At 38.9% G+C, this 57,671-nt stretch carries 49 protein-coding genes (1 of these 49 running past the window's edge); 19 read left to right on the top strand and 30 right to left on the bottom strand.

Annotated elements, in window-relative coordinates; translation table 11 throughout:
* The 4 genes from M0R21_06325 to M0R21_06310 all read left to right on the top strand — a co-directional run.
* Positions 1 to 117: the final stretch of a methylmalonyl-CoA mutase family protein gene (locus tag M0R21_06325; GenBank protein ID MCK9617437.1), read on the top strand. 1,779 nt of this gene lie to the left of the window's left edge; 117 of the gene's 1,896 nt are visible here — the last part of the coding sequence; the start codon falls outside the window, past its left edge; the stop codon is at positions 115 to 117.
* Between the two features lie 42 nt (positions 118 to 159).
* Positions 160 to 672, top strand: coding sequence for an ORF6N domain-containing protein (locus M0R21_06320; GenBank protein ID MCK9617436.1), 513 nt, complete (start codon positions 160 to 162; stop codon positions 670 to 672).
* A 43-nt stretch (positions 673 to 715) separates the two neighbouring features.
* Positions 716 to 2,866 carry a methylmalonyl-CoA mutase gene (gene scpA / locus M0R21_06315; protein MCK9617435.1) on the top strand — a complete coding sequence of 717 codons (2,151 nt, stop codon included), beginning with the start codon at positions 716 to 718 and terminating at the stop codon, positions 2,864 to 2,866.
* Between the two features lie 162 nt (positions 2,867 to 3,028).
* Positions 3,029 to 4,801 carry an ATP-binding protein gene (locus M0R21_06310; protein ID MCK9617434.1) on the top strand — a complete coding sequence of 591 codons (1,773 nt, stop codon included), beginning with the start codon at positions 3,029 to 3,031 and terminating at the stop codon, positions 4,799 to 4,801.
* On the opposite strand, the gene rarD is transcribed toward M0R21_06310, so the two are convergent.
* Positions 4,782 to 5,708, bottom strand: a complete 927-nt coding sequence (rarD, locus tag M0R21_06305; GenBank protein ID MCK9617433.1) for an EamA family transporter RarD — start codon at positions 5,706 to 5,708, stop codon at positions 4,782 to 4,784. The genes M0R21_06310 and rarD overlap by 20 nt on opposite strands.
* 365 nt (positions 5,709 to 6,073) lie before the next feature.
* Between rarD and M0R21_06300 the strand changes: the two genes are divergently transcribed.
* Positions 6,074 to 7,870, top strand: a complete 1,797-nt coding sequence (locus tag M0R21_06300) for a long-chain fatty acid--CoA ligase (GenBank protein MCK9617432.1) — start codon at positions 6,074 to 6,076, stop codon at positions 7,868 to 7,870.
* On the opposite strand, the gene M0R21_06295 is transcribed toward M0R21_06300, so the two are convergent.
* From M0R21_06295 to M0R21_06285, 3 genes are all read right to left on the bottom strand, one after another.
* The gene (locus tag M0R21_06295) at positions 7,839 to 8,681 is read right to left on the bottom strand and encodes a lysophospholipid acyltransferase family protein (GenBank protein MCK9617431.1); all 843 of its coding nucleotides are present in this window, start codon (positions 8,679 to 8,681) and stop codon (positions 7,839 to 7,841) included. The two genes, M0R21_06300 and M0R21_06295, sit on opposite strands and share 32 nt — an antisense overlap.
* A gap of 81 nt (positions 8,682 to 8,762) precedes the next feature.
* A complete protein-coding gene (locus M0R21_06290) occupies positions 8,763 to 10,001 on the bottom strand; it encodes a 3-deoxy-D-manno-octulosonic acid transferase (protein MCK9617430.1) in 1,239 nt (412 codons plus the stop codon).
* A 42-nt stretch (positions 10,002 to 10,043) separates the two neighbouring features.
* A complete protein-coding gene (locus M0R21_06285) occupies positions 10,044 to 10,808 on the bottom strand; it encodes a hypothetical protein (protein MCK9617429.1) in 765 nt (254 codons plus the stop codon).
* Positions 10,809 to 10,936: 128 nt separating this feature from the next.
* On the opposite strand from M0R21_06285, the gene M0R21_06280 reads away from it, so the two are divergent.
* From M0R21_06280 to M0R21_06260, 5 genes are read left to right on the top strand one after another with little or no spacing between them, the layout of a single operon-like run.
* Positions 10,937 to 12,070, top strand: coding sequence for a DegT/DnrJ/EryC1/StrS family aminotransferase (locus tag M0R21_06280; GenBank protein MCK9617428.1), 1,134 nt, complete (start codon positions 10,937 to 10,939; stop codon positions 12,068 to 12,070).
* A 3-nt stretch (positions 12,071 to 12,073) separates the two neighbouring features.
* Positions 12,074 to 12,655: an N-acetyltransferase gene (locus tag M0R21_06275; GenBank protein ID MCK9617427.1), complete on the top strand. Its 582-nt coding sequence runs from the start codon at positions 12,074 to 12,076 to the stop codon at positions 12,653 to 12,655.
* 18 nt (positions 12,656 to 12,673) lie between these two features.
* Positions 12,674 to 13,690, top strand: coding sequence for a UDP-glucose 4-epimerase GalE (gene galE / locus M0R21_06270; GenBank protein ID MCK9617426.1), 1,017 nt, complete (start codon positions 12,674 to 12,676; stop codon positions 13,688 to 13,690).
* A 37-nt stretch (positions 13,691 to 13,727) separates the two neighbouring features.
* Entirely contained in the window at positions 13,728 to 14,780 is a 1,053-nt protein-coding gene (rfbB, locus tag M0R21_06265; protein ID MCK9617425.1) for a dTDP-glucose 4,6-dehydratase, read from the top strand.
* Between the two features lie 41 nt (positions 14,781 to 14,821).
* Complete coding sequence (locus M0R21_06260; GenBank protein MCK9617424.1) at positions 14,822 to 15,568, top strand: hypothetical protein; 747 nt, start codon at positions 14,822 to 14,824, stop codon at positions 15,566 to 15,568.
* A 9-nt stretch (positions 15,569 to 15,577) separates the two neighbouring features.
* Here the strand turns inward: M0R21_06260 and M0R21_06255 are convergent, their stop codons facing one another.
* Positions 15,578 to 17,857, bottom strand: a complete 2,280-nt coding sequence (locus tag M0R21_06255) for a glycoside hydrolase family 20 protein (GenBank protein MCK9617423.1) — start codon at positions 17,855 to 17,857, stop codon at positions 15,578 to 15,580.
* 608 nt (positions 17,858 to 18,465) lie between these two features.
* Here M0R21_06255 and M0R21_06250 point away from each other — a divergent pair.
* The gene (locus M0R21_06250) at positions 18,466 to 18,999 is read left to right on the top strand and encodes a gamma carbonic anhydrase family protein (protein ID MCK9617422.1); all 534 of its coding nucleotides are present in this window, start codon (positions 18,466 to 18,468) and stop codon (positions 18,997 to 18,999) included.
* Between the two features lie 27 nt (positions 19,000 to 19,026).
* Here M0R21_06250 and M0R21_06245 read toward each other — a convergent pair whose 3' ends face one another.
* Complete coding sequence (locus M0R21_06245) at positions 19,027 to 20,238, bottom strand: T9SS type A sorting domain-containing protein (protein MCK9617421.1); 1,212 nt, start codon at positions 20,236 to 20,238, stop codon at positions 19,027 to 19,029.
* A gap of 164 nt (positions 20,239 to 20,402) precedes the next feature.
* On the opposite strand from M0R21_06245, the gene M0R21_06240 reads away from it, so the two are divergent.
* The gene (locus tag M0R21_06240) at positions 20,403 to 21,098 is read left to right on the top strand and encodes a YjjG family noncanonical pyrimidine nucleotidase (GenBank protein ID MCK9617420.1); all 696 of its coding nucleotides are present in this window, start codon (positions 20,403 to 20,405) and stop codon (positions 21,096 to 21,098) included.
* 198 nt (positions 21,099 to 21,296) lie between these two features.
* Here the strand turns inward: M0R21_06240 and M0R21_06235 are convergent, their stop codons facing one another.
* From M0R21_06235 to rsfS, 6 genes are all read right to left on the bottom strand, one after another.
* Entirely contained in the window at positions 21,297 to 21,626 is a 330-nt protein-coding gene (locus M0R21_06235) for a hypothetical protein (GenBank protein MCK9617419.1), read from the bottom strand.
* An 86-nt stretch (positions 21,627 to 21,712) separates the two neighbouring features.
* Entirely contained in the window at positions 21,713 to 22,375 is a 663-nt protein-coding gene (locus M0R21_06230) for a phosphatidylserine decarboxylase family protein (GenBank protein MCK9617418.1), read from the bottom strand.
* Between the two features lie 54 nt (positions 22,376 to 22,429).
* Positions 22,430 to 23,251, bottom strand: a complete 822-nt coding sequence (locus tag M0R21_06225; GenBank protein MCK9617417.1) for a phosphatidate cytidylyltransferase — start codon at positions 23,249 to 23,251, stop codon at positions 22,430 to 22,432.
* Between the two features lie 19 nt (positions 23,252 to 23,270).
* Complete coding sequence (locus M0R21_06220) at positions 23,271 to 23,915, bottom strand: LUD domain-containing protein (protein MCK9617416.1); 645 nt, start codon at positions 23,913 to 23,915, stop codon at positions 23,271 to 23,273.
* Positions 23,916 to 23,918: 3 nt separating this feature from the next.
* The gene (ftsH, locus tag M0R21_06215) at positions 23,919 to 25,991 is read right to left on the bottom strand and encodes an ATP-dependent zinc metalloprotease FtsH (protein ID MCK9617415.1); all 2,073 of its coding nucleotides are present in this window, start codon (positions 25,989 to 25,991) and stop codon (positions 23,919 to 23,921) included.
* Positions 25,992 to 26,121: 130 nt separating this feature from the next.
* Entirely contained in the window at positions 26,122 to 26,484 is a 363-nt protein-coding gene (gene rsfS, locus M0R21_06210; protein MCK9617414.1) for a ribosome silencing factor, read from the bottom strand.
* Between the two features lie 189 nt (positions 26,485 to 26,673).
* Between rsfS and M0R21_06205 the strand changes: the two genes are divergently transcribed.
* Positions 26,674 to 27,411, top strand: coding sequence for a biotin--[acetyl-CoA-carboxylase] ligase (locus M0R21_06205; GenBank protein ID MCK9617413.1), 738 nt, complete (start codon positions 26,674 to 26,676; stop codon positions 27,409 to 27,411).
* A gap of 3 nt (positions 27,412 to 27,414) precedes the next feature.
* Here the strand turns inward: M0R21_06205 and M0R21_06200 are convergent, their stop codons facing one another.
* Positions 27,415 to 27,822: an SRPBCC family protein gene (locus M0R21_06200; GenBank protein ID MCK9617412.1), complete on the bottom strand. Its 408-nt coding sequence runs from the start codon at positions 27,820 to 27,822 to the stop codon at positions 27,415 to 27,417.
* 39 nt (positions 27,823 to 27,861) lie between these two features.
* Complete coding sequence (pyrE, locus tag M0R21_06195; protein MCK9617411.1) at positions 27,862 to 28,503, bottom strand: orotate phosphoribosyltransferase; 642 nt, start codon at positions 28,501 to 28,503, stop codon at positions 27,862 to 27,864.
* A 7-nt stretch (positions 28,504 to 28,510) separates the two neighbouring features.
* On the opposite strand from pyrE, the gene M0R21_06190 reads away from it, so the two are divergent.
* A complete protein-coding gene (locus M0R21_06190) occupies positions 28,511 to 29,134 on the top strand; it encodes an NUDIX hydrolase (protein MCK9617410.1) in 624 nt (207 codons plus the stop codon).
* A gap of 367 nt (positions 29,135 to 29,501) precedes the next feature.
* Here the strand turns inward: M0R21_06190 and M0R21_06185 are convergent, their stop codons facing one another.
* Entirely contained in the window at positions 29,502 to 32,138 is a 2,637-nt protein-coding gene (locus M0R21_06185; GenBank protein ID MCK9617409.1) for a valine--tRNA ligase, read from the bottom strand.
* 322 nt (positions 32,139 to 32,460) lie between these two features.
* Here M0R21_06185 and M0R21_06180 point away from each other — a divergent pair, with 322 nt between their 5' ends.
* From M0R21_06180 to M0R21_06170, 3 genes are all read left to right on the top strand, one after another.
* The gene (locus M0R21_06180; protein MCK9617408.1) at positions 32,461 to 35,214 is read left to right on the top strand and encodes a TonB-dependent receptor; all 2,754 of its coding nucleotides are present in this window, start codon (positions 32,461 to 32,463) and stop codon (positions 35,212 to 35,214) included.
* A gap of 138 nt (positions 35,215 to 35,352) precedes the next feature.
* Positions 35,353 to 36,576 (top strand): ectonucleotide pyrophosphatase/phosphodiesterase, encoded by a 1,224-nt coding sequence (locus tag M0R21_06175; GenBank protein MCK9617407.1) that lies wholly within the window; start codon positions 35,353 to 35,355, stop codon positions 36,574 to 36,576.
* 164 nt (positions 36,577 to 36,740) lie between these two features.
* A complete protein-coding gene (locus tag M0R21_06170) occupies positions 36,741 to 39,581 on the top strand; it encodes a hypothetical protein (GenBank protein MCK9617406.1) in 2,841 nt (946 codons plus the stop codon).
* A 52-nt stretch (positions 39,582 to 39,633) separates the two neighbouring features.
* On the opposite strand, the gene M0R21_06165 is transcribed toward M0R21_06170, so the two are convergent.
* The 15 genes from M0R21_06165 to M0R21_06095 all read right to left on the bottom strand — a co-directional run bounded on the left by M0R21_06165 (position 39,634) and on the right by M0R21_06095 (position 54,099).
* Positions 39,634 to 40,434, bottom strand: coding sequence for a glycoside hydrolase family 25 protein (locus M0R21_06165; GenBank protein ID MCK9617405.1), 801 nt, complete (start codon positions 40,432 to 40,434; stop codon positions 39,634 to 39,636).
* Positions 40,435 to 40,437: 3 nt separating this feature from the next.
* Positions 40,438 to 42,309, bottom strand: a complete 1,872-nt coding sequence (locus M0R21_06160) for a glycoside hydrolase family 13 protein (GenBank protein MCK9617404.1) — start codon at positions 42,307 to 42,309, stop codon at positions 40,438 to 40,440.
* Positions 42,310 to 42,730: 421 nt separating this feature from the next.
* Positions 42,731 to 44,095 carry a DNA repair protein RadA gene (gene radA / locus M0R21_06155; protein MCK9617403.1) on the bottom strand — a complete coding sequence of 455 codons (1,365 nt, stop codon included), beginning with the start codon at positions 44,093 to 44,095 and terminating at the stop codon, positions 42,731 to 42,733.
* 11 nt (positions 44,096 to 44,106) lie between these two features.
* Entirely contained in the window at positions 44,107 to 44,604 is a 498-nt protein-coding gene (gene rfaE2 / locus M0R21_06150; protein ID MCK9617402.1) for a D-glycero-beta-D-manno-heptose 1-phosphate adenylyltransferase, read from the bottom strand.
* Positions 44,591 to 45,610, bottom strand: a complete 1,020-nt coding sequence (locus tag M0R21_06145; protein MCK9617401.1) for a flippase-like domain-containing protein — start codon at positions 45,608 to 45,610, stop codon at positions 44,591 to 44,593. Before M0R21_06145 ends, rfaE2 begins: the two co-directional genes overlap by 14 nt.
* A gap of 4 nt (positions 45,611 to 45,614) precedes the next feature.
* Positions 45,615 to 45,959, bottom strand: a complete 345-nt coding sequence (locus tag M0R21_06140; protein MCK9617400.1) for an aspartate 1-decarboxylase — start codon at positions 45,957 to 45,959, stop codon at positions 45,615 to 45,617.
* Positions 45,950 to 46,825 carry a pantoate--beta-alanine ligase gene (panC, locus tag M0R21_06135; GenBank protein ID MCK9617399.1) on the bottom strand — a complete coding sequence of 292 codons (876 nt, stop codon included), beginning with the start codon at positions 46,823 to 46,825 and terminating at the stop codon, positions 45,950 to 45,952. The genes M0R21_06140 and panC overlap by 10 nt, the downstream gene beginning before the upstream one ends.
* A 69-nt stretch (positions 46,826 to 46,894) precedes the next feature.
* Positions 46,895 to 47,404 (bottom strand): thioredoxin family protein, encoded by a 510-nt coding sequence (locus M0R21_06130; protein ID MCK9617398.1) that lies wholly within the window; start codon positions 47,402 to 47,404, stop codon positions 46,895 to 46,897.
* Positions 47,405 to 47,501: 97 nt separating this feature from the next.
* Complete coding sequence (locus M0R21_06125; protein ID MCK9617397.1) at positions 47,502 to 48,722, bottom strand: ammonium transporter; 1,221 nt, start codon at positions 48,720 to 48,722, stop codon at positions 47,502 to 47,504.
* 37 nt (positions 48,723 to 48,759) lie between these two features.
* Positions 48,760 to 49,518, bottom strand: a complete 759-nt coding sequence (locus tag M0R21_06120) for a hypothetical protein (protein ID MCK9617396.1) — start codon at positions 49,516 to 49,518, stop codon at positions 48,760 to 48,762.
* Between the two features lie 158 nt (positions 49,519 to 49,676).
* Positions 49,677 to 50,336, bottom strand: a complete 660-nt coding sequence (locus M0R21_06115; protein ID MCK9617395.1) for a response regulator transcription factor — start codon at positions 50,334 to 50,336, stop codon at positions 49,677 to 49,679.
* A gap of 1 nt (position 50,337) precedes the next feature.
* Positions 50,338 to 52,155: a HAMP domain-containing protein gene (locus M0R21_06110; GenBank protein MCK9617394.1), complete on the bottom strand. Its 1,818-nt coding sequence runs from the start codon at positions 52,153 to 52,155 to the stop codon at positions 50,338 to 50,340.
* 41 nt (positions 52,156 to 52,196) lie between these two features.
* Positions 52,197 to 52,838, bottom strand: coding sequence for a deoxynucleoside kinase (locus M0R21_06105; GenBank protein ID MCK9617393.1), 642 nt, complete (start codon positions 52,836 to 52,838; stop codon positions 52,197 to 52,199).
* A gap of 3 nt (positions 52,839 to 52,841) precedes the next feature.
* The gene (gene folK / locus M0R21_06100) at positions 52,842 to 53,327 is read right to left on the bottom strand and encodes a 2-amino-4-hydroxy-6-hydroxymethyldihydropteridine diphosphokinase (protein ID MCK9617392.1); all 486 of its coding nucleotides are present in this window, start codon (positions 53,325 to 53,327) and stop codon (positions 52,842 to 52,844) included.
* Positions 53,320 to 54,099 (bottom strand): glucosaminidase domain-containing protein, encoded by a 780-nt coding sequence (locus M0R21_06095; GenBank protein MCK9617391.1) that lies wholly within the window; start codon positions 54,097 to 54,099, stop codon positions 53,320 to 53,322. Before M0R21_06095 ends, folK begins: the two co-directional genes overlap by 8 nt.
* A 148-nt stretch (positions 54,100 to 54,247) precedes the next feature.
* Here M0R21_06095 and sppA point away from each other — a divergent pair, with 148 nt between their 5' ends.
* Positions 54,248 to 56,008 carry a signal peptide peptidase SppA gene (sppA, locus tag M0R21_06090; protein MCK9617390.1) on the top strand — a complete coding sequence of 587 codons (1,761 nt, stop codon included), beginning with the start codon at positions 54,248 to 54,250 and terminating at the stop codon, positions 56,006 to 56,008.
* Between the two features lie 257 nt (positions 56,009 to 56,265).
* Complete coding sequence (locus M0R21_06085) at positions 56,266 to 57,411, top strand: geranylgeranyl reductase family protein (GenBank protein MCK9617389.1); 1,146 nt, start codon at positions 56,266 to 56,268, stop codon at positions 57,409 to 57,411.
* Positions 57,412 to 57,671 lie beyond the last annotated feature (260 nt).

Here is a 57,671-nt window from a genome sequence, read left to right as displayed (position 1 = left end):
CCAAAAGAAATAATTGATTTGCTAAAGGCTGCCGGAGTAGATGATTTTATTCATATTAAAACCAATACACTTAATTTTTTACAAAAAATTCAAAGGTATTTGGGAGTTATTGAATAAAAAATCTTGATGTCGCAGTTTGCGATATCAAAAAATTAATTCATGATGGAAAATCTGCCAGTCATATATGAAGAAAACATTGCTAACTGTATCTGCTTTATCAGAGGAGCGAAAGTAATGCTTGACTCTGATTTGGCAATGCTTTATGGAGTTTCTACCAAAAAAATTAATCAGGCTGTGAAACGAAATATTGACAGATTCCCATCAGAATTTATGTTTCAATTGACAGATAATGAGAAAAAAGAGGTGGTAACAGTTTGTGACCACCTCCAAAAAATAAAGTATTCACCTTATTTACCATTCGCTTTTACCGAACATGGTGTTATTATGGTAGCCAGTATATTGAACAACTCGCAGGCAGTTGCTGTAAGCATCCAGGTAGTTAGAACTTTTGTAAAACTGCGTTCCGTCCTTTTATCCCATAAAGAATTGGCAAAGAAAATAGAAGAGATGGAAGAAAAATACGATGAACAATTTCGTATTGTTTTCGCTGCAATTAAAGCATTGATGAAAGAAGAAGAAAAACCACGTAATCCTATCGGATATAAAATTTAAAAATAATATTTAACAAGAAACTTGAAACCATATACTTATAAAAATGCGTCCAAATTTTAAAGACATAGATTATAAAAGCAAGGAGCAAACCGGTTCGTTTGAAGAATGGGAAAAGCAAACCGGAATTGAGAAAAACTGGCTTACTCCGGAACAGATTCCCGTAAAACCGGTTTACGGAGCATCCGATCTTAAAGGCATGGAACATCTGAACTATGCCGCTGGTATTCCGCCTTTTCTGCGTGGACCGTACAGCACCATGTATGTAATGCGTCCCTGGACCATCCGTCAGTATGCCGGATTCAGCACCGCGGAAGAATCCAATGCTTTTTACCGCCGCAACCTTGCCGCCGGGCAGAAAGGACTTTCGGTAGCCTTCGACCTTGCTACGCACCGCGGTTACGACAGCGACCACGAAAGAGTGGTTGGTGATGTGGGAAAAGCCGGTGTAGCAATTGATTCCATTCTCGATATGAAAATTTTGTTCGACCAGATACCTTTGGAAAAAATGTCGGTTTCCATGACCATGAACGGTGCCGTTTTGCCCGTTCTCGCTTTTTATGTCGTGGCTGCCGAAGAGCAAGGTGTTTCGATGGATAAGCTCAGCGGAACTATTCAAAACGACATTCTGAAAGAATTTATGGTTCGAAACACTTACATTTATCCGCCTATTCCTTCTATGAAAATCATTGCCGATATTTTTGAGTTTACTTCTCAAAACATGAAGAAGTTCAACTCTATTAGTATCAGTGGATATCACATGCAGGAAGCCGGAGCTACCGCCGATATAGAACTGGCATACACCCTTGCAGACGGATTGGAATACCTTCGCACGGGTACTGCCACCGGATTGAATATTGATGATTTTGCTCCCCGCCTTTCGTTTTTCTGGGGAATTGGAATGAACCACTTTATGGAAATTGCCAAACTTCGCGCTGCTCGTATGCTCTGGGCAAAAATTGTAAAACAATTCAATCCCATGAATCCAAAGTCAATGGCTTTGCGAACCCATTGTCAAACTTCGGGTTGGAGCCTTACCGAACAGGACCCGTTCAACAATGTTACCCGTACCTGTGTGGAAGCTCTGGGTGCTGCACTTGGTCATACCCAAAGTCTTCATACCAATGCTTTGGACGAAGCCATCGCCTTGCCTACAGATTTTTCGGCACGTATTGCACGTAACACCCAGATTTATATTCAGGAAGAAACCAATGTTTGCCGTGTGGTTGATCCCTGGGCTGGTTCGTATTACGTAGAAACCCTTACTCAGGAAATAGCCAATAAAGCCTGGGCTTTGATTCAGGAAGTGGAAGAACTGGGTGGAATGGCAAAAGCCATCGAAACCGGTATTCCTAAAATGAGGATAGAAGAAGCTGCTGCCCGCAAACAGGCACGTATTGACTCGGGAAAAGATACCATTGTTGGAATTAACAAATACCGCCTCGAAAAAGAAGACCCCATCGAAACCCTTGAAGTAGATAACACTACTGTACGCGAGGCTCAAATAAAACGTCTGCAAAAACTTCGTGCCGAACGAAACAATGAAGATGTACAAAAAGCCCTGCAAGCTATCACCCACGCTGCCGAAACCGGCGAAGGCAACTTGCTGGCACTTTCTATCGAAGCCGCACGTAAACGCGCTTCCCTTGGTGAAATTTCTTATGCACTTGAAACTGTTTATGGGAGATATAAAGCTGTGATACGTTCAATTTCCGGAGTATATTCCTCCGAATCCAAAGACAATGAAAGCTTTAAAAAAGCTTGCGAAATGGCCGACAAATTTGCAGAAATTGAAGGTCGTCGTCCACGAATCATGATTGCCAAGATGGGTCAGGATGGCCACGATCGCGGTGCAAAAGTGGTAGCCACCGGTTATGCCGACATAGGTTTTGATGTAGATATGGGACCTCTGTTTCAGACTCCTGCAGAAGCCGCACGCCAGGCAGTGGAAAACGACGTGCATATCCTTGGAGTATCGAGCCTTGCAGCAGGTCATAAAACACTGGTTCCGCAGGTGATAGAAGAACTGAAAAAGAATGGCCGCGAAGACATCATGGTGATAGTAGGAGGCGTTATCCCATCGCAGGATTACGATTTCCTGTACAAAGCCGGTGCTGTAGCCATATTTGGTCCCGGTACAGTAATTTCGGATTGTGCTATTAAGATGCTCGAACTGCTGCTGGAAGCAAGGAAGTAACCGATTGTTAAAAATTTGGTTTCTTGCAAGATAATTTTTATAATCCTGGTTTGTAAAAATTTAAAGAAATATTATCACTATATTTTTTTATTTATAATTATAAAATAGTTGGTAAATTCATATTTTGAATATACGATATAATACAGAAACAATAATATTAAGATGCTCATAGTTAGTTTTTATACTATTTTTCTCGCTATTGCTTTCGGGCTGTCGCTTTTGGTAGCAACGCTTGTTTTTAATAAAAAATACATACCAGGCAGATTACTTTTCTTTTTTTTAATGCTTTTTGTTGCAGAATATGCATTGGCAGCTTCAATAGAATCGGCTGTTTCAACTATCGAAAAAAAGATACTCTGGTCGCAAATAGAATATATAGGCAATATGGGTATAGGAGTATTTTTTATGTATTTTATTTTATATTTTACAGGAGAAAAATCAATTACTAAAAATAAAAAATGGCTATTATTATGGATAATTCCTATACTTATGGTAGTATTTGCTTTTACAAATGATTACCACCATTTGGTATGGAGCAATTTTACATGGAGTTATGCAAAGGAAAATATATTAATATATCATCATGGTCCGTTATTTTGGATAGGAATTCCTTATAGTTTATTGCTTGTTTGTGTTGGAATATTTATTTTATTGCAATCTGTTTACCGGTTTCCGATGCATTATCGCAAGCAGGTTTGGTTTTTATTTATTGCCAGTGTTTTTCCTTTCGTTACCACCATTTTATACATTACAGGTTTAAATCCGGTGGAAGGACTTGATATTTCCCCAATTGGATTCACTTTTACAGGTATTATTTTCTTTTTAGGAATTTCAAAAAAACGACTTTTCGACCTGTCGCCCATTGCAAGGCATGTTTTATTTGAGAAAATGCAGGACAGTCTGATTGTGTTGGATACTTTTCAGCGAATTATTGATTTTAATCCTGCAGCTAAAAAGCAATTAGGAATTGATAATCAGGACTTGGGAAAGTATTACCCTGAAGTGTTTCCGGCACTTTGGACTGAAATAAAAGATAAAGATATAACCACCGAATACAGAATAGAATTATATCTTAAACAATTTAACCAAAACTGGTTCGAAATTACATTTTCTCCCCTGATGGATGAACGCCACAATCTTCATGGTAGTCTTATTGTATTCCACGATGTTACAAAAAGGAAGAATTATGAAAAGCTGTTAAACCAATTGAATTTAAAACTTTCTGAGTCGGAAATAAATTTAAAAAAAATCAATTCACAAAAAGACCAATTTTTTTCCATCATTGCTCATGATTTGAAAAGCCCGTTTACAACCATTATCGGACTGTCGGAAGTACTTACGGAAGGTTTTGACGATTATGATGAAAATGAAAAAATATATTACCTGAACAGCATCAAAGAAGCAGGTAATAATACTTTAAAATTATTGGAAAATCTGTTGCAATGGGCACAAAGCCAAACAGGGTTACTTTCTTTTTTACCCGAAAAAACTGATTTGTACTCCCTTGTTTACGAAATAATTGAAATTTCAAAGCTACAGGCTGTTCAGAAAAATATTATACTAACAACAACTATTTTACCGCAAACTTTTGTTACCGCAGATAAAAATATGCTTCAGACTATTTTGAGAAACTTAGTATCTAATGCTATTAAATTTTCTTACTCGGATGGGAATGTAAAAATACACTACGCGAAAACTCCAACGGAGCATCAGATATCGGTTACCGACCAGGGGACAGGAATAAAACCGGAAGATATTGCTAAATTGTTTATTGTTGGCGAAAAATTTAAAACTTTAGGTACAAAAGACGAAAGAGGAACAGGTTTGGGATTACTCCTCTGTAAGGAATTTGTTGAAAAGCATCATGGGAAAATATGGGTAAACAGCGAAGTGGGTATAGGAAGTACTTTTTTATTTACGATTCCTGTAAATTAGCCTCGATTTTCGTTGTTCTTTTTTTTATTCCTTTTATTAAACTATAGCTGTACAAAGCTAAACCCAGCCAAATCAATATAAAACTTGTAAAATATGCAGGTTTAAAAGGTTCTCTGAAAATAAAAACCCCAATCAATAATTGAATTGTTGGTGATAAGTATTGTATAAATCCAATGGTGGATAAAGGGATGCGGGGTACGGCAAATCCAAAAAAAAACAAGGGAACTGCCGTTACAGGACCAGCTAATATAAGTAGAATATCTGTTTGCCATGAATAGTGAAAAACTACACTTCCTTTCGTTTCCAATAACCATAAAAAACAGATGGCTATAGGTGTAAGCATGAGAGTTTCAATAAATAACCCCGGTAAAGCATCAAAGGCAGTTTTTTTTCTTATTAAACTATAAATGCCGAAAGTCAGGGCAAGGCAAAGCGAAACCCACGGAGGTTTACCATAATCGAAAGTGATGATACCTACTCCGACAAAGGCTAAAACAACCGCAACAGCTTGAATTTTACTTAACCTCTCTTTTAAAAATATCATTCCCAAAAGTATATTTACCATAGGATTGATATAATAACCCAAACTGGCATCCACAATGTGATTATTGTTGACAGCATAAATGTATACAAGCCAGTTTATACCGATAATGAAACCAGTAATAGTTAACAATACAATTGTTTTATAGGAAGTTAGATATTGAAATGTCTTTTTATTTCTGAGAATAACGAGTCCAAGCCCCAAAAATAACATTGACCAGATTATCCTGTGGGCAAGTATTTGCATGGGAGGTACTTGTTGAACTAATTTCCAATACAATGGAAACACACCCCACATCCCATAACACAGTAAAGCTGCTGTAAGCCCCTGCAGGTAATTTTTTCGGTTATTGTTTCCGTAAATCACTTTTTAAATTTGGCTGCGAATTTATTATAAATTCCTGCAAATTTCACTTGAACATCTGTATTTTATTTTTGTATTTGGAATTGTAATGTATTAAAATACACTATTATACATAATAGGCATGATTAAAATTGTAAAAATACATAACTCAATTTAACTAACATTACCGGTTTTGCTTTTTTCACTATACACTTGTAAAACAATTATATTTTGAATACGTATTGGTAATCAATAATATAGATAATGCTTTTTTTTATTACTTTTGCAATGTGCAAACAACAATTTTTGCTACTGCACAGGGGAAAATATTGTAATATTCATCTATAATTTTGGTGCTTATTATTACTATTTGTTAATCGTATTGCATTATGTACCAGGACTATATATCAATAATCAAAGAACAGGCACAACGGTATAAAAACCGGAATGCTCTTTATTTTAAGAACCTTTCCTCAAATACATGGGAAGGAATAAGTTGGACTAAACTTTTGCAGAATATCGAACAAGTTGCGCGGGCTCTTGTTGCCGATAACCTGCCCGAAAACAGTACTATTGGTATTTTTTCACAGAATATGCCGGAATGGACAATGTCCGATTTGGGTATCATGCTTTCACGGTGTATTTCAGTACCCATTTATGCCTCGGAATCTTCAGCTTATGCAAAGTATATCATTGATGAAGCCGAAATAAGCCATGTTTTTGTTGGCGAACAGATTCAATATGATAAAGTGCTATTGCTTATGGGGAAATGTCCTTCGTTGAAAAAAATAATTGTTTACGATCCTGCTGTTGATTTGCATGAAAGAGAAGAATCAGTTTATTTTTCAGATTTTATCAGAAACAAAAAAGATGAAAACATTACTGCCGAATTGAAACGCCGGCAAAAGAATATGCTGCCCGATGATATTGCTACAATTATATATACTTCGGGTACAACAGGAGAACCCAAAGGTGTGATACTCGACCAGCAAAATATCCTGAATACCGTACAAATTCATGATGAACGGTTGAATGTAAGCCATAAAGATGTTTCTATGTGCTTTCTCCCGCTTAGCCATGTATTTGAAAGATTTTGGACATACTTTGTTCTTGCAAAAGGGATGACCAATTATTTTCTGAAAAACCCTAAGGATATAATCCATACTATCCGGGAAGTAAAACCTACCATCATGTGTGCCGTTCCGCGTTTTTTTGAAAAAACCTACGAAGCTGCTATGGCATTGCTCGAAACGAGTAAGCCGATTGAAAAAAAAATCTTCTATTGGGCGCTAAATATTGGATATATCAGGTCGGAACAAAAACGGTTACATCAAAAGCAACCCCTATGGTTTCATCTGAAATATCTTTTTGCCAACTTTATTGTCTTGAAAAAAGGTCGTGATGTTTTTGGAGGCAGAATCCGTTTTATGCCTTGTGCCGGAGCTCCTTTATCCGACCATATTATTAAGTTCTTCCATTCTGCAGGAATATTTATTATGTATGGTTATGGGCTTACAGAAACTTCAGCAACAGTTTGTTGTTATCCGTATCAAGGTTTCGACCGTACTTCTACCGGTAGTCTTATGCCTGGTGTTCAGGTAAAAATTGGAGAAAACGATGAAATTTTGGTAAAGGGAAATGGCGTTACCAGGGGATATTATAAAAAACCAAAGGTTACAACCGAAAGTTTTAGCGACGGCTGGTTCCATACCGGGGATGCAGGAAGGCTTATTGATGGAATACACTTGGTTGTTTTTGATAGAATTAAAGATATTATCAAAACCTCTTCCGGCAAGTATATTGCTCCTCAGAAATTAGAATTACTGGTTAAAAATGATCCGTTTTTTGAACAAATAGCAGTGATTGGTAACGAAAAAAAGTACATTTCTGCTATAATTTTTCCATCATTTTCTTTACTTGAAAAATATGCGGAAGAACAAGGTATTCGTACCAGCTCAAGAAAAGAACTGGTAAACCATCCACTTATCAGGAAACTTTATGAAGAAAAACTTCATCATTTACAATTGGAACTTGCACATTTTGAACGAATTAAAAAATTTGTTCTTTCATCCGACGAATTGAGCGTGGAAACCGGAGAAATGACCCCGACATTGAAAATTAAAAGAAAAGTGTTAGCCGAAAAATATAAAGAAGTTATTGATTCGATGTACAAAGAGGAGAATTAATACGTTTCTTTTTCCAGCGACGATGCGACCATAACCAGTTTTCGGGACTTCTGCGAATTACTGACTCCAGAATCTGCATGTATTTTTCTGTAATCTGACCTTCTTTGTAATCATTCGGGTTATCAATCAGTTTTAGTATTTCAACTTCATAATATCCTCTTTTTACTCTGCGAATATCAAGAAAATACAAAGGTAAATTGTACAAACAGGCGTATTTTTCCGGTCCGTGCAAACAGGCTGTATCCTGATGCAGAAAATTTACCCAGTAGGCTTTCTGCACATTGGAAGGACTTTGGTCGGCAATCATAAGGTAAACGCACAAAGTATTTTTATAATCTTTAAAAGTCCGGGCAGTTGTGTAAATAGAAACCAACTTGGTTTTACATTTTGCCCTGATTCTTTGCATAAAATTATCTATATATCTATTTGACAGAGGCTTGTAAAATGCTATGTTTGTATGAATAGTTTGTAACCCTCCTGCAAAGGCGCCCCATTCCCAATTGGAACAATGACCTGCCAAAGCTATGACGCTTTCTCCTTTGTTGTAATTTGCCAGTAAAATTTCAGGATTGAGGATTTTGTATCGTTTTACAATTGTTCTTTTGCTGATACTGAATCCTTTAATTCTTTCAATATGGATATCACAAAGATTGTGATAAAAACCGCGGGCAATATAGAATATTTCTTTAGTATTTTTTTGAGGAAATGCATTCTCTAAATTTTTTATTACTACCTTTTTCCTGTACCGAAAAACGTAAAAAAGTAAAAGAAAAAGAAGATCAGAAAGGCGGTACAGCAACCAGAAAGGCATGAATGAAAACAAGCCTGTAAAAAAAAGAAAAATTAAATAGAGAATAAACTGCAATTTATTGTATTAGTAGTTATTATAAAGTTATTTTAAATACAATTCTGCCACAGAAAGTACTTTATCCGTAGCCCCCCTGTTATTTTCAACATACTGACGGCATGCATCTGCCGACTTTTGGTAAGCATCGTTGTTAAAAAGCAAGCTTTGGCAAACCATTTGCAATTCTGTTGCGGTTTTAATAGTAAAGGCGCCATTAAGTGCAATTAAATCAATAGCTTCCTGAAATTTATGGTATTGTGTTCCAAAAATAACCGGAATGCCAAAGGTTGCGGCTTCTAAAATATTATGAATTCCCTTTCCAAAGCCACCACCTATGTAAGCCATTGTTGCATATCGGTATAACCCTGATAATATCCCAATACTATCCACAACAAGAATATCTGTAGAATGGATATTTTCCTCGTTGGCTTCTGAAAATTTAAGTGCAGGTTTTGGTAACATTTCCAGTAATGCATTGATATGTTCGGGGTGCACTTCGTGAGGCGCGATGATAAACTTTAATCCTGGAATTTCCTGTTTCACCAGTTCGTTGATAAGTATTTCATCGGCAGGCCAACTGCTGCCTGCCAGAAATACCTGATTTCCGTCGGCAAATTGTTTCACAAGGGGAAAATCTTTTGCTTGTGAGGCAATGGAAAAAACTCTGTCGAAGCGGGTATCACCGCTAATAATAACACTTTCCAGATTGATCCGATGCAATAATTGCATAGAATCAGAATTCTGAACAAAGAAATAACTAAAACTTTGCAATCTCCTGCGAAACCAACCCCCATATATTTGAAAAAAATGCTGGGAAGGTCTGAAAATACCGGAAACAAGAAAAACAGGTATATTGTTGATTTTAAGGTAATTTAGATAATTGAACCAGAATTCGTATTTGATGAAAAAAACCAGTTCGGGGTGTACAAACCGGATAAATCGGCGGGCGTTCCTACGGGTATCCATCGGAAGATAAAAAATATGATCGGCTCCCTTGTAACTTTTCCGTATTTCATACCCCGAAGGTGAAAAAAACGTAACAAGTATCTTAAATTCAGGATGTTTTTCTCTAAATGCCTCCATTACGGGCCGTCCCTGTTCAAATTCGCCAAGAGATGCACAATGGAACCAAATAATTTTTTTATTAGTATCTATATTTTTTTCAAATTGCCTAAAAATTTGTTTTCTGCCTTGTACCCATTTTTTTGCTTTGGCATTAAAAAATGCAGAAATGTGAATAGCAAGTAAATAAGTATAAATGAAAAAATTATAAAGTAATGACATTAAATCTTTTAGAATAAGTTTAACTACAAATATTTACAAACGTTAGTTATAATAATATTTAGCCGGAGCCTGTTGATACAAAGGAATAATCCATCCAATTTTTACTCCTGTCAGAATATCAGTACGTTTTTTGTTGTCATATTCCATGGTTGTGAAGCTGTACCCCCTTACTGATTGCGTATAAGCCAGATTATATTCGATTCCGGCATAAAAGCTCACCAGTTTATTATTTCCAAGATAAACATATCCCAGGAAACCATTCACATAAAAGCCGTCGGTTAGCTGATCGTAGCCTTTCAAATAATCTTTTTTAAGCTGCGGAGTTGCATTATTGCGGTCTTCTATCCGGATTTTATGTTGTATATAACCACCACCCAATGTAATAGTTAGTCCAGAATTAGGATTATGACTAAAAAAAGGAATGATTTTCCCGAATGTTCCACCCACTTGAAATCCACGTTCAAACATTCTTATTTCAGTATAAGTTCCGTTGGCATCAATGATATAACCTTCTTTCGTTGCAATATTTGATAAAATGGAATATTCATTTTTTATTTTTTCTCCAAAAATGAAAGACGCCTCAGCCCCTAAAACCCAGTTTTTCTTAAATTTATATGTAATTCCTCCTCCCACTGACGAATTGTTTCCAAATCTGTCTCCCAAATCGCCTCCGGGAAACTGGTAACTATAATGTGCCTGAATCAAAGTAGCATTAATGGCTGAATCCTTTATACTTACCTGTGTAAAAGCATTGAATGTAAGGCAAATAAAAAAAAATAAAACAAAAAGGAAGTATCTAATTCTCATATTTTTAATAATTAGGGCAAAAGTAGTAAAAACACACATAAAACGCTTTTTACAGCGTTATATTTTTAAAAGGTTCAAAAAGCCTATATTTGCAAAGATTTTATACAATTTATAAATTTTTATTGAAAATGAGGAAAATACAAATGGTTGACCTAAAAGGTCAATATGAAAAGATTAAAGCAGAAGTAGATGGTGCAATTCATGAAGTGATAGATTCTACGGCTTTTATTAATGGTCCGGCAGTAAAAAACTTTCAGACGGATCTGGAAAAATATCTTGGTGTAAAACATGTTATTCCTTGTGCTAATGGAACAGATGCCCTGCAGATTGCTATGATGGCACTAAATTTAAAACCCGGAGACGAAGTGATTACCACTACTTTCACTTTTATTGCTACGGCAGAAGTGATCGCATTGTTAGGTCTGACTCCGGTTTTGGTTGATGTGGATCCCGATACTTTTAATATCAATCCCGAAGCCATAAAAAAAGCAATAACTGCGAAAACCAAAGCCATTGTCCCAGTACATCTTTTTGGACAATGTGCTGATATGGATGCTATTCTTGAGATTGCAAAAAAGTATAAGCTATTTGTAATAGAAGATACTGCCCAAGCAATTGGTGCAGAATACATTTTTAAAGATGGAACCCGTAAAAAGGCAGGAACTATTGGAGAAATGGGATGTACTAGCTTTTTCCCTTCCAAAAACCTTGGCTGCTATGGAGATGGTGGAGCCGTTTTTACCAATGATGATGAATTGGCAAAACAACTTCGCATAGTAGCTAATCATGGTATGGTGGTTAGATATTATCATGATTACATTGGAGTTAATTCAAGATTAGATAGTATTCAGGCTGCCATACTCAAGGTTAAATTACAATATCTGGATAATTATGCGAAAGCAAGAAATGCTGTTGCTGATTTTTACGACAAAGCATTTGCCGGAAATCCCAAATTGATAACCCCCAAACAGGCAAAAAATTCAACCCATGTATTTCACCAATACACATTGGTAACCACCGGATTTGAAAGGAATAAGCTTCAGGAATTCCTTCAGCAGAAAGAAATACCGGCAATGATTTATTATCCTGTACCCCTGCATCTTCAAAAAGCCTATCTGGATCCACGCTACAAAGATGGTGATTTTCCGGTTTCAGAAATGTTGGGCAAGTCGGTAATTTCCTTACCCATGCACACCGAACTGGATGAAGAACAATTAAACCTCATTACTTCTTCGGTACTCGAATTTGTAAATAATCAGTAAGCTATGGATAAAGAGTTTTTTACGCACGAAACAGCTATCGTGGACAAAGATTGTAAGATAGGTAAGGGGACTAAAATTTGGCATTTTTCGCATATTATGAGCAATTGTATCATCGGCGAAAACTGTAACATCGGGCAAAATGTAGTGGTTTCGCCGGGTGTTGTGCTTGGGAAAAATGTGAAAGTACAAAACAATGTATCTATCTATACCGGAGTGATCTGTGAAGACGATGTTTTTTTGGGTCCTTCTATGGTTTTTACCAACGTGATTAATCCGAGAAGCTCAGTAAACCGTAGAGGACAATATTTGCAAACTATTGTTAAACAGGGTGCTTCCATTGGAGCCAATGCTACCATCGTGTGCGGACACAACATTGGAGAGTTTGCCTTTATAGGTGCTGGTGCAGTAGTTACCAAGGAAATACCAGCCTATGCACTGGTGGTTGGAAATCCTGCAAAACAGATCGGGTGGATGAGTGAATACGGTTATCGCCTGAATTTTGATAAAAATGGTATAGCAATGTGTCCCGAAAGCAAAGAAAAATATCAGTTGGAAAACGGGAAAGTCCATAAATTAGTAAACTGAAATTTATTAAATAAAAAAATGAAAATATTAGTAACCGGAGGTACCGGATTTATAGGTTCGCATACCGTGGTAGAACTGCAAAACAAGGGCTACGAGGTTATAATTGTTGACAATCTCAGTAATTCCGAAATAGGAGTACTCGATAATATTGAAGAAATTACCGGCATCCGTCCGGCATTTGAAAAGTTTGACTTGGCAGATAGCGGACTAACACGCGACTTCTTTGCAAAAAATAAAGATATTGCTGCCATCATTCATTTTGCTGCTTTTAAGGCTGTTGGCGAATCGGTAGCTGAACCCTTAAAATATTACCGGAACAACCTGTTCTCACTGATAAATATTCTTGATGGGATGAAAAAAAATGGAATTAATAATTTTGTTTTTTCTTCATCTTGTACAGTTTATGGGCAGCCGGATGAACTTCCCGTAAAGGAAACTTCTCCAATCAAAGAAGCTTTTTGCCCTTACGGAAACACCAAGCAAATTTCGGAAGCGATAATCCGCGATACAATTGCCGTAACCAACCTTAAAGCAATAGCTCTCCGTTATTTTAACCCTATTGGTGCGCATCCTTCGGCACTCATCGGCGAATTGCCCATCGGTGTGCCCAACAACCTGATGCCTTACATTACCCAGACAGCCATCGGAAAACGGGATTTTTTGCGTGTGTTTGGCAACGATTACAATACTCCCGACGGAACACCCATCCGTGATTACATTCATGTGGTGGACATTGCCAAAGCACATGTGGTTGCAGTGGATAGAATGCTTAACGGTAAAACCAAAAAAGCTCTTGAAATTTTCAATCTCGGAACCGGTAACGGATTTTCTGTACTGGAAGTAATTAATTCGTTTGAAAAGACTTCAGGAAAGAAATTAAATTATAAAATCGTGGAACGCCGCCAGGGAGATGTAGAAAAAGTTTGGGCAGACACCACTTTTGCCAACCAGGAATTGGGCTGGAAAGCAGAGCTTAGCCTCGACGATATGACCTTCTCAGCATGGAAATGGGAACAGGCTCTTTTGAAACGGTAAAAATCAAGTAAATAGTAACATATAAATCTATTAAGTAATGAAAACTCTGCTAATCACCGGAGGTGCCGGGTTCATCGGCTCACACGTAGTCAGGTTATTTGTAAATAAATATCCCGACTATAAAATTATCAACCTGGACAAGCTAACGTATGCAGGTAATCTTGAAAATCTGAAAGATGTGGAAAACAAACCCAATTATGAGTTTGTAAAAGCCGACATCGTGGACGAAAAACACATTTTTGAGCTTTTTGAAAAATATCGGTTCGACGGGGTAATTCATCTTGCTGCTGAATCGCACGTGGATCGTTCCATTTCTAATCCTAATGAATTTATTTTTACAAATATAGTGGGAACCGTCAACCTGCTGAATGCAGCCCGGCATATCTGGAAAGATAATATGGAAGGCAAACGTTTTTACCATATTTCAACCGACGAAGTGTATGGCTCTCTGGGCAAAACAGGATCGTTCAAGGAAACAACTGCTTACGACCCAAGGAGTCCGTATTCTGCATCCAAAGCAAGTTCAGATCATTTGGTTAGAGCCTATCACCACACTTTCGGCTTGCCGATAGTGGTATCCAACTGTTCCAACAACTATGGCCCTTTCCAGTTTCCGGAAAAATTGTTACCACTCTGTATCAATAACATCCGGCATAGCAAACCTTTACCGGTGTATGGAAAGGGAGAAAACGTACGCGACTGGCTATATGTGGAAGACCATGCCAAAGCCATTGACCTGATTTTTCATAGGGGGAAAAATGGTGAAACTTATAATATTGGTGGTAATAACGAATGGAAAAACATTGATTTGGTAAAAAAACTTTGCGAAATCATGGACAAGAAACTATGTCGTCCGGAAGGAACTTCTGCTCAGTTGATCACTTTCGTAAAAGACCGTGCCGGACACGATCTCCGCTATGCCATTGACGCTACTAAATTACACACGGAATTGGGTTGGACTCCAACCATCCGCTTTGCCGAAGGTTTTGAAGAAACGGTGGACTGGTATTTGGCTAACGAAGACTGGATCAACCATCTTACTTCGGGTGATTATCAAAAATATTATGAGCAGCAATATGTTAAAAGATAATTTATTACAGTACAAGTTGAGCGAGGACACACCATAAGATAATGAATTTACTGAACAATCTGTTTAAGGAGAAAAAGTTAACGCAGCCGCTTGACATGGGGTTGCTGGGAGTTGATATGCACTCACACCTCATTCCGGGAATAGACGACGGGGTGAAAACCTTGGAAGAGTCCGTTGACCTGATACGAAGGATGAGCCAACTGGGCTTCCGCAAACTGATTACCACCCCACATATTCAAGGAGAGTTTTTTACTAATACCCCTGAAATTATTCTTAATGGGCTGGAAAAAGTAAAAAAAGGTGTAAAAGACGCTGGAATTCCTATAATTATTGAAGCTGCTGCCGAATATCTTATGGATGATCGTTTTGAGGAAAAATACAAAAATGGCAAGTTGATGACTTTTGGAAATAATTATGTTCTTGTGGAGCTTTCCTATTATAATTCCCATCCCAACCTGAAACAATTTATTTTCGATTTGCAAATTGACGGCTATAAGGTGATTCTTGCTCATATTGAACGGTATTCCTATTGGTTTAACGAGTTGGATAAATTCCAGGAGTTAAAGGAGAGAGGCGTTTTTCTGCAAATAAATACTATTTCGCTGGGGGGATACTACAATGCTACTGTTAAAAAAATTGCAGAAAAACTTGTTGACAAAGGTCTGGTAGATTTCTTAGGCACGGATATGCATAATTTTAATTACATGCATGTTCTGGAAATCGCTCTGAGGGAAAAATATGTGGAAAAGTTGCTGAATTCAGGAAAATTATTGAATTCTACACTTTAGCGAAACGGTTTATTCTACCAAAATTTCGTCCACAAACAACCAAGCGTCGTAACCGGCACCAGGTTTCCCATCCGGAATTTTTCCGTTGTTTTCCACTACAATTTTCAGATATCTTGTTTGTAAACCATCGGTTTCCAAAATCATTTTACGCTGCATTTCCACTATTTCCTTTTCGGAAATTTTTTTTACAGAAGTAAAATTAACACCATCCGGTGAAATAAAAACTTCGATGCTTTTAGGCAGATAGATCCAACTACTTTCTGCATTTAAAACATCCACAATGACTTTGGAAATTTTTGTTGTTTTTTCCAGATCAAGAATTGCTTCGCAGTTTTTTCCATTAAAGCCTAACCATTCGCCACCATACCAGGGAATTCTACCCAAAATTCCATCGGTAAGGGTAGCTGCTCCGCCAACATTATAATTTTCGTGAGGAGGATAGGTTAAGGTTACGTTTTTTCCGGTAGCCGGATTTACATAAAACTGCTGGCTTAAAACCGGGCTGCATAACTTTCCTCCGGAAAAATTACCTGCCTGCAACAAACAAGTTTTGGAAATGGAAATTGGAGAAGAATACAGGATAGTTTTTCCTGTCAGCTCCGAACCATCCGTATTATACCTGATTTCAATTCCCGGCTCCCCTGCCAGAGTAACCGTCAGCGGAGCTTTTCCTTTAGAAACCTGGAACTTTAATGCAAACATCGCTTTTGAATAATTGATATTCAAATGATCATATAATTTCAGATGGGATAAAAGTCTTTTTTTGAACGATTCAAAATCCCTATTTTGAGGGTAAGTCCACAATGCTTCGGAAAGGGCGCACATACGTGGAAAAATCATGTATTCTACTTGTTTGCCATCGGGAATGTATTCTGTCCAAACATTTGCCTGGCCACCGAGTATGTATTTATTTTCTTCCGGATTTAAGCCTGCGGGAATCGGATCAAACTGATAAACTTTTTCCACAGGGATAAATCCGCCTATTGCCAAAGGCTCAAATTTAGGATTACCTTGATAATAATCAAAATAACAATGAGAGCCTGGCGCCATTACCACGTTGTGTTTCAGCTTTGCTGCTGCTAAACCGCCTTCAGTTCCGCGCCACGACATCACCGTTGCATTTGGCGCAAGCCCGCCTTCCAATATCTCGTCCCACCCGATTATGGAGCGGCTTTTGGAATTTACAAACTTTTCTATTCTTGCAATAAAATAACTTTGCAGTTTATTTTCGTCTTTTAACCCTTCGTCTTTTATTCTTTGCTGACATACCGGGCATTTTTTCCACCGTTCCTTAGGACATTCATCGCCGCCAATATGTATGTATTTTCCCGGAAATAAATCCATTACTTCGGAAAGCACATCCTGCAAAAAAGTGAATGTTTCTTCTTTGGTACAAAAAACATCTTCAAAAACGCCCCAGTTTCCAATAACTTCAAAATGCCCACCGCTACAGGAAAGTTCCGGGTAAGCACTCAATGCAGCAAGCGCATGCCCTGGCATTTCTATTTCCGGAACGATGGTAACAAAACGTTTTTGGGCATAGTCAACTACTTCGCGGATTTCTTCCTGTGTATAAAAACCGCCATAACGTGTAGAATCAAATTGTTGGGGCATTGTGCTGTAATGACCATTCAACGTGTAATTTCTCCATGCCCCGGTTTGCGTAAGTTTGGGATACTTTTTTATTTCAATCCGCCAACCCTGGTCATCCGTAAGATGCCAGTGGAAGGTATTCATTTTGTACATGGAAAGGTAGTCAATGTATTTTTTGATAAAACTTAGCGGGAAAAAGTGCCTGCTGACGTCGAGGTGCATTCCACGCCACGAAAATTCAGGATAATCAATGATTTCGCAACAAGGTACGGATAATTTTTTCTGGTTTTGCTGCACCAGTTGAGCTAAAGTTTGCAGCCCGTAGAAAACTCCCTGCGGCGATCCTTCAATGGTTATTTTCTTCTTTTCTACCGTCAGATGGTAACCTTCAGCCCGATAGTTGCTGTCTGGGTTGGTTTTCAATAAAATGGCGGAATGTTGTGATTCTTTATTATTTACATTTCCTTTGATACCATACCCCAAATTTACCTGATCCAGAAATAGTTTTGCCGATTTGGTATTTTGAGGTTGCCCGTTTTCTGTAAATATCTGTAAAGTGGCTTTGATTTTAAAACTTCCATTTTTTTGTATAAAAGTCTTTGGCTGAGGTATCAAAGCCAGGATGTTATTTTTTTGTCCAAAAGACAAAAAAACAGATAGAATCATCACAAATAGTGCACATACAATGTTTTTCATTTGCTAAATTTTCTGAGAAAACTATAATTGAAGACTGCTAATGTAGGATAAATTTTCTCCTTGGCAATGGTTCTTTTTTTTAAAAATTTTTCTCAATAACGTAAGCGCAATTGGACAAATAGAATGCCATATATCAGAAAAAAATTGAACACGGATTTTCACAATTTAAGCGGATAAACGCTAATAATTATAAATAAATTTAAGACTGATTTTATTCATGCAAACATGAATAATAAGAACGGATATATCTGAAAATCATTCTAACTTATCAGAATTAAAATCTGTTACATCAGCAAAAATCCGTATCCTATTCTTAAATTATTCAAATTCAATTATACAATAAATTTTAGTTTTTATTATTTATTACCGTTTTATCAAAAAATGGTCAGATACTAAGCCTGAAGAAGAAGCGAAGGCAAGTATAGTCTGTTCTATTAAAATATTTAGCTTAATTAATTGTTTTTACAGTAAAAACTTGATTAAATCTTAGTTATAAATTTAAAACTTGATACTTTTTTACAGAAATTGAAACTTTGGAAGTTTAATCAAACATTATATAAATATCGGTTGTTATTTTATAAAAGTAATGTTATCAAATAATAGCAAATATGGCATTAATTAAGGCTATAAAAGGGACTTTGCCTGTTTATGGAAACAATTGTTGGTTTGCCGACAATGCGACATTAATAGGTGATATTGTTATGGGTGAAGACTGTAGTGTGTGGTTTAATGCGGTGATAAGAGGCGATGTACATTCGATTCGCATCGGCAATAATGTAAATATTCAGGACGGAGCCATCATCCATTGTACGTACCAGAAAGCATCTGTAACTATTGGAAACAATGTTTCCATTGCACACCGAGCCATCATCCACGGGTGTACTATCCACGACAATGTACTTGTTGGAATGGGCGCAATAATTATGGACCATGCAGTTATACATAGTAATTCGGTAATAGCTGCCGGAGCAGTGGTGCTTGAGAATACTATTGTGGAAAGCGGAAGTGTGTATGCCGGCGTTCCGGCAAAAAAAGTAAAATCAATAAATGACAGTTTCCTCGAAGAACAGGTGCAACGTATTGCCAACAGCTACATGATGTATGCAGGTTGGTATTCTGAGGAAAATCATAAGAATGAATAATATATGTTTATAAATTATTACCAGGTATTATTCTTTTACCAATTTTTTAACCAGTATATTTCTGCCATCGGAAACCTTTAGAAGGTAAATACCCTTTTTAAGGCTGCTTACCGAAAAAATAAGCAGGTTTTCTCCTGGGTTTGCATTGGTTTTTTTTGTAAAAAATTCCTGACCGGTAATGGCAAGAATTTTTATTTCGAGTTGCCGGGTAGAAGGAGTTTGTATTTTAATAGACAATGATTCTTGTACGGGGTTTGAAAAATTAATCCCAAAGGAATTAATTTCTCGTGGATTATCAATACCTGTTCCTGGGGGATTGATTTTAATCTTCATAGTAACTGGGAGATGGTCCGACATGTTGTACAGCGCATCCAGTACATTAGAAGGAACATTGTTATTTACGGGATAATCAATTATAGCATCGTTGAAATGCAGCCCGTCGTTTCCGATGGCTTTGTATGTTTGTGGAAGACATTGCACTTGTTGGATGCCGTTCATTATGCTTTGCGAAACCAGGATAAAATCAAAACGGTCGTCCAGCCCGCCTGATGCAAAACAATCATTGGAATAGGTATGTGTAGATTGTGTGTGGTAAGGAGCATAAAATGAATTTCCATTCCATTCGCCCGCCTTATTAACAGGATCGTAAAAACGTATGTTGGTGTTTGAATGGTTAATAAGATTCTGGTAAGCCTGTTCCGAAACTCCGTACAAATTAAAATCACCCGATACAATTCGATTGGCATGTAAAGAATGGCTTCCAAGGTAATTCATGAGAGCAGTGGTTTCGAATGCTCGTTCCTGCATGTCAGAAGTGCTACTTCCTGCTTTAAGATGGGCGGCAATCACTACAAAAAAAATGGTATCGTGATTAACGGCAAGTTGTGGCGATTTGTAAAAAAGCTTATAAATTAAGATATCGCGGTAGGTTGTAGGTATGGTATATTGGTTTACAATACCTATTTTCAGATTATTGTAGTAAAGCGCACTTACAAGGTCAGAACCGTTTGTATTTACATAATCAGCTTTACTATAAATGGTTGTGCCATTGCAATTCAAAGTATTGTAAAGTAAACGCTGGGCAGTTGTATTGCTCCCTGCCATCTCATTTACGGTAAGAATGTCCGGTCTGATGTATGAAAAAATAGTTTGCAGATAAGTATCTTTATTATTTATGTTGTTGTTCGATGTGGTACAGTAACTTGTATAATTACCATAGTTAAGCAAATTGTACTGCATATACAAAAGGGTATCCTGCGCAACCAATAATAAAGGGCTAAATAATAGGAAAATAAATAATGATTTTTTCAATTTTCAGAAAAATTATAAAAGAAAAGCAAAAGTAGGTAAAAATCAATTATAAACATTTCTTCACTACTTTTGCCACCCATTTTGAACTGAGCATGAAACAGTACAAACATATTTTTTTCGACCTGGATAAAACTATTTGGGATTTTGAAACTAGCAGTGCACAGACATTCCGTGAGATATTTGTTTTTGAACAATTACCCCAACGAGGTATCGCAAGTTTTGAACCTTTTTATGAGGTGTATAAACATTACAACAATTTGTTGTGGGAGCAATATCGTAATGGGCAGATACAGAAGGAAACATTACATGTCCGGCGATTTTTGCTTGCGCTTAATGATTATGGAATCAATGACCTTGCTTTGGCGACAAGACTTGCCGATACCTATTTAGCCCGTTTACCCTTTAAAAATAATGTATTTCCGGGTACACATGAAACATTGGGATATCTTTCTCAAAAATATGTTTTACACATCATAACCAATGGTTTTGAAGAGGTGCAGTACAAAAAGATGGAGACATCGGATCTGAGAAAATATTTTACCTGTATCATTACTTCGGAAGATGCGGGAATAAAAAAACCTGATCCGGGTATTTTTTTCTACGCTTTTCGCCAGACAGGTGCCGTTGCCGAGCAAAGTTTAATGGTGGGCGACGATTTGGATGTAGATGTCCTTGGGGCAAAAAATGCCGGAATTGACCAGGTTTTTTTTAATTATAACCATGTAAATCATTCTAATAATACAACCTACGAAATTTTTACCCTGTCTGACCTGTTAAAGTTTTTATAAGTTTGAAGAAAAATTTTCTGTTGCAAGAACCTTTTCAGACTTCGACAATGCTTGGTGTTTGGCAACGGATTACTGTTAGATTGTCATTTTGAGCATAGTCGGAAAATGAATAAAACACAACTTTTGCAACGGTTTCATTTTATAAAATAAAAAATCCCACTGTAAAGCGGGATTTCTCTTAAGTCTTTATGGAAAGATTTACTTTTTTTCGCCTGTTTTATCTTTTGTAACAGGTTTACTTACGTCGCCTTCCATTGCTTTTGCATGTTCTGGGCAAGCTTTTGAACATTTTTTAGAATCGCATTTTACATTTTTATCATGATTGCAACCTCCGGTTTTAACAGCGCCAGCTTTAGATTTATCACAGCAACCAGCTTTGGCTTTATCGCAGCAACCAGCTTTCTTTTCTGATTTTACTTCTGATTTTACTTCTTTCTGACTTTGTGTTTTAGGAGCATTTTGTGCAGAAATAACTGTGGAAATAGCAAAAACTCCTACGAGAGATAAAACGAAAAATAATTTTTTCATGTTGAATAAAATTAAAGTTTATAATGAGCAAATTTATAATGAATAGCAATACCACAAAGAAAAATATTGTTAATAAGATGTTAATGTTACGAGGAGAACCTTCCGAGAATGGTTTTTGCACCCCAAACTATTTGATTCAGATCAATATCAATCTGAGCAGTAAGGGGAAGAAAAACATCAACCCGTGAACCAAATTTAATAAATCCCAATTCGCCTCCTTGACGTACATTGTCGTTTTCTCTTGCATAACATACAATTCGCCGGGCTACTCCGCCTGCTATTTGCCGTATAAGCACCTGCTGCCCGTCTTTATTTTCCACAACCACTGTTGTCCTTTCGTTTTCAGTGGAAGATTTTGGCCGCCAGGCAAACCAGAATGCTCCGGGGTGGTAGCGCTTAAAAACCACAATTCCCGATAGTGGATAACGATTTACATGTACATTGTTCACCGACATAAAAACCGATATTACTTTGCGTTTTTCATGAAAATATTCCGATTCAAATACTTCTTCTATGGCTACTATTTTGCCATCGGCAGGACTTAAAATATGGTTTTCATTAATTTCAACAGAAACTACAGGGCTGCGGAAAAAACGAACAATGAGTATAAATACAACTAAACTGCCTAAATAAAGCAGATAGTGAATAGGGGTTATTGAAGGGAAAGTGTAATTAACAAGCAATAATAATGAAACGATAATAAGCAGGGCAAACAATATGATGCGATATCCTTCTTTGTGTATTTTCATGAAAATGAATTATAGATAAAAAAGAGACTGCAAATTTGCAAAAAATTTCTGAAATTAACTGAAAATAATATGTATATAAGCAAAAACAAAAGGAACTGAGCCGAAAACGGCATCGAAACGATCGAGAATACCCCCATGCCCCGGGAAAAAAGTACCGGAATCTTTTATGAACAGACTGCGTTTAAACAGCGATTCAGTCAGGTCGCCAAGGTTGGCAGTTACCACTATCACAACAGCCATAACCATCCATTGCCAGCTATTCATATTCGTGAAAAACACTGACAACACGTATGCGCCTGCCAGACAAAAAACTCCCCCGCCTATCGTGCCCTCCCATGTTTTTTGGGGTGATATTCGTTCAAAAAGCCGGGTACGACCCAGTGTCATCCCCGTAACGTATGCCATGGTATCGTTGAGCCATACGAGCAGAAAATAGCCCAATACAATATGATTATTTATGTTTGTGAAGTTGAAACCCGGATAAAACAACGATACCATCAATGCAAAAGGAACGGCTACATAGAGTATTCCCATAAAGCTCAGCGCCAGATTTTGTATCGGATTTTCGTTTTTACGGTACAACTCGGCAAATAAAAGCACAAATAGGGGAGTAGGAGTAAGAAATAGTAGCTTTATGGGTACAATATGCAAAAAACAAAACGAAACCAATAGGAAAATTAAGGCTCCACCGATGCAACCCATCCATCTCAGAGGCTTGTAGTGATGGTTTTCAACCAGCTTATAAAATTCATTGATTCCTAAAATAGTAAATACAAAAAACAACAAAGTAAATGCTAACGTGCTGTATAATGCTGATAGGATAATAAGGGCGACAAATACTATTCCTGTAAGTGTACGGGTAATCAGGTTGCTCATATACCTTGTATGAATTGAATTATTCGTTGTCTTCTACCAGAAAAACATATAAATCCCGGGGTCCGTGAGCGCCCATTACCAATGTTTTTTCGATATCAGCTGTGCGACTGGGCCCGGTAATTACACTGATAAAAGAGGGAAGGTTTCCGTTGTATTTGTTCTTAATGGTGATGAGTGCCTGTTTCAAATCAGGAAGTATTTGTGATGTGTAGGCAATTACAACATGGTTTTCCGGAAAAACATTGAGCCTTCTGCCCGAGGTATGCTTCGATGAAACCATTACACTGCCGTGCCGTGCTATCAGGTATTCGCAACGAGTACATGCAGTTTTCAGATCATGAAAATCTTTATCTTCAAAGGTATAGGGTATTTTGGCAAATGTAAGCAGTTCCTGAAGGGCTTCGTCTAAACAGAAAATAGGCTGCCAGTTCTTTTCTTCACTGAAAAGCCTGAGTTGCATTATCAGATCTGATTCATTTTCGCAGTAAATAAAATTGCCGCCCGCCAGGGTAAGTTCTTCGGCAAAAATTATTTCAGGAGCATCATCCATTGGCTGATAAATTTCCGAATCGAAATCTGTTTTGGGAAAAGGGTTATCGCTCTTATAAATCAGTGCGTTCCTGATTTTTTTCAGTACTTTTTCTTTTGATGTACTTTCTTCCATGTGTCAGTTGTTTGGAGTTTCGGATGGGCTTTCATCTGACGGAGTTATAGTGCTACCGGTAGGAGAATCTGTCTGTGGATTATTGGCAGTAAGCTTGCTTTCAAGTATTTCTGGACTGGGAAGGGTATTGGCTCCATTACCATTTTCGCTTTCAATCAGCAATTTCTCATCTTCCCAAGGGCGTTTCCCAAAAATATTTTCGAGGTCCTCACGGAAAATCACTTCTTTTTTCAGAAGAATTTCAGCCAATTGTTTTAATTTTTCCTGGTGGTCGTTAAGTAGTTTTTTTGCTCTTTGGTATGCAGATTCTACCAGTTTGCTAATTTCTTCATCAATGATTTGAGCAGTTTTTTCACTGAAGGGTTTTGTAAAACCGTACTCAGCTTGTCCTGAGGAATCGTAAAAGCTGATATTGCCTATTCTGGGGTTTAATCCGTAGAAAGCTACCATAGAGTAAGCCTGTTTTGTAACTTTTTCAAGGTCGTTAAGGGCGCCGGTTGAAATTTTTCCGAAGAAAACTTCTTCAGCAGCCCTGCCGCCAAGTGCTGAAGTTACTTCATCGAGCATTTGTTCGTAGGTAGTTATCTGGCGTTCTTCGGGAAGATACCATGCAGCCCCCAGAGCTTTGCCTCTTGGCACAATGGTTACCTTTACAAGAGGGTGGGCATATTCGAGTAGCCAGCTTACTGCAGCATGACCTGACTCGTGGTAAGCAATTACCTTTTTTTCCTGTGCCGAGATAATTTTGTTTTTCTTTTCCAATCCACCAATGATACGGTCAATGGCATCCATAAAATCTTGTTTGTCAATACTGGTTTTGCCATTACGGGCAGCTATGAGTGCCGATTCGTTACAAACGTTGGCTATGTCGGCTCCCGAAAAGCCCGGAGTTTGCTTTGAAAGGAAGTCGGTATTGACGGTTTCGTCCATTTTAAGGTTTTTTGTGTGAACCTTAAAAATTGCTTTTCTTTCCTCGAGGTCGGGAAGTTCTACATGAATCTGGCGGTCGAAGCGACCTGCACGGAGCAATGCTCGGTCTAAGATGTCGGCACGGTTGGTAGCGGCTAAAATGATGACTCCCTGGTTGGTTCCGAAGCCATCCATTTCGGTTAGTAATTGGTTAAGGGTATTTTCTCTTTCATCGTTAGCACCGGTGATGGCATTTTTGCCACGGGCGCGTCCTATGGCATCAATTTCATCAATGAAAATGATACAGGGAGCTTTTTCCTTGGCTTGCTTAAACAGGTCTCTTACTCTTGAAGCACCCACACCTACAAACATTTCCACAAAATCGGAGCCTGAGATGGAGAAGAAGGGGACTTTAGCTTCTCCAGCCACTGCTTTGGCAAGAAGGGTTTTCCCGGTTCCGGGAGGACCTACGAGCAATGCGCCTTTGGGAATTTTACCGCCCAAACTGGTGTATTTTGTCGGATTTTTCAAAAAATCAACAATTTCCATCACTTCCACCTTGGCTTCTTCTAACCCGGCTACATCGGTAAAATTAATTGAAACATTGGTATCTTTATCAAACAATTGTGCTTTTGATTTTCCGATATTGAAAATAGCGCCGCCGCCACCGCCACCGCTGCTGCGGCTCATTATCCGCATTATGATAAACCAGGCTGCTATGAAGAAAGCTATTGGTAAAACCCAACTTAAAATATCTGACCCCCAGTTGTGGCGGTTATCGTTAATTACATATATCTTATCAGTTTCGGGAAGGTCCTTCTGGGCTTCTTTGATGTCGTTTTCAAAACTTTCAACTGACCCTATGGTATAAATATACTGTGGTGTAGCAGTACCAGTACCAAAAGTGTTTGTTTTTCTACTTCTGACATCTTTGTATTTATCTGTCGAAAGTTTGTCCTTTTTAATGTATACTTCAGCAAACTCTTTGTTTACCAGTACAATTTTCTGAACATCTTTTGCTGTTATCATTTCTTTCAGCTTGCCCCAGTCCACTTTTTTGGTTTCGCCATTCCAGCTGTTGAACTGAAAAATAAAAAACAGGGCTAACAGAAGAATCCAGATCCAGTAGAAATTCATTTTCCCTTTAGGCCTAACCCCTTTTGGCATTTGCGGAGGGAAAGAGCGACCGATTTTTTTCTTTTTTTCTTCGGTTTTATTATCGTTTAACTCTTCTTTCATGGATTTTTTTCAAAATTAATTTGCTTGTAGTGTTGTTGTAATTCTGTTTGCATTTGTTTTATTCTGAGGAATATTTTTTCATACCGGCATCTGCCCACAAGTTTTCCAGATCGTAATATGCGCGTGCATCGTCGGTAAAAATATGAATTACAACATCTATGTAATCCATCAAGACCCATTGTGCATTTTCTCTTCCCTCTATGAACCAGGGCTTAACCCCTGCCGTTTCCCTTAACTCTTTTTCCACATTGTTTACAATTGCTTCAATCTGGGGCCGTGAGTTTGCATTGCAGATGATAAAATAATCGCAGATAGCATTTTTTATTCCGGTAAGGTTTAAACTTATAATTCCTTTTCCCTTTTTCTCTTGTATTCCTCGTATGGCAATTTGTACCAGTGCTTCAGTTTCGGTGATGGGCATGCAGTTGTTTTTGTCGCAAAGTTAGTCAATATCCCTTTAATAAACAGATTGAACTATCAATTATTGTACCATCTGTCATATTGGCATAATAAAACCTTGTTTTATTTATGTTTAGATATACCCTGTGTCGAAAAAAATTATTTTATTTGTATTTTCACTTTCGGTTTTCTGTAATTAAATCCTGAACAAATGCAATTTACAATACTGCACCTGCCCGAACTGTCTTCTACTCATGTATATGCCTGTGAACATATTACAAAAGAAAAATTCTCCGAGTTCACGGTAGTCATTACTGACAAACAGATTGCCGGAAGAGGGATGAATACCAACAGTTGGGAAAGCGAACCTTTTATGAATTTAACTTTCAGCGTAGTGCTTAGTCCTGTTTTTTTGCCGGCTGCGGCACAGTTTGTTCTGAATAAAACATTAGCATTAACCGTGCACGATGTAGTGGCTGCTTTGGTAAAAGAAACAGTATGGATAAAATGGCCTAACGACATTTACATTAACCAAAAGAAAGTTGCAGGTATGCTTATTCACAATGCTGTTCAGGGAGAGACGCTTTCTGCCACTGTTGCAAGTATCGGGCTGAATGTTAATCAGGAAGTTTTCAAAAGCAATGCACCTAACCCTGTGTCGTTAAAGCAAATTACAGGTGTTCAGTACGATTTACAACTCTTACTCAATACACTGATGCAACGCCTGATGCAGCGTTACGAACAACTGAAGACCGGGAAGTGGGACAGCCTGGATTCAGATTATTTACGTTGCCTGTTTCGTTTCCGTGAATTGGCACAGTACATTTACAAAAATAAAAGAATCTCTGCCCGTATAACCGGAATTGACGAATTTGGCAGGCTTATGCTTGAAGACACAAAGCAGCAGGCATACCTGTGTGAGATGAAGGAAATACGGTTTTGCCTGTAACCCTTACAAGCGTTCGCAAACAAGTTTTATTTGCTGGTTCAGGATATTAATAAAGTTTGTCAGGGGTTTGCTCAGCATCATATTCATCATGGGGTTAAGCGATGCTTCAAAAGTTAAGCAGGATTGCGTTTGGGAATTATCATTTTCAGTAAGGCTGATGATGAGATCGAACGCAAGTTTGGACTGAATGCCTGAACTAATGACTATTTTGCTGTATGGATGTTTCTCTTTGGTTTGCATTGCAATATCTGCCATTCCCTGGATGGTGAACGAACAACTGTCGGTGGTAGATTTCCAGTTGGTAATCTGGGGTGGCATCAGGTTACTGAAATGGTTAAAGTCAGAAAGGTAATTGAACGTCTTTTCTGCCGGTGCATTTATTAGCTGAATATCGCTTTGCAAAGTGGTCATTGTAGTGAGGGAAAGGTTAATGTATTTGCGTATGGTTGCTTAAACAGCCCACTTTTCAGGATTTTCGCGCCATTTTATCAGCGACTGTAAATCCTCTTCCTTGATATAATCAAGGGCAAGAGCTTTCTTTATCAGATTGTCGTAGTCGGTAAGGGTAAATAGTGGGCAGGCGGCTTTGGCGAAATTTTCTGTAGCGTTACTGAGACCATAAGTAAAAATAGCCACCATTCCTTTCACCGTACACCCGGCTTCGCGCAATGCTTCAACGGCATGAAGGCTGCTTTGCCCGGTAGAAACCAAATCTTCTACCACTACCACCGACTGTCCTTTTTCTGCTATGCCTTCTATCACATTACCCAGCCCGTGTTTTTTTTCTGAAGAACGCACGTAGGCAAAGGGTAATCCCAGTTCTTGCGCTACGAGAACTCCCTGTGCGATGGCTCCGGTGGCTACACCTGCTATCAAATCAATGGTGCCAAATTCTTCCTGTATCAGTTTTACAAACTCCTGACGGAGGTAAGTGCGGATTTTAGGATAAGAGAGCGTTTTGCGGTTGTCGCAGTAAATAGGGGAGATGATACCTGATGCCCAGGTAAAGGGTTTGGCATTATCTAATTTAATTGCTTTAATTTGCAATAAAAATTCAGCAGTCTTTAACGCAGTCTCTTCTTTAATTTTCATGGGGCAAATGTATACAATTTTTAACAACCGGAAAGCTGTTTATTTCTCCGACAACGTCAGCGGATTGGATATTAACGAAAAAACATTTGTTTTTACTCCGGCTTCGCTTGACGAAATCAGGGATACCTATCTCGGATTTGAAAAATCAACGCAGTTCGACAGCCTATATTGTACCGGAAACCGGGGCGCTGAAACCAATTTCGGTGATTTTTGTACCTTGTTTACAATAATAGAAGCTGCCGGTGGATTGGTTAGCAATGCAAAAGGGCAGTTACTATTTATCTTCCGCAGGGGCTGGTGGGATTTGCCAAAGGGAAAACTTGAGCCAGGCGAAACTCCTGAAGAGGCTGCCTTGCGCGAGGTAAAGGAAGAAACAGGGCTAAACCGGCTCAGCCTGCTGTACCCCTTGCCTTCTACCTGGCATATTTATCCGCATCGTGGCAGCCAGGTACTGAAAAAAACATATTGGTTTGCCATGCAACATACAGGTAATGAAAAGCCTGTTCCTCAAACTGAAGAAGACATCCAGGAGGTAAAATGGATTTCGCCTGCCGAATTGCCACAATTACTCCGACTTACTTACCCATCGCTGGTGGAAATGTTGAAAAGCTCGTCTGAAATTCAAATTTAACTCAGGGCGCTGTTTTCAGTAATTCAAAGATACAAATTACTCATGTTTATATTTTTTTAAAAAGGTATTCGTGAGTCGCTTCGCTTGTTGAAAGCAAATCACAAGAGATTCCAGCTTGATGCATTCAGGATAGGAGCTGAATAAGCGCATCAATTTCACGCCGTGTGATGGCAGAACCAACAATTTGGGGTACCCAAAAATTACAAAACTTTATGCGGGTGTCCCAAAAAAATGCGGAAAACAGGGGAGAAACTCAAATTTTTGCGCTCGGCAAACAACAACCAGTAGGCACTGCCTTTATCTCAAAATAAAAACCTCACCATATTTAAGGTGAGGTTTTTAGTATTTATGCTTTTTGCCCGGATTTTTATTTCCTCAGGGCAATCAATTGTTCTTCCAGTATTTTAATACGGGCTTCTGCATCAGCCTGTTTCTTGAGTTCCATCGCAACAACCTTTTCAGGAGCACTATTTACGAACCTTTCGTTACTCAGTTTTTTTAGGACAGAAGCAAGAAACCCACGGGTATATGCCAGTTCTTCTTCCATTTTTAAAATTTCCGAAGTCAGGTCAACTGCAGCAGTAACCGGTACGTAAAATTCGGTACTACGGATTACAAATGACAGGGCTCCTTCTATTTTTTCGGTAGTATAATTAATTTCGCTAAGGTTGGCAAGTTTGGCGATTACCGGATCAAAAAAAGTATCGGGTTGCCCGTTATTTTTACAGATATACAATTGCAGGCTGTCCTTGTTAGGAATATTTTTCTCTTTTCTTAAACTCCGGAGTGCTACAATCACTTCTTCAGCATATTCAAACCGTTTCAGTAAATTGTGGTTCCACTGTTGTGCAACGGGCATTGCAGCTATAGTAATGCAATCATCGTCCGCTCTATCAGCAAGTAAGTGCCAGATTTCCTCGGTGATAAAAGGCATAAACGGATGCAAAATTTTCATCAAACGTTCAAAAAATCTGATTGTAGCCTCATAGGTAAGTTCGTCAATGGGTTGCTGATAGCCGGGTTTTATCATTTCGAGATACCAGGCGCAAAAATCGTCCCAGATGAGTTTATACACCCGCATTAGTGCTTCCGAAAGCCGGTATTTGCTAAAATCATCGTCCAACGCTGCTACAGACTGTTGTAATCTGGCTTCGAACCATTGCACTGGAACACTTGAAGAAAGCGGCTGGGAAAGGTTTTTGTCCACAGTCCAGCCTTTTATGAGGCGAAAAGCGTTCCATACTTTATTGCTGAAATTTCTTCCCTGTTCACACAAATTTTCGTCAAAGGGAAGGTCGTTCCCGGCAGGGGAAGTTAAAAGCATACCTACTCTTACGCCGTCAGCACCATATTTTTTTATAAGCTCAAGCGGGTCGGGTGAATTGCCCAATTGTTTCGACATTTTCCGTCCCAATTTATCACGAACTATTCCGGTCAGGTAAACATTACGGAACGGAATTTCTTTACGGTATTCCCAGCCTGCCATAATCATACGGGCTACCCAAAAAAACAAAATTTCAGGAGCGGTGATAAGGTCGTCGGTAGGGTAATAATATTTAATATCGGAATTGTCAGGATACCGGATTCCATCAAAAACGGAGATGGGCCATAACCAGGAGGAAAACCAAGTGTCAAGTACATCTTCATCCTGCTTTAGGTCGTCTTCTTCCAAATCAGCAATTTGAAATTTTGCCTTTGCAATTTGCAACGCATCTTCTCTCGATTTGGCAGCTACCATTTTTCCATCGGGTAAATAGTATACAGGGATACGTTGTCCCCACCATAACTGACGGCTGATGCACCAATCTTTCACATTTTCCATCCAGTGCCGGTAAGTATTTTTAAATTTTTCGGGGTGAAACTGTATGGTATCGTTCATTACAACGTCGAGGGCTGGTTTTGCCATTTCGCTCATTTTCATGAACCATTGTTGCGAAAGTTTGGGTTCAATCACCGCATCGGTACGTTCAGAGAAGCCTACTTTATTCACATATTCTTCCACTTTCACCAGATGCCCTTTTTGTTGCAGTTCCTCAGTTATTTTTGTGCGGACAGCAAAGCGGTCTTCTCCAATATACAATTGTGCACTTTCATTGAGTGTGCCATTATCATTAAATATATCAATACTTTGTAACTGATACTTTATGCCTATGTTATAGTCGTTGATGTCGTGTGCCGGTGTAATTTTCAAGCAACCGGTACCAAATTCACGATCAACATATTCGTCGGTGATGAGGGGTATGCTACGATTGATAAGAGGAACGAGCACTCTTTTTCCTTTGAGATGCATGAAACGTTCGTCTTCCGGATGAAAACAAACGGCTGTATCGCCTAATATGGTTTCAGGACGGGTGGTGGCAATGGTAACCCATTGGTCAGTTGTACCTTCTATCTGGTAACGGAGATAATACAGTTTCGACTGCACTTCCTTGTAAAGAACTTCTTCGTCCGAAAGAGCGGTAAGTGCCTGCGGGTCCCAGTTTACCATGCGTACACCACGGTAAATGAGCCCTTTATTATACAAATCAATAAAAACATCAATTACCGATTCGTACATGCTTTCATCCATGGTAAACTTAGTGCGTTCCCAGTCGCAGGAAGCACCCAGTTTTTTCAATTGTTCGAGAATGATACCTCCATGTTTTTCTTTCCATTCCCATGCATGGGTAAGAAACTCTTCGCGGGTAAGGCTCGATTTGCTGATTCCTGCTTCTTTCAATTTGGCAACCACCTTAGCCTCAGTAGCAATACTTGCATGGTCGGTACCGGGAAGCCAGCAGGCATTTTTCCCCTGCATTCGTGCACGACGTACGAGAATATCCTGAATTGTATTATTAAGCATGTGCCCCATGTGTAAAACACCTGTAACATTAGGAGGCGGAATTACTATGGTGTAAGCAGGGCGATGGTCGGGAATTGATCTGAAAAACTTTTTTTCCAGCCACAAAGCATACCATTTGTCTTCTGTTTTTGAGGGATTGTACTGGCTCGGGATATTCTTCATTCTATTTTTCTGTTATTTATATAAACGTTTCCTATTTTAGGAAAAGGAAGTGCAAAAATAAAAAAATCCTGGTAACCATTTCCTAATGCAAGTTGAATAGATACTAAATGCAATATACCATTGATATATAATTATTTTATATTTGTAGTTAATAATTATTTTACAATTATTTATTATAGTATTTATCTGTTTTTTGAGTTTACTTTCTAATTTTACTTAAAAATTGTGAATAAAGGGTTAAAACTTTACTTAAAAAAATGAAGAATTGTTTTCTACCTTTAATATATTAGCAATATCAAATTATTAATTAAATCGTCAATTTATGAAAAAGGTTTACAGACTTTTATTGTTGGTTACAGTCATGTGCTTTGCTGTAACAACAACGTTCTCTCAGGGAGTCCTTAAAGGAAGCGTTCTCGACGCAAAGACAAATGAATCGCTTATCGGAGCAACCATCATGGTTATAGGAAGTTCTACGGGTACTTCCTCAGGGCTCGATGGCAGTTTTTCACTAAAAGTGCAAAAAACTGAGGCTGATATCATCGTTTCCTATGTAGGTTACATCTCCAAAACACTTACAGTTAAGATCAAGGGTGAAGTGAATCTTGGCAAAATTGCCCTCGAAACCAATGCTTTGGGACTGGAAGGTGTGCAGGTAATTTCTTCCATAGCCATCGAAAGGCAGACTCCTGTTGCTGTTTCCTCCATCAAAGCAGATGTTATCGAGAAAAAAGTAGGTAACCAGGAATTTCCGGAAATTTTAAGAACAACACCTTCGGTTTATGTTACTCGTTCCGGTGGTGGTTTTGGCGATTCACGTATCAATGTTCGTGGCTTCGACCAACGAAATACTGCTATAATGATTAATGGTATTCCGGTAAACGACATGGAAAATGGTTGGGTTTACTGGTCGAACTGGGCAGGACTAAGCGATGCAACCCGTGATTTACAGGTTCAACGTGGATTGGGAGCTTCAAAACTTGCCATAAGTTCTGTTGGTGGTACCATGAACATCATTACAAAGACTACCGATGCTAAAAAAGGAGGCGTTTTTGCCAGTTCAGTTGGAAACGACGGCTACCTTAAAAATGCTTTAACACTTTCTACAGGTCGCATGAAAGGTGGTTGGGCAATAACCGTTGCCGGTTCACGTACTACAGGCGACGGATATATTGACCAAACCTGGACTGATGCCTGGTCATATTTCGGCTCTATCACTAAGGAATTCAACAAAAAACACATGCTGGTACTTACAGCCGTTGGCGCTCCTCAGCAGCACGGACAACGTAGCACTCAGGAAACGATAAAAAAATACGACAGCTATGGGAAAAAATACAATTCCGACTGGGGCTACCTGAATGGTAACGAATACACCATGCGTAAAAATTTCTACCACAAACCACAGTACGCACTGAACCACTACTGGACAATATCTGATAAGTCGTTTTTGGCAACTTCGGTTTATGCTTCCTTTGGTCGTGGAGGCGGCTCGGGCGATATCGGAAACCTCGCATGGAAAGATGCAAAAGACAAAACCAACAAAGTTTATTTGTCGTCGTTCCGAAACTCAAAAGATCATACACTTTTGATTGATAGCATTTATAAATACAATTCAGGAGGTTCGTTTACCTATCATTTCAAAAATGCTTTAGGAAACGATACGGTGATTACTTTCAGCAATACTGCCGATAGCGATGGCAAGTACAAAGCCGGAATCATCCGTCGCGCTTCCATGAACGAACACAACTGGTACGGATTTCTTTCCACCTTAAAACATACTTTTAACGATAACCTGAAACTTGTAGCCGGAGTTGATCTTCGTTATTATAAAGGGCTGCATTATCAGAAAGTTTATGGCTTACTTGGTGCTGATTATTATCTTGATATTAATACCGATAAAAATCATCCAATCGTTAAAGCAGAAGCCGATGATAAAATTGGTTACGATTACGACAGCCAGGTTTATTGGGAAGGTGCTTTTGCTCAACTTGAGTATTCAAAAAACAACCTTTCGGTTTTTGTAGCAGGAAGTGTAAGCAACACAAGTTTTAAAAGAGTGGATCGTTTCAGCTATTACAGCGATGCCAATATCAAGGCAATAGCCGAGACCATGACTGTTCCAATCACTATTGATAAAATAACTTACAATGATGCAAGTGATTTGCTGGCAAGATATCCCGGACAAGAATCTCCTACCAAAAGCTATGTTGGATATACCGTAAAAGGTGGTATCAATTATAATATTAACGAATACAACAACATATTCTTTAATACCGGTTATTTTACACGTCCCCCTACTCTGGGCAATATTTTTGTTAATTACAAAAATGACCTTGCTTCCGACATTAAAAATGAAAAAGTATTCAGCATGGAACTTGGTTATGGATTGAACTGGAAATTTATTTCTGCCAATGTAAACCTTTATTCTACCCAGTGGATAGATAAAGCTTTCCAGCAAAGTTGGACTTCTCCTTCAGGATTGGTATTAATTGCCAACATAACCGGACAAAATGCTTTACATAATGGTATTGAAATAGATATTAATGCCGAACCCGTAAAAGATTTCAAACTTTCAGCAATGGCTTCAATTGGCGACTGGCAATGGAAAAATGATGTAACTGCACGTATTTTTGATGAAAATCACAATCCCGTTAGTACTGTTAATGTTTACGCCAACGACATCCGCGTAGGCGATGCAGCCCAAACCACATTTGCTTTCGGTGCAGACTACAAATTCCGTTTTGGTTTAGGATTTGATGCTACCTATTCCTATTATACTAATAACTATGCAAAATTTGATCCTTCAGCCCGTCAAAATGAAAACGACAGGGGACAATCAGCCAAGCTTGATCCTTATGGGCTGCTTGATGCAGGTATTTCTTACACTTATCGTATGGAAAAAATAGGATTCACTTTCCGTATCAATGCCAATAATTTGCTCGATGAAGTTTATATTGCCGATGCTACGGATGTACCCGTTTTGGAAGATGGCACTTATTCACACGACATTGACAATGCCAAAGGATGGTATGGTTTCGGAAGAACCTGGAATGCCAGCATAAGAATTGATTTCTAAACTTCATTTTTTTTAATAAAAGTGTTTCATTTTTTTGAAAGCCGTCAGTCATCGCGATTGCGGCTTTCTTTTTTTTGATTAGAGAATATCAATTTATAAATTCATTTACTTACTTTTGTTGGCAAAATAGTTATGAATATGAAACGAAATATAATTTTTTTATTTATTTTTTCCCTGCTGATATCCATCGGCGTTTTTGCACAAAAAAGCAGTAAACCCGACGTTCCATATCTTGTTGTGTTATCGTTGGACGGATTCCGCTGGGATTATCCTTCAAAAACTTCCACGCCCAACCTCGATTATATTGCCCGCCAGGGAGTAAAAGCTTATTCACTTCGCCCTTCATTTCCTTCGGTAACTTTTCCAAACCATTATACAATGGCAACCGGCTTGTATCCCGACCATCACGGCATTGTAAACAATGGTTTTTTTGACCCAAAAACAGGGAAAACATATTCAATGACTGATAATTCAAGAGAAGATACCTATTTTTACGGTGGCGAACCTATTTGGGTAACGGCTGAAAAGCAAGGTATAAAAACAGCCAGCTACTTTTGGGTTGGTTCGGAAGTTGCTATCGAAAATATCCGCCCTTACTATTGGAAACGCTATGAACAGGATTTCCCATTCCGCCAGCGCATTGATACAGTGATTGCCTGGCTTAACCTTCCCGAAGAAAAACGTCCTCACCTGATTATGTGGTATATACACGAACCGGACAAATCAGGACATTATTTCGGTCCCGATAACCGAAAAACTCTTTCGATGGTAAACCAACTCGATAGCCTCGTTGGAATTTTTATTAACCAGGTAAAAAACCTTCCCATTGCCAGCAAGGTGAATATCATCATCACTTCCGACCATGGAATGTGTCCTACTTCAAACGACAGGGTGATAGTTCTTTCCGATTTTGTTAATAAAGATTGGTTCGACCATATTCAAGGCTATAATCCCGTTCTGAATCTCGATGTTAAAGACAGCCTTATTGACTCGGCTTACAACAGGATTAAAAAAATACCACATCTTTCCGTTTGGAAACACGGAAAGTTACCTAAAAAACTGCATTACGGTTCAAATCAGCGTACTCTCGACCTGATAGTTTTAGCCGACAGTAGTTGGAGTGTAAACTGGCAGAATTCCAAAACCTACAGGGGCGGAACCCATGGTTATGATATTAACAACACCGATGTTCATGGAATTTTCTATGCAATGGGTCCTGATTTTAAACAAGGTTTTGTTCAGCCCACTTTCGATAATGTTGATTTGTACTCCATTTTTTCGCGTGTTTTAAGTGTTAAACCTGTAAAAACCGATGGTTCGCTGAAAAAGGTGAAGGGAATGTTCAAAGAAGTAAAACGGTAGAATAGATGGTGAAATTCCGGGAGCCTTAGTCAACATGATGATGCCTTACGGCAAATACAAAGGCTGAACATTCTTTACAAAATAAAATACGGTCAGTAATACCTGCTTCTGAATGTAATTTCTTATTTTTGTAGAAGTATTCACTATCTAAAAACTTTTTCGTTATGGCAAGAAAAATTGGCAAAGTTGTGCTCATCGTTTTCGCAGCATTATTTCTTATCGCATTAATACTTCCTTTCGCATTCAAGGGAAAAATAAAAGAAGCCGTAAAAAAAGAAGCCTCTTCCGCCTTGTATGCTACCGTGGACTTTGGTAAAATAAGCCTTTCCATGCTTCGCAATTTTCCTGATTTAACCCTTGCCGTTCACGATATTTTGATAGTTGGTATCAACCAGTTCGAGGGCGATACCCTTGCAGGCATCTCATCTTTTAAAGTAAGGCTTAATATATGGAGCGTGATAAAAGGGGACAATTATGAAATCAAAAAAATAATTATTGACGATGCACGGCTACAGTTCAAAGTACTTACCGACGGAAAGGCAAACTGGGACATTGTTAAACCTTCTGAACCTTCTGCCGCCGAACCCGTCGCTGAGCCTTCGAAGTTCAAAATCAGCTTGAAAAAATTTGCAATCATCAATTCTTACATCTCTTATGATGACAAAACCACCAACACCAACGTCGAAGCAAAAAACATTGACTTTTCTCTTAGTGGCGACTTCGCGGCTGATTTTACCTCACTGAAAACCCTTACCGAAATCGAATCGCTTTATCTATCGTACGATGGCATTCCTTACCTTAACAAAACCAAAACAGTTCTCGATGCTACTCTTGATGCTGATCTGAAGAACAGCAAATTCACTTTTAAAAAGATGGAGCTTTCGCTCAACGACCTTCTACTCGGTACCTCCGGATGGTTTGCTATGCCCGGAAACGATTTTGATATGGATATTAAATTCTTTGCCGCCAAAAACGATTTCAAAAGCTTCCTTTCGCTTGTTCCTGCCATTTATACCAACGATTTTTCTTCAATCGAAACCAAAGGTAGCCTTGCTTTTGATGGTTTTATCAAGGGAAAATATAACGAGAAAACCATGCCGGCTTTCGGTATCAGGCTCAAGGTGGGCGATGCCATGTTCAAATATCCTTCGCTTCCCGCTGCGGTTACCAACATCAATATTGATGTAAAAGCCGATAATCCTAATGGCAATCCCGATGCCACCACCATTGATATTACACGCTTCCATCTCGAAATGGCTGGCAATCCTGTTGATATGACTATGGCTGTACGCACTCCCGTTAGTGATGCACAATTAAAAGGTAAAATCAAGGGAATATTCGACCTTGCTGCCGTAGGCAAAGTTTACCCCCTCGACAAGGGAACTACTCTTTCGGGAACAGTAAAGGCAGATGTAAAGCTCGATGGTCGCCTCTCTTTTATTGAAAAGGAGAAATATCAGGAATTTAAAGCCGATGGAAACATCACTGCCGCCAATGTGAAATACAAAAGTGCCGACCTGCCAAAAGAAATCAATGTTCCATCGGCAATACTTAACTTCACACCAGCCTATCTCGATCTGGCAGATTTCCGCATGCAAAGCGGCAACAGCGATCTTTCCGCCAAAGGAAAACTTTCCAACTACCTGGCTTATTTTCTGCAAAAAAATGCTGTGTTGGAAGGTTCACTTACTACGACTTCAAAGAACATGAACCTTGCCGATTTTATGACGGCTTCATCCACCACCACCACTGCCGACACATCGCAGATGACAGTTGCCGAAGTTCCCGCAAACATTGATTTTACGATGAATTCAACCTTCGGAAAGCTGGTTTATGATAAATATGAAATGACCAATGTAAGCGGAATCGTAAAAATAAAAGACCGGGAACTTACGCTCGACAATTTAAAGATGAACATGCTCGACGGGCAAATCACCATGAACGGAAATTACAATACTCGCGACGTGAAAAAACCGCAGGCAAACTTCAACTTCGACATGAACCAGGTTGACATCCACAAAACATTCACTACTTTCAATACCGTGCAGAAACTGGCTCCTATTGCCGAAAAAACTTCGGGAAAAATCTCTGCGAAGATGTCAATTGCAACTACTCTCGACGAACACATGAACCCGGTTTACACCAGCATGAACGGTAATGGCGGGCTCCTGACTTCGATATTAAAGATAGAGAATGTAAATACCATGAACAAAATTGCCGATGCTCTTAAAATGGATAAACTACGCAAAATTTCGCTCGAAAAGCTGAATCTTTCGTTTGATATTATTGATGGAAAGATAAATATTAAGCCCTTTGATTTGAAAACAGGTAACATAAAAGCCAATGTTAGTGGATGGACGGCTCTCGACCAAACCATCGGCTACGTCATGAATATGGAAATTCCACGTAAAGAGTTCGGCGGACAGGCAAATGGCGTGTTGAATAGCCTGGTAAAGCAGGCTAATGCCAAAGGAGCCAATTTCAGCGTGGGAGAGATGATACCTGTAGCTGTACTAATTGGCGGTACGCTTACCGATCCTAAGGTTTCCACAGGAATAAAAGGAGCCATGACTTCTGCAATAAGCAATCTTAAGGAACAGGCTAAAGAAGAAATTCAAAAGAAAAAGGAAGAGGTGGTTACAAAGGTAAAAGAAGAAGCCAACAAGCTGATTGACGAAGCCGATGCAAAGGCTGCAAAAATACTTGCCGATGCGCAGAAACAGGCAAACAACGTTGTGAAAGCTGCGGAAAGCGGTGCAGCCAATCTGCGCTCGGAAGCTGCCAAACGTGCTGATCAATTGGTAGCCGAAGGCAAGAAAAACGGACCCATTGCAAAAATTGCTGCCCAGAAAGCTGCTGACAAAGTGAAAAAGGAAGCCGATACCAAAGCCAATAAACTTGTTGACGAAGCCCGCAAACAGTCGCAATCACTGCTCGACAAAGCCCGCCAGGAAGCCGATAAAATTAAACAGGACGCAAGGGCGAAAGCCAATGCATCCCGTTAGTTAGTTTAAAGGAAAAGTATATTTTTGAGACAATGTATCTATATTCTCATTATCAGGGAATGCACATTGCTTTTAATTCGTCGAGGGTACCTTTGAACACGTTAAAATCCACGCTCCCCTGTATTCCGTTTACTTTGCCCACGCTGCTATGTTGCCAGAAATGCCAGCTGTAATCCAAGGTTTTTAAAGTATCCTCGCCCCAGTAACAGGCTATCCAGATGGGATAATTGTCGAATCTGCCTTTAATATAATTCTTGTAATACGAAAGATTTGTATAGATGATGGGTTTAACCTTGTACTTGTTTTCGAGAAGCCGAAGGAAACGTGAAAGTCCGTACTGAATCTGTGATTTTGAACGCTTGTTAGTGGTTTCAAAATCTACAACAGGAGGAAGATCGCCCGTTTCGAGTTCAACCTTACTGAAAAAAATGGCAGCCTGTTCTTCCGGAGTTCGGGCAGGACGATAGAAATGGTAAGCACCACGCAGAAGATTGTTTTCTTTTGCTTTTTCCCAGTTCTGGCAAAACTGGTCGTCTTCGCGGGTGGCACCTTCAGTGGCTTTTATAAACACGAAGCTGATTTTTTTATCACCTGCCTGCATGGTGCTTACGGCTTTCCAGTCAATATCTTTCTGGTGTTTTGAAATATCAATGCCGTGCACTTGGTAGCTTTCGGGCAGGTAAATTCCGAAATCGTTAAGATTGCCTGTGGAATCGTTGCCTATAGTATGGGTATTTTTGTTGGAAGAACAATTGTGGGCTGAAATCCAGACCACTGTCAACATAAGTAGTGTAAATGTAAATGCTGTAAAAAATTTCTTGCCTTTTTTCGTCAGTTTGTATCTCCTCACCATTTCTTACTTTTTCAATTCAAAAATTAACGCTGATTTTGCCGGAATATTTATTGTGCTGATATTTTCGATGTTTTTATTATTAATAATATCCCTTGCCTTAGTAAAATCTTTTATGCCTTCGGCAAAACGGGCTGTTTTAATGTCCTTTGGGCTTTCGTTGTTGTTTAATACTACCATTACCGATTCGTTGTCATTATAGCGAAAATACACATAAATACCATCTTCGGGAAGATAATGGAGTAATTTACCGTTTTGAACCACGGTTTTATTGCTTCTCCATTTAGCGATACGTTGTAGATAATTGAAAGCTTCATTTTGTTCATTTGTTCTTCCCGACGAACTAAAGGCATTCATTTTGTCGTCAGCCCAACCGCCAGGAAAATCTTTACGTATGTCGCCATCGCCTTTGTCTTTTTTACCTGTAATTAATATTTCATCTCCGTAATACATCAGTGGGATACCGCGAATGGTAAACAGAAAAGCCACCATCATTTTGTATTTGCGGATGTCCTCCTTCATGATGGAAAAACCTCTTTCAGTGTCGTGGTTATTGGCAAACACTATAATGTTATCGGTATTGGTATAAAGAAAATCTTCTGAAAGTACATCGTATAACTGTACAAGACCTTTGTCCCAGCTTTCGTTTTCGTTAAAAGCGCTTCCTATGGCATAAAACATCGGGAAGTCGAATACGGAGGGAAGGTGGGAATTGTATCCATCCCTATTGGGAGCATCTTGCTGGTAGTATGCTACCAAAGAAGTTTTTGCCATCCATACTTCACCTACGATATTCAGGTTTGGATATTCGTCCATCACACTTTTTGCCCAGGTAGCCATAAAATATTTGCAGGGGTAAGGGTAAGTATCCACTCTGATGCCATCAAGTCCGGCAGCTTCAACCCACCAGATAGTGTTCTGGATAAGGTAAGTTGCCATTAACGGGTTGTTTTGGTTTAGGTCGGGCATAGTATTATCGAACCAGCCTCTTACCATTTTATCCCTGTCGTTTGCAGAAGCATGATAATCCATAACAGTGCTTGCGTGATAGTTTGTACGGGTGAATTCATTCCATTGGTTTATCCAGTCTTTAGCCGGAAGGTCGTTTATCCACCAATGAAAGCTTCCGCAATGGTTGAAAACCATATCCATTACTACTTTCATTTTCAAGTTGTGGGCGGTATTTACCAGGTGAAAAAAATCTTCATTAGTGCCGAAGCGGGGATCGGTTTTGTAGAAATCGGTTATCGAATAGCCGTGATAAGAATACACTTTCTGGTTGTTTTCGAGGAAAGGAGTCATCCAAACGGTGGTAAATCCGAGGTCGGAAATATAACTGAGTTTGCTTTCGATGCCTTTGAGGTCGCCGCCATGCCTGCCGTCGGGGTTGCTGCGGTTGGCTTTTTCGGTCATGCCGGGCATATTGTCGTTGGAAGTGTCGGCATTGCAGAATCTGTCGGACATTATCAGGTAAAAGGCATCGGAAGTGTTGAATCCAGTACGTTCAGCCGAACCCGCTTTGCGTGCTTTGAGTTCGTAATTATAAATTATGGATGATTTTTTCCCGGTTTTGAATTCGATAGGAAAGGTGCCGGCTTTGGCTAAAGGGGAAATATTGAGGGTAAGGAAAAGGTAATTGGGACTTTCAACGGCTGTAACCTGTTTTAATTCCACTCCGGGGTAGATGAGGCTTACCTTTGCCGAAGAAATATCCTTTGCGTGCACAAGCAATTGCAGGCTGGTGTTTTTCATACCCACCCACCAGTTGGGAGGTTCAATGTGCATAGGATTTTTATTGTCGTTTTGCGCAAAAGCATAAAACAACTGAAAATATAAAACACAGAAAATGAGCAAAATTTTGCCCCTTAGGGTTTTCATGACAGTGTGGTTTTTACGGATGAGTAAAAGGATTGACAAAGATATGTATTTTTTTTAAAATTAAGAGTTCAGACAAGGACTTTGATTGGCTGACAGTTTATGAAACAATGGTGATGCAAATTTACATTGATTATTTGTTGATCCCTTTTCAGCCTTCTCATAAAATAGAGAAAAGCACTGCGAACAATAATATATAACTTACGATGCAATGCGGATAAGTATTAAGAAAAAACAGATGAAATATAAACAAAAGTACTAAAAATTCCATGACACAGCTTGTTTTACACTCCTTACACTCCTGTGCGGCTACTTACCAAAATAAAGATTGCATAATAAAAACTGTAATTCTTTATTATATACAGTCCTATTGCTAAAACCATGGATAGGGCAATCTTTACATTTAACCCGCCGTAGAAAATGTTTAACTGAATAAACGGGCAAATACCTTTTCTATCTTGCTACATGCAATTATTTCGATGCTGAATTTGCTTCTATCTATCCCCTTCTGATTATATTTGGAAATAAAAATTTTGTCGAAACCCAGTTTTGCGGCTTCGGAAATGCGTTGTTCAATACGGTTTACCGAACGTATTTCACCGGAAAGTCCTACTTCGGCAGCAAAACAGGTTTTCTGATCAATAGGAATATCTTCGCTCGACGATAAAACGGCTGCTATCACTGCCAGGTCAATAGCCGGGTCGTCCACACGGATGCCACCGGCAATGTTCAGAAACACATCCTTTGCTCCAAGTCTGAACCCACTTCTTTTTTCCAGAACGGCAAGCAGCATGTTCAATCTCCTGTAGTCAAATCCTGTGCTGGAGCGTTGTGGAGTGCCATAAGCTGCTGAACTTACCAACGCCTGTATTTCGATGAGCATCGGGCGCATTCCTTCAATCGTGGCTGCGATAGTAATGCCGCTCAGGTTTTCGTCGCGTTGCGAGAGAAGGATTTCCGAAGGGTTGGAAACCTGTCGCATACCAGAATTCAGCATTTCGTAAATACCTAATTCGGAGGTGGACCCGAAGCGGTTTTTTACCGAGCGCAGGATGCGGTAACCGTAATTCCGGTCGCCTTCAAACTGAAGTACGGTATCCACCATGTGTTCGAGGATTTTCGGCCCGGCAATAACTCCTTCTTTGGTAATATGTCCGATAAGAAAAACCGGTGTTCCAGTAAGCTTGGCAAAACGTTGAAGTTCTGCAGTGCATTCGCGGATTTGCGAAATGCTTCCTGCAGAAGAATCAATAACTTCTGTTTGCAGCGTTTGAACAGAATCCACTACCACCAGGTCGGGTTGCAGTGTTTCCAGATGCTGAAAAATTTGCTGCATCGAAGTTTCAGTAAGAATATAGCAGGATGCACCATCCATTCCAATCCTTTCGGCACGCATACGAATCTGCTGTTCGCTTTCCTCGCCGGAAATGTAGAGTGTTTTTAACTTTTTAAGTTTCAGGAAAACCTGGAGCATCAGCGTTGACTTGCCTATGCCTGGTTCGCCTCCAATTAATATCACGGAGCCGGGAACAATTCCGCCACCCAGCACACGGTTTAACTCGTCGTCGCCGCTGGCTATTCGCTTGTTTTCATCGTAATTTATCTCAGTGATCAGATGTGGCTTGGCTGCATTCCTTGCCGAAGCTTGCTTATGTGTTCCGCTTTCTTCCCGTTGAACCACTTCTTCTACAAAAGTGTTCCATTCGCCACAGGAAGGGCATCTGCCCAGCCATTTTGATGTTTGAGCACCACAATTCTGACAAAAAAATACAGTTTTTACTTTTGGCATAACGATGCAACTTAGCGCTGCAAGTTACGTATTTTTTCTTCAATGGCAGTAGTAGAATAACCTTCGGTAAGAGAAATGGTAATTATTTCGCCGTTTTTGGCTTTCACTATATCATAACCCACAATTTTTTCCGGAGCATAATCGGCGCCTTTAACTAAAATATCTGGTTGCACTTTTTTTATCAGTTCGTAAGGGGTATCCTGGTCGAAAAGCATCACGGCGGTTACAAAACTCAGTGAAGCCAGAGCCATCGCCCGAGCTTCCTGGTTGTTGATGGGGCGATGTATGCCTTTCAACTTTCTTACAGAATTATCTGTATTTAAACCTACAAACAATATATTGCCAAAATCGGCTGCTTTTGCCAGGTAATCAATATGCCCAAGGTGTATCAAATCGAAACAGCCATTGGTGAAGACAATTTTCTGTTCTTTAAACCGCCAGTAGGCTAATTTTCTGTCGAGACTTTCTGCATCCAGTATTTTCGAGCGAATGATTTCAATTTTTTCCATAGCTATGTTTGTTGTAAATCGGCAAGAGAATGGTGGACAATGGTCCGATAATTAAAATGGTAATAGTTTGCGAAATCCATATCAACCAACCCATTGCATAGCCGGATACTTCCGGAATACCATAAATAAACAATGTTTCGGCAACGATGGCAGGATAAATTCCTATACCCCCCTGTACCAGCATAATACCAATGGTGCCAAAAATCAATACGGAAATACCTGCATCCAAACCCAGTTGTTTCGTGGCAGGCATGGCGAAGAATACAAGAAACGACATCAGCAGGTAGCAAAACCAAATCAGCAAGGAATAAAAGATAAAAAGCCGGGGTTTTTTTATGCCCATCAGGGATTTTATCCCTTCGAGAAACCCTAACAGCATCGTTTTGATTTTAGTATAAAAACGGGAATAGATAATTTTTTTTCTGAACAGGAAAAACAATACCACAAGAAGTATTAAGCCCGAAAAGATAATTATTTTAATAGACCCGGAAAAATCGGCTGCATGGTTAAATTTTACAGAAAAAGGCTGATATACCTTTTGCTCGATATAGGAATATAACCTTGAAGCCTGAAAAATAGTATTTACAAAAAATATCAGGAAAAACACTACCATGTCAACGGCTCTTTCGGTAATCACGGTACCAAAACCTTTGTTGAAGGGTATTTTTTCGTAGCGGGTAAGCACTCCACAGCGGCTTACTTCTCCCAGCCGTGGCAATACCATATTGGCTAAATATCCGATAAATACAGAAAAGAAAACATTGGCTTTCCGGGGTTGATAGCCCAATGGCTCCAACAACATTCTCCAGCGGATTGCCCGTATGTAATGGCTAAAGATACCAATAAAAACTACAATAATAATCCAAAAATAATTTGCATTTTTAAGCGAATAAATTATTTCATGTTTTTCAGTAGAAGTAAGGTTTCTGAGGAATAACCATATAAAAAAAATCCCGATTCCCAGGAAGAATGTAAACCTTAATATCGAAAAAAATTTCTTTTTCAATAATTTATAATTTGTTGTGTGCGTTGGGAAATATTATAGTAGGTTTGAATTGTTTAGCCAGTTCGAAATCCATAGATGCATATGATACAATAATAACCAAATCGCCCGGAGCCGCTTTACGGGCTGCTGCTCCGTTAATGGAAATCACACCGGAACCTCTTTCGTCTTTAATTATATACGTTTCAAAGCGTTCTCCATTGTTAATATTTAATACCTGCACCTTTTCAAACTCAATGAGATTGGCAGCTTCAATCAAATCTTCATCAATGGCGATGCTCCCCACATAATTAATATCAGCCTGGGTTACGGTTGCCCGGTGAATTTTGGATTTTAAAACTTCTATTTGCATGATGCAAAATTATGAATAAAAACAATATTATCAATCAACCTTACATTTCCGAGATAAACAGCAATACATCCGATGATTCCATTATCAGAAGTCCAGTTACTTACTGGCTGGAGGGTATCAATGTCCGAAAGCTCAAAGTATTCAACTTTCATTGGGCTATTTTGTTCAATATTTTCTACAACCCATTTTTTAACAGTGTCTGCCGAATAGTACTCCTGGTTATTTTCATACATTCCTTTAGCTTTAACCAAGGTTTGGTAGATAAGTGGTGCAATGGATTTTTCTCCGGCTGTCAAACGGGCATTTCGAGAACTCATTGCCAACCCGTTGTTTTCCCTTACAATAGGGCAGGGGACGATGGTTACCGGGTAAGAATAAATCTTTGTTAGATATTTTATTATGGTAAGTTGCTGGAAATCTTTTTCGCCAAAGTAAGCTTTGTTGGGAAGAATAATGTCGAATAGTTTTAGAACGATCACACCAACTCCGTTGAAATGTCCCGGGCGAAAAGCACCTTCCATCACTTTTTCTAATCCACCCATTTCATATACTTTAGTAACCGGTTCCGGGTACATTTCTTTTTCATCCGGGGAAAAAATGGCATTGCAGCCTGCTTTTTCCAACAGTTCCTGGTCGGCTTGTGGTGTTCTTGGGTATTTTTTCAGGTCTTCAGGGTTGTTAAACTGAATGGGATTGACGAAAATGCTACAAACCACCACATCGTTTTGTTCTTTTGCCTTTTGTATCAGCGACAGGTGTCCCCGGTGCAAAGCTCCCATAGTTGGAACCAATCCTATGGATTTTTGTCCCCGTTTTTTAAGGGAGATAAAATCATTTATCTCTTTAATAGTTTTAAATATCAGCATTATAAAATGATAAAATTAAAAAAATTGTGTTGATTGAGTTTTCCAAAAAATAGTTTCCAAAAAGTAATATTACTGAACAGAAAGTACCCGTAGCATATCCTTTTCTAAGCTTTCAGATGGCGTTTCTACTATGCGGCACAGTTCTTTTCCATTTCTGAAAAAGATAAAAGTAGGGACTAATTGAATATTCATGTCTTCGAGAGAGACGAAACCGGCTTTTTTATCTCTGTCCACACAAATCAAACTTACTTTTGATTCGTCAAATTGCAAGGCATCCAGGATTTTATAAAATCGCGGAACCTGATCTTTGCTATCGCCACACCAGGTTCCCATCACAATGGTAATGGTAATTTCCGGAAGCAAAGGGGCGATTTCTTCTAATACGGCAGCATCCGGAGTATAGGATGGGTATCCGGCCTGGTAGGCACTATCGAAAGGGCAGATGGAAAAGCCTTGGCGGTTGCAGTAGCCGAGGAGGATTTCAATATTTTTCTTTGAATCCATTACTTTTTGATTCATATTTTGAGAAAAACCACAAAAACTGATTAAAATTAATGTGGTAAATATCAGCTTCTTCATATGATGAAGTTTGAGCTGCAAAAATAAGAAAAAAAGCCTCTGAATAAATCAGAAGCTTTTTTAAAAAATCAAAACAACAACCTAAAATACTATAAAACTATAGAGCACCTTCATCGTATGCGCGTTCCCCGTGCAGTCCTTCATCAAGACCTGATTTTTCCATTTCTTTCGGAACGCGTACCGGAGTAAACATATTTATGACTATTAACATTATATATGTGAAGATAAAAGCATAAGCTGCTGCTACCACTACTGCAATCAATTCTTTAACGAAAAACGAAGATTCTCCAAAGAATAAACCTTCGGTTACTAAAGAAGGGTTGATGGTTCTGGAAGCAAAAACACCTAATAAAATAGTTCCAAGGAAACCACCCACTCCGTGTACCCCCCAAACATCCAACGCATCATCCCATTTTAAGCGGTTTTTCATCTGAACGGCAAGGTAACATACAATTCCTGCGATGGTTCCAATAAGTGCTGCCGCCCATAGTGGTACGTAACCGGCACAGGGAGTGATGGTGGCTAAACCTGCGATGGATCCGGTGAGTAAGCCGACAAATTTTGGCTTGCGTTCGCGTATCCACTCTATCACAACCCATGCTACTGTGGCAAAAGAAGCAGCAACGTCGGTATTTAAAAAGGCGACAGAGGTAATTTTGTCCACGGCCACTTCGCTTCCTGCATTAAAACCATACCAGCCAAACCATAGTAATCCACTACCAATAGCTACCAGCGGAATGCTGTTAGGCGTTGAATTTTTATCCACACGTGCACCAACATAAAAAACAGAGGCCAGAGCAGCAAAACCTGCAGTAGCATGAACTACGATTCCGCCTGCAAAATCAAGAACTCCCCACTGGGCAAGTAATCCACCGCCCCAAACCATGTGTACAAAAGGATAGTAAACCAAAATCTGCCAAACAGTAAGGAACACCATGTATGCCTTAAAATTAACACGATTTGCAAAGGCTCCGGTGATAAGGGCCGGGGTGATGATGGCAAACATCATTTGGTAAGCGATAAACACAATTTCAGGTATTTTTCCATTAGAATACATTGAATCGGTGGAAACACCATTCAGAAATGCCTTATCGAAATTGCCAAAAATACCACCTTCGCCTCCGCTGAAACATAGAGAGTATCCAAAAGCAAACCACAATACCGTTGTCCAGCCTAAGGAAGCAAAACTTTGGATCATGATGCCAAGGATATTTCTTTTGGTAGCAAGTCCACCATAAAAGAATGCTAAGCCGGGGGTCATTAGCATTACAAGGCTGCAAGCTAGCAGCATAAACCCGGTTGAACCAGTGTCTAACATATGTTATATTTTTTTAGTTATAAATAAGTTATGATTTTTAAAAAGAAAAGCCGGCAACAAAATATATGTTACTTACTTGCGGATTGGTAATTACAGAAATTTTTAAGGGCAGTTCGAAGCTGTCGGTAATTTTTATTTTCCGGTAGCCAGTAAGCCCGAGGTTTACTATCCCGGCAGAAGTTCCGTAAAAACCTTTATCCGAGGTGAAACCCATAAATAAATCAACGTTGTTTCCGGCAATGGCAGCGGAATATCCTAATTCAAAATAGGTTGAATAATTATTTATATATTTTGAAGTAGTATCGCTGGTTACTAGGTCAATTTCGTACTTGTCAAATTTTTTATCCGCGCCATATATTAAAGTACTTGCAAGGATGCTTACCGGAAAGTTTTCCGGCCCTTTATACTGAAGTGCAGTTTCATACACATGGCCTGTAGAATTATTATTGTAATTGAAATATTTGTGTTGATGTTCCACGGGAACAATTTCTTCCGGAAAAAAATAATCGGTTGCTATAAGAGAAAATCTTTTTAATGAATATTTTGCGTAAATATCTACTTCGGAATAGGTTCCTTGTGTACTGATGGCTCCCCATGTACCAATTTCAAAGTTTTTATGAATTAATGATAGAGTGGGCTGAATGCTTGGAGAGGCTCCATAATCCAGTCCGCGCCAAACATAACGACTCATTAAATCTACAGCAACATTAACTTTAGAAGGTTTTTCTTGGGCTAATAACCATACGTTGCCGGTTAATATCAGGATGAAGAGTAATGTGAGTTTTTTATAATTCATAAGCAGAAAGAATTTGATTTCTGTCTGCAAATGTTGGAAGTATAAGATTGGTCTGCAATAGATTTAAAACGTATTTTTTCTCAAATAAAACGAAGGCAAACCATAGGTATGCCACTGAAGGATTTCTAAGAAAAAACAATAATGTAAAGTCGGTGTTCTTACAATTCGATAATCTTATTTTTAATAGCAAACTTGATCAAATCAACCGTGGTATTCAGTTTAAGTTTCTGCATGATATGATTTTTATGCGATTCTACGGTACGGATGCTGATGAAAAGTTTATCCGCGATCTGCTGATTGGAATAACCTTCGGCAAAATGTTTCAGGATTTCCAATTCTCTTTTGGATAATACTGCCTGTGTTATTTCTTCTGGTTCGTCACCTGTTTTAACTTTTTTGATATAACTTTTCAGGATAATATTGGAAATGGATTCACTGAAATATTCTTCTCCCCTGTAAACGGCATTAATAGCATCAATTATCTCTTTTTGCGAAGTATTTTTCGGAAGATATCCTTTGGCACCAGTTTTAATTGCATTGAAGATAAAATCTTCATTGGTGTACATGGAAAGAATAAGCACTTTAATTTCGGGATGTTCCAAAACAAGGTTTCGGGTTATTTCTATTCCCGACATACCTGGCAGTGAAATATCAAGTAAAAGTATATCTGGTTTTTTATATTTTAATAATTCTGCCAGTTCCACAGCATCTGAAGCTTCTCCAATTACTTCTAAATCGGGGACACCGGTTAGCAATGCTTTTATTCCATCGCGAACTATTTGATGGTCATCTACCAGGATAATTTTTATTTTTTCCATATTATTCAATAGATTGGTTGATTATTACTGGTACTGTTATTTTTATTGTAGTCCCCCTGCCGGGTGCGGATTCAATTTTTAAATTTCCATTCAATAAGTTTACCCTGTCGCGCATATTATGGATTCCGTTGCCGTATTCTACCGAAGGACTGCCAAAATTAAAACCTTTCCCGTTATCTGCAATAATAAGTTGTATTTCTTCTTTATGGTGGGTGATTGACAAACTTGCACGGGTAGCATCAGCATGTTTTACAATATTGTTGAGTGCTTCCTGAGCTATGCGGTACAGGTAGGTTTTGGGCGTTTTTCCCAGGTTGTCCGAAATTTTATCCGAAGAGAAAGTAACTTCCACTTTGTATCTTTCCGATACTTCATCACAAAGGTTACGCAATGCCGTTACCAGCCCAAATTCGTTTAATACGGGAGGCATCAGGTCGTTGGAGATGTTTCGCACTTCGTTAATGGTGCTGTCGAACATCTCTTTAATTTTATCAATGGTATATATAAATTTTGACCGATCGGTATGAATAAGCGTTTCCAGTTTTAGTTTGGTAGCAATCAACATTTGGCCAAGTCCGTCGTGCAATTCGCGTGAAAGACGTTGCCGTTCTGTTTCCTGTCCGTCAATGGATGACCGGATTCTTTTTTTCCTTTCCTCTTTCAGTTCTTTGTTTTTTGTTTTCAACTGGTTAATCATCAGGTTGAAAGATTCGGTAAGTTCGCCTATTTCATCATGGGTAGTGATTTCTACTTTTTCGCTAAAATCGCCCTTACCTACCTTGTTGGCAGCTTCTTGCAACCGTTTGATGGGTTTTGTAATTTTTTTTGAAAAGAAAAAAACGAATACAAACAGTACCATCGAAACAATGATACTGAGAAAAATTGTTTCGTTGCGTATTTTGTAAATAGGATCAATGGCTTCGTCGTAATCTATCTCGGCAATTAGCACCCATTCCAGCCCCTTAGTATGAATTTTCCCGAACGAGGAAAGAACTTCTTTATTCCGGTAATCTCTGATGACTTTGGTCCCTGTTTCGTTTTTAATTGCTCGATTTACGGCAATAGAATTTACCCGGGTTCGATAAATGGAATTGGGATGAAAGCGGGAATTACTTCGCATAAGCCTGTCGCTACCCACAAGATAGGTTTCCCCGGTATTTCCAAGCCCATTCATCGGATTGTTTTCAACCATTATTGCATTGATAGCCGAAGATGCTATTTCAAGAATCATTATTCCCAAAAACTGATCTTCGTGGCTCAGGATAGGGGTAGCGATACATACTGCTTTATCTTTCATGCTTGCGGGTATGTCTTCTATCACAGTGGAGAGAGAAGATTTTGTCTTCCGGTACAAGGCGTCCAGATATTCGGGTCGTTTTTCATATTTCAACCATTGTCCCGAGTTTGGTGCCCGGGTTGAGGAAATAATCATCGCTTGCCCTGCATTACAGATAAAAAAACGGTTATAATATCCGCAGGAGTTTAAATACCGGATTAAATACCTGTTTTGCCTGAAGGCAGGAAGTGAAGAAGAAATATGTTTTGCTGTAATTGATGCGCTGTATCTGTTGAGTTGGTTCAGTGAATTTATTATATCGGCAGAGTTGGCTATCAGGCGAATATCACGTTTTCTGTCGGAAAAAAAACTTTCTATCTGGTTGTTTTTTAACACCCTCAGGGATGTAAGTTGTTCGTATGTACGTTTCTTGAGTTCGAAACGTGCAGTGTAAAAAGAAATAAAGCCAACCAAGACTATGGCACCAATACCCAGCAGTAAGAAATTAAGTATCAGTTTTTCTGACAATGAAGTCTTTCGCATTCAAAAAGTATTAGCAACAAACTTAATTAAAATCTATCTTTTTACGTTGCATTTTTCAAAATAACTCTGTGTAAACCTTTATCATAAGGTTTGAAAATGGTTTCGGTAATCAGCCGGTAATCATCGGCATTATTCACAAAATCAATATTATTTACATCAATAATCAGTATCCTTTGTTCGGGAATGTATTTAAAATAGTCGAGATAGCCTGCCTGTATTTTTTCAAGATATTCGGGTTGAATATTTTGTTCATACGTCCTGCCTCTTTTGCTAATATTACGTTTAAGTTTTTCAATATCAACATAAAGATACACGTACAGGTCGGGCTTGGGAAGTGCTGAAATGATAATATCAAAAAGACGCCTGTACAGGGTAAACTCATCGCTTTCAAGGGTTTTTTGTGCAAAAATGAGCGACTTGGCAATAAAATAATCGGAAATAGTAAACGGGACAAACAACTCGGATGTCAACTGTTCTTTGAGTTGTTGGTACCTGTCGGCAAGGAAGGAAAGTTCGAGCGGAAAGGCATACTGGCGTGGATTTTCATAAAATTTAGGTAAAAAAGAGTTGTCTTCAAATCGTTCAAGAATGAGTTTTGCCTGAGTGTCGGCGGCAATTTTGGTAGCAAGGCTCGTTTTTCCCGCCCCGATATTTCCTTCTATACAAATATAATTATACAACATATTCTACAGATATTTAACTACTTTAAGCGTATCTTTGCACTCTTTCAGCAGTGTTTCTATTGTTTTTTGTAAAACCGGATGAATAAAACTGCCTGCAATTTCGTTAAGAGGTATAAGTGAAAATTTTCGTAAATGCAGTCTCGGATGGGGGATTACTAAGTCAGGCTCATTGTTTACCAGATGTTCATAAAAAAGAATGTCAATATCAATGGGTCGCGATGCATATGATTTTCCGATTCTTTGCCTTCCCATTTCTTTTTCAATTTGCAAAATAACAGTAAGGATTTCCCGGGGCGAAAGCAGGGTATGCAGGCACATTGCCTGGTTTAAAAAAGCCGTATCAGAAGTAAAACCCCAGGGTTCGGTTTCGTAAATCGAAGATTTGCAGGTAATATGCCCTGCCCTCTTTTCTAAATGCCCGGAAGCTTTCCTTAAAATTTCCTTTCTGTCGCCGGTATTGCCCCCCAGTAATACAAAAACCTCAGCCATGGACATGTATATTACATTTTTTATACAACCTGCCCATCAAACTTGCGATTTTGCTTCCGTAACGCCTGTCTGTTGCCCATTTTCCCGAAAGATGATGGATAGTCGGGGCACAGCCTCTTTTTACTTTCGAAAATCGTTTATCTACAAGAGGCATGTTGAGCAAAGTTTTAGTAGAATATGCTTTAAGATGCTGTATGTGTGCACGAATTCCCAAACGCGCAGAAGGAAATACTTCCCCCCTACATTTTCCGGTAGTGCCTAACCCGCAAAAATTATATTGTTTTCCGCTTACCACTCCTCCAAAACGCAAAAAGCCTGTTTCGAGGCACATCTGACAGAAAGCCATATCATGATTGATTTTTTCATTTTTGCTTTCCTCGATGTACAATTCAGCAATCTCCAGGGATTTATCATAGGCAATCATGGGGTTACAGCCCGTAAGAAAATCAGCTAGTTGCCTGGAAGTAGCTTTTCCGTCCGAAACAATAGGGAAAACGATTCTTCTATTCTTTGCATCCTTCAATACACCGGTAATGGTATTTTTCCCGTAACCTTCTTCGTTACCGGAAGGCATTGCATTAAATAAAAAGGTATTCCACGCCGGAAAGGGCTTGCCACAGGAATAAAAATTAACACACAAACCGGCAGCATCTATGTTGGGAGAAGTGTGTACTGCCCCTGAATATGAATACAACAAGCTTGCACTTCCGTCGTTTAACAGAAGAAAAGTTATAATAAACAGCCATTTACATATTTTGTTGATTTTCAACATGTAGGTTTTCAATTTTCCCTTGTACAAATATCAAATCATTTTTTGAAAAAAAAACATTGTCGTTAAAATATTTTAAAAACGTCCGGCAAGATATTTACTATTTGAAAAAAATGTATTAAAATTGCATAGAATTTTAAAAACCAAAACCATGAGACAATTTTTTAAATTTATGTTTGCTTCCATGCTGGGTACTTTTCTTACCCTGCTGATTGTGTTTTTTATCTCAATAGGCATCATTGCATCCCTCGTTTCGTTTGCCGGTGATAAAGAAACTACCGTAGTTAAAAACACGGTTCTGCGGCTGAAATTTGATATGCCTGTTTCCGACCGCACCCCTGTTGAAACGTTTAACTTCTCTGCATTGCAGAACGCCAATGTTCCCGGATTAAACGACATTCTGAAAAACATCCGAAAGGCAAAGAACGATCCTAATATCAGTGGTATTTTGCTCGATCTTTCCTTTATTCCGGCAGGAATTTCCACCGTAGAGGAAATACGTAACGCATTGGTTGATTTCAAAACTTCTGGCAAATTTCTGTACAGCTACTCCGAAACGTACACGCAAAAAACCTATTATCTGGCAAGTATATCCGACAAAATTTTTATGAATTCTGAAGGCTCGCTTGATTTTAAAGGTGTTTCGGCACAGATTTTTTTCATGAAAGGAACCCTCGAAAAGCTCGATATCGAGATGCAGGTAATCCGGCATGGCAAATTTAAAAGCGCCGTTGAACCTTTCGTTTCCGATAAAATGAGCGAAGCCAACCGCGAACAGACATTAAAGTATGTGAGCGGTATTTGGGATAATATGCTGCTCGGCATTTCGCAAAGCCGTAAAATAAACGTGGAAGAACTCAACCGCATTGCCGACCAATTGCAGATACGGTTGCCCGAAGATGCAGTTAAATGCAAACTCATTGATAAATTAGTATATAAAGATGAGTTGCTCGACGAACTCCGCACAAAACTAGGGTTGCAAAAAGACGAAAAAATCAACTTTATGTCGCTTAACAAATACCAGAACGCTCCTGAAACAGAAAAAAAGAAGACTTCGAAAGACAAGATAGCCATTATATATGCTTCGGGTAGCATCACAGGAGGCGAAGGCGACGACCAAACCATAGGTTCTGAACGTGTATCAAAAGCCATCCGCGAAGCCCGTTTGGATAAAATGGTGAAGGCTATTGTTCTCAGAATTAATTCACCTGGAGGTAGTGCCCTTGCTTCGGAAGTGATTTGGCGCGAGGTGGAACTGGCAAAGAAGGTAAAACCCGTTATTGCCTCCATGGGTGATGTGGCAGCTTCCGGCGGATATTATATTGCCTGTAACGCCAATAAAATTTTTGCTTCCCCCACTACGCTCACGGGTTCTATAGGCGTGTTTGGGATGATTCCCAACCTGCAAAAATTTTTCAATAACAAGTTAGGCATCACTTTCGACGGTGTAAAAACCAATCCCTATGCCGATTTTATTAGCCCTAACCGTGCGCTTACCCCCTACGAACAAGGTGCCATTCAGCAGGAAATTGAACATATTTACGCAACCTTTGTCCGCCATGTTGCCGAAGGCAGGAAACTTACCACCGCCCGCGTTGACAGCATCGGGCAGGGAAGAATATGGTGTGGAACCGATGCCAAAAATATCAACCTTGTAGATGCTATCGGCGGACTCGACGACGCCATTAAAGAAGCGGCTAAAATGGCAAAACTGGGCAACTACCGCCTGCTGAACCTTCCACGGCAAAAAGATGCCCTGACACGCATAGTTGAAGAAATTTCGGGCGGCTACGAAGAATCGAGAATTAAAGCAAACCTTGGCGAATATTACACGTATTACAGCTACCTGAAATCGTTGAAAGAATATTCCGGTGTACAGGCACGACTGCCATACGCAATTAATATCAGGTAATTTAATAATTTGTTGACGTGCTAATGTGTTAATCCCGCGTTTAGGGTGACAAGCTATGTTTATTAATTCAGGTTAAGGTTGAGGCTAAGATTAAGGGAATTGTGGAGATTTGCTTTCAATTTCTAAACCTGTCTGCAGGCAATAGGTTTGCAATTTTGGAAACATAAAAAGTACAATTGTTTTGGTTGAAGAATCTTGAAATTTTCAGGATCGGTTGTAACAAAAATTGCAATTACAAAAAATTTGAAAATTAAATAATGCCTGAAAAATTTGATGTTGTCATTTGTGGAGCCGGTCCTGCCGGAACAACTTGTGCGTTAGCCCTGGAAAATTCCGGTTTACAAATTGCCATCTTAGAGAAGAGTACTTTTCCCCGTGATAAAATCTGTGGCGGAGCTGTGGCGGCTTATATCCCCAAGGTTTTAAATACTATAAATCCAAAGTATAAAAAGGCTTTGGAAGGATTTACCGACAAAGAACCGGTGAATACCATCCGCATAGTAGCGCCAAATGAAAAAGCCATTAATTTCAGCTATCCCGAACAAGGTTTTATCTGTAAACGGATTCACTTTGATAATTTTTTGCTGGGACTGGCAAAAAAGCTTCCCAATGTTACCTTATTTTTAAATACTCCTGTTCATAATATTACTGTGGATGACAAGGGTGTGATGATAGATGCCGGTGAAAATCTGAAAATTGAATCTTCGCTGGTGATTGGTTGCGACGGAGCTTTCAGTACTGTTAGAAAAAAGTTGACAGATACAAAAATGGATTTAAAACACAACATGGTAGCGGCACGTGCATACTTCAAAAATGTAAAAGGTATTCCTGAATCAACTTACGAACTGCATTTTCTCAAAGATGTTTTCCCGGGATACTTCTGGATTTTTCAATTGCCTGGCAATTATGCAAATGTTGGTGTAGGAATGTTATCTCAAACTGTTTCAGAAAAGAAAATAAACTTACTTAAAAAGCTGATTTCGATTATTGAAAATACTCCTTGTCTGAAAAACAGGTTTGAAGATGCCGAAATTGTGGGTAAAGTGGAAGGCTACAGCCTGCCATTGGGCTCACGGGAACTTGCCATCTCGGGTAACAGATTTATGCTTTGCGGCGATGCGGCTTCGTTAATCAATCCGCTGACGGGTGAGGGGATAGGACAAGCAATGGTATCCGGAAGGTATGCCGGCTGGCATGCTAAAAAGTGTTTTGCACAAAATAATTTTACGACTCCATTTATGAAACAATATGATAAAATGATGCAGGATAAATTCAGGTCAAAAAACAGAAAAGCATATTTAGCCCGGAAAATTATTCAGGATCGGAAATGGATTTTTAACCTTGTAGTGAATCTGTGCCTGAACAATAAATTTATTTATAAAAAACTGAAAGGGTTCTTTTAATAACCTGAGTTCGGGTGAAGATTGTAAAACTATCTATGGTATATTTCAGCATTTTACATTTTGCCGTAGGCGATGAATGTTAATAGAATGCTGATTTTTTAAAAATAATTTATTTATGTAAACGATAATTTATTTTTTTTCATAATATTGCATTTCCGGATTATTAACAATTAATAATTCCTTTCGGGCAGTAAAAATGCCGGCGAAAGAATGTTGGCCTGATAATCACTTGAATGCTTTTCGACTTATTAATGCTGTTT

The organism is Lentimicrobiaceae bacterium (assembly GCA_023227965.1).
GTDB lineage: Bacteria > Bacteroidota > Bacteroidia > Bacteroidales > JALOCA01 > JALOCA01.
Note: the sequence above shows the minus strand (reverse complement) of the source record. Positions and strands in the feature narration are given on the sequence as shown.

Coding starts and splice junctions, on each gene's coding strand:
- sppA (MCK9617390.1), top strand. CDS start 54,248: ATGAGACAATTTTTTAAATTTATGTTTGCTTCCATGCTGGGTACTTTT.
- M0R21_06310 (MCK9617434.1), top strand. CDS start 3,029: ATGCTCATAGTTAGTTTTTATACTATTTTTCTCGCTATTGCTTTCGGG.
- M0R21_06250 (MCK9617422.1), top strand. CDS start 18,466: ATGGCATTAATTAAGGCTATAAAAGGGACTTTGCCTGTTTATGGAAAC.
- folK (MCK9617392.1), bottom strand. CDS start 53,327: ATGGCTGAGGTTTTTGTATTACTGGGGGGCAATACCGGCGACAGAAAG.
- M0R21_06225 (MCK9617417.1), bottom strand. CDS start 23,251: ATGAGCAACCTGATTACCCGTACACTTACAGGAATAGTATTTGTCGCC.
- M0R21_06255 (MCK9617423.1), bottom strand. CDS start 17,857: ATGAAAAACATTGTATGTGCACTATTTGTGATGATTCTATCTGTTTTT.
- M0R21_06160 (MCK9617404.1), bottom strand. CDS start 42,309: ATGAAAACCCTAAGGGGCAAAATTTTGCTCATTTTCTGTGTTTTATAT.
- rfaE2 (MCK9617402.1), bottom strand. CDS start 44,604: ATGGAAAAAATTGAAATCATTCGCTCGAAAATACTGGATGCAGAAAGT.
- M0R21_06230 (MCK9617418.1), bottom strand. CDS start 22,375: ATGAAAATACACAAAGAAGGATATCGCATCATATTGTTTGCCCTGCTT.
- M0R21_06140 (MCK9617400.1), bottom strand. CDS start 45,959: ATGCAAATAGAAGTTTTAAAATCCAAAATTCACCGGGCAACCGTAACC.
- M0R21_06260 (MCK9617424.1), top strand. CDS start 14,822: ATGAATTTACTGAACAATCTGTTTAAGGAGAAAAAGTTAACGCAGCCG.
- M0R21_06240 (MCK9617420.1), top strand. CDS start 20,403: ATGAAACAGTACAAACATATTTTTTTCGACCTGGATAAAACTATTTGG.
- M0R21_06295 (MCK9617431.1), bottom strand. CDS start 8,681: ATGCCTTTCTGGTTGCTGTACCGCCTTTCTGATCTTCTTTTTCTTTTA.
- M0R21_06280 (MCK9617428.1), top strand. CDS start 10,937: ATGAGGAAAATACAAATGGTTGACCTAAAAGGTCAATATGAAAAGATT.
- rsfS (MCK9617414.1), bottom strand. CDS start 26,484: ATGCCCATCACCGAAACTGAAGCACTGGTACAAATTGCCATACGAGGA.
- scpA (MCK9617435.1), top strand. CDS start 716: ATGCGTCCAAATTTTAAAGACATAGATTATAAAAGCAAGGAGCAAACC.
- M0R21_06185 (MCK9617409.1), bottom strand. CDS start 32,138: ATGAAGAATATCCCGAGCCAGTACAATCCCTCAAAAACAGAAGACAAA.
- M0R21_06320 (MCK9617436.1), top strand. CDS start 160: ATGATGGAAAATCTGCCAGTCATATATGAAGAAAACATTGCTAACTGT.
- M0R21_06190 (MCK9617410.1), top strand. CDS start 28,511: ATGTATACAATTTTTAACAACCGGAAAGCTGTTTATTTCTCCGACAAC.
- M0R21_06120 (MCK9617396.1), bottom strand. CDS start 49,518: ATGAATTATAAAAAACTCACATTACTCTTCATCCTGATATTAACCGGC.
- M0R21_06205 (MCK9617413.1), top strand. CDS start 26,674: ATGCAATTTACAATACTGCACCTGCCCGAACTGTCTTCTACTCATGTA.
- rfbB (MCK9617425.1), top strand. CDS start 13,728: ATGAAAACTCTGCTAATCACCGGAGGTGCCGGGTTCATCGGCTCACAC.
- M0R21_06220 (MCK9617416.1), bottom strand. CDS start 23,915: ATGGAAGAAAGTACATCAAAAGAAAAAGTACTGAAAAAAATCAGGAAC.
- M0R21_06300 (MCK9617432.1), top strand. CDS start 6,074: ATGTACCAGGACTATATATCAATAATCAAAGAACAGGCACAACGGTAT.
- radA (MCK9617403.1), bottom strand. CDS start 44,095: ATGCCAAAAGTAAAAACTGTATTTTTTTGTCAGAATTGTGGTGCTCAA.
- M0R21_06285 (MCK9617429.1), bottom strand. CDS start 10,808: ATGAGAATTAGATACTTCCTTTTTGTTTTATTTTTTTTTATTTGCCTT.
- M0R21_06125 (MCK9617397.1), bottom strand. CDS start 48,722: ATGTTAGACACTGGTTCAACCGGGTTTATGCTGCTAGCTTGCAGCCTT.
- M0R21_06245 (MCK9617421.1), bottom strand. CDS start 20,238: ATGCAGTACAATTTGCTTAACTATGGTAATTATACAAGTTACTGTACC.
- M0R21_06085 (MCK9617389.1), top strand. CDS start 56,266: ATGCCTGAAAAATTTGATGTTGTCATTTGTGGAGCCGGTCCTGCCGGA.
- M0R21_06180 (MCK9617408.1), top strand. CDS start 32,461: ATGAAAAAGGTTTACAGACTTTTATTGTTGGTTACAGTCATGTGCTTT.
- M0R21_06175 (MCK9617407.1), top strand. CDS start 35,353: ATGAAACGAAATATAATTTTTTTATTTATTTTTTCCCTGCTGATATCC.
- panC (MCK9617399.1), bottom strand. CDS start 46,825: ATGCTGATATTTAAAACTATTAAAGAGATAAATGATTTTATCTCCCTT.
- M0R21_06290 (MCK9617430.1), bottom strand. CDS start 10,001: ATGTCATTACTTTATAATTTTTTCATTTATACTTATTTACTTGCTATT.
- M0R21_06105 (MCK9617393.1), bottom strand. CDS start 52,838: ATGTTGTATAATTATATTTGTATAGAAGGAAATATCGGGGCGGGAAAA.
- pyrE (MCK9617411.1), bottom strand. CDS start 28,503: ATGAAAATTAAAGAAGAGACTGCGTTAAAGACTGCTGAATTTTTATTG.
- galE (MCK9617426.1), top strand. CDS start 12,674: ATGAAAATATTAGTAACCGGAGGTACCGGATTTATAGGTTCGCATACC.
- M0R21_06235 (MCK9617419.1), bottom strand. CDS start 21,626: ATGAAAAAATTATTTTTCGTTTTATCTCTCGTAGGAGTTTTTGCTATT.
- M0R21_06200 (MCK9617412.1), bottom strand. CDS start 27,822: ATGACCACTTTGCAAAGCGATATTCAGCTAATAAATGCACCGGCAGAA.
- M0R21_06130 (MCK9617398.1), bottom strand. CDS start 47,404: ATGAAGAAGCTGATATTTACCACATTAATTTTAATCAGTTTTTGTGGT.
- M0R21_06165 (MCK9617405.1), bottom strand. CDS start 40,434: ATGGTGAGGAGATACAAACTGACGAAAAAAGGCAAGAAATTTTTTACA.
- M0R21_06115 (MCK9617395.1), bottom strand. CDS start 50,336: ATGGAAAAAATAAAAATTATCCTGGTAGATGACCATCAAATAGTTCGC.
- M0R21_06275 (MCK9617427.1), top strand. CDS start 12,074: ATGGATAAAGAGTTTTTTACGCACGAAACAGCTATCGTGGACAAAGAT.
- ftsH (MCK9617415.1), bottom strand. CDS start 25,991: ATGCCAAAAGGGGTTAGGCCTAAAGGGAAAATGAATTTCTACTGGATC.
- M0R21_06095 (MCK9617391.1), bottom strand. CDS start 54,099: ATGTTGAAAATCAACAAAATATGTAAATGGCTGTTTATTATAACTTTT.
- M0R21_06110 (MCK9617394.1), bottom strand. CDS start 52,155: ATGCGAAAGACTTCATTGTCAGAAAAACTGATACTTAATTTCTTACTG.
- M0R21_06170 (MCK9617406.1), top strand. CDS start 36,741: ATGGCAAGAAAAATTGGCAAAGTTGTGCTCATCGTTTTCGCAGCATTA.